General features: G+C 60.1%; 57 protein-coding genes, 1 pseudogene and 1 riboswitch (1 of these 59 only partly in view). Of the genes and pseudogenes, 31 read left to right on the forward strand and 27 right to left on the reverse strand.

The window, feature by feature from the left end; all coding sequences use genetic code 11:
- Positions 1–110: 110 nt before the first annotated feature.
- Genes PMI09_RS08550 through PMI09_RS08555 form a run of 3 tightly spaced genes read right to left on the reverse strand, consistent with a single transcriptional unit; the run spans position 111 to position 1,966 of the window.
- Positions 111–1,031 carry a dihydrodipicolinate synthase family protein gene (locus PMI09_RS08550; RefSeq protein WP_007791238.1) on the reverse strand — a complete coding sequence of 307 codons (921 nt, stop codon included), beginning with the start codon at positions 1,029–1,031 and terminating at the stop codon, positions 111–113.
- 20 nt (positions 1,032–1,051) lie between these two features.
- The gene (locus PMI09_RS31240; protein WP_157213350.1) at positions 1,052–1,198 is read right to left on the reverse strand and encodes a hypothetical protein; all 147 of its coding nucleotides are present in this window, start codon (positions 1,196–1,198) and stop codon (positions 1,052–1,054) included.
- 36 nt (positions 1,199–1,234) lie between these two features.
- Positions 1,235–1,966: a FadR/GntR family transcriptional regulator gene (locus PMI09_RS08555; protein ID WP_037082380.1), complete on the reverse strand. Its 732-nt coding sequence runs from the start codon at positions 1,964–1,966 to the stop codon at positions 1,235–1,237.
- Positions 1,967–2,459: 493 nt separating this feature from the next.
- On the opposite strand from PMI09_RS08555, the gene katG reads away from it, so the two are divergent.
- The 7 genes and pseudogenes from katG (at position 2,460) to PMI09_RS08595 (ending at position 9,354) form a co-directional block, all read left to right on the forward strand.
- Complete coding sequence (gene katG / locus PMI09_RS08560; protein WP_007791244.1) at positions 2,460–4,640, forward strand: catalase/peroxidase HPI; 2,181 nt, start codon at positions 2,460–2,462, stop codon at positions 4,638–4,640.
- A 363-nt stretch (positions 4,641–5,003) separates the two neighbouring features.
- Entirely contained in the window at positions 5,004–5,888 is an 885-nt protein-coding gene (locus PMI09_RS08565) for a helix-turn-helix domain-containing protein (protein ID WP_007791249.1), read from the forward strand.
- 329 nt (positions 5,889–6,217) lie between these two features.
- Positions 6,218–6,631 carry a GlcG/HbpS family heme-binding protein gene (locus tag PMI09_RS08570; RefSeq protein WP_037082382.1) on the forward strand — a complete coding sequence of 138 codons (414 nt, stop codon included), beginning with the start codon at positions 6,218–6,220 and terminating at the stop codon, positions 6,629–6,631.
- Positions 6,632–6,679: 48 nt separating this feature from the next.
- Positions 6,680–6,898, forward strand: coding sequence for an SDR family NAD(P)-dependent oxidoreductase (locus tag PMI09_RS08575; protein WP_007791254.1), 219 nt, complete (start codon positions 6,680–6,682; stop codon positions 6,896–6,898).
- Between the two features lie 83 nt (positions 6,899–6,981).
- Positions 6,982–8,120 (forward strand): IS3 family transposase gene (locus tag PMI09_RS08585; protein WP_193385385.1). Its coding sequence is split into 2 segments (ribosomal slippage): positions 6,982–7,240 and positions 7,240–8,120, totalling 1,140 coding nucleotides; the frame shifts between segments, so codons are not numbered across the junction.
- Between the two features lie 62 nt (positions 8,121–8,182).
- A pseudogene (locus PMI09_RS08590) lies at positions 8,183–8,770 on the forward strand (SDR family oxidoreductase); the annotation flags it as partial.
- An 83-nt stretch (positions 8,771–8,853) separates the two neighbouring features.
- A complete protein-coding gene (locus PMI09_RS08595) occupies positions 8,854–9,354 on the forward strand; it encodes a nuclear transport factor 2 family protein (protein ID WP_007791263.1) in 501 nt (166 codons plus the stop codon).
- Positions 9,355–9,643: 289 nt separating this feature from the next.
- Here the strand turns inward: PMI09_RS08595 and PMI09_RS08600 are convergent, their stop codons facing one another.
- Together PMI09_RS08600 and PMI09_RS08605 are read right to left on the reverse strand one after the other, a co-directional pair.
- Positions 9,644–10,003: an RT0821/Lpp0805 family surface protein gene (locus PMI09_RS08600; protein WP_007791265.1), complete on the reverse strand. Its 360-nt coding sequence runs from the start codon at positions 10,001–10,003 to the stop codon at positions 9,644–9,646.
- A 239-nt stretch (positions 10,004–10,242) separates the two neighbouring features.
- Positions 10,243–11,145 (reverse strand): LysR substrate-binding domain-containing protein, encoded by a 903-nt coding sequence (locus PMI09_RS08605; protein WP_007791268.1) that lies wholly within the window; start codon positions 11,143–11,145, stop codon positions 10,243–10,245.
- Between the two features lie 129 nt (positions 11,146–11,274).
- Between PMI09_RS08605 and PMI09_RS08610 the strand changes: the two genes are divergently transcribed.
- Positions 11,275–11,979 carry an SDR family oxidoreductase gene (locus PMI09_RS08610; RefSeq protein ID WP_007791272.1) on the forward strand — a complete coding sequence of 235 codons (705 nt, stop codon included), beginning with the start codon at positions 11,275–11,277 and terminating at the stop codon, positions 11,977–11,979.
- A gap of 61 nt (positions 11,980–12,040) precedes the next feature.
- On the opposite strand, the gene PMI09_RS08615 is transcribed toward PMI09_RS08610, so the two are convergent.
- The 5 genes from PMI09_RS08615 to PMI09_RS08635 form a co-directional block, all read right to left on the reverse strand.
- Positions 12,041–12,829 carry a DUF481 domain-containing protein gene (locus PMI09_RS08615; RefSeq protein ID WP_007791274.1) on the reverse strand — a complete coding sequence of 263 codons (789 nt, stop codon included), beginning with the start codon at positions 12,827–12,829 and terminating at the stop codon, positions 12,041–12,043.
- A 222-nt stretch (positions 12,830–13,051) separates the two neighbouring features.
- Positions 13,052–14,509, reverse strand: a complete 1,458-nt coding sequence (locus tag PMI09_RS08620; RefSeq protein ID WP_007791277.1) for a CYTH and CHAD domain-containing protein — start codon at positions 14,507–14,509, stop codon at positions 13,052–13,054.
- A gap of 199 nt (positions 14,510–14,708) precedes the next feature.
- Positions 14,709–15,587 (reverse strand): aldo/keto reductase, encoded by an 879-nt coding sequence (locus PMI09_RS08625; protein WP_007791279.1) that lies wholly within the window; start codon positions 15,585–15,587, stop codon positions 14,709–14,711.
- Positions 15,588–15,769: 182 nt separating this feature from the next.
- The gene (locus tag PMI09_RS08630; RefSeq protein WP_007791282.1) at positions 15,770–16,051 is read right to left on the reverse strand and encodes a hypothetical protein; all 282 of its coding nucleotides are present in this window, start codon (positions 16,049–16,051) and stop codon (positions 15,770–15,772) included.
- A 5-nt stretch (positions 16,052–16,056) separates the two neighbouring features.
- Entirely contained in the window at positions 16,057–16,854 is a 798-nt protein-coding gene (locus tag PMI09_RS08635) for a DUF899 domain-containing protein (RefSeq protein ID WP_007791285.1), read from the reverse strand.
- Between the two features lie 121 nt (positions 16,855–16,975).
- Between PMI09_RS08635 and PMI09_RS08640 the strand changes: the two genes are divergently transcribed.
- Entirely contained in the window at positions 16,976–18,196 is a 1,221-nt protein-coding gene (locus PMI09_RS08640) for a DNA-binding protein (protein WP_037082360.1), read from the forward strand.
- A 9-nt stretch (positions 18,197–18,205) separates the two neighbouring features.
- The gene (locus PMI09_RS08645) at positions 18,206–18,850 is read left to right on the forward strand and encodes a Vgb family protein (protein ID WP_007791293.1); all 645 of its coding nucleotides are present in this window, start codon (positions 18,206–18,208) and stop codon (positions 18,848–18,850) included.
- Positions 18,851–18,863: 13 nt separating this feature from the next.
- On the opposite strand, the gene PMI09_RS08650 is transcribed toward PMI09_RS08645, so the two are convergent.
- Genes PMI09_RS08650 through PMI09_RS08665 form a run of 4 tightly spaced genes read right to left on the reverse strand, consistent with a single transcriptional unit; the run spans position 18,864 to position 22,538 of the window.
- The gene (locus PMI09_RS08650) at positions 18,864–20,012 is read right to left on the reverse strand and encodes an ABC transporter permease (RefSeq protein WP_007791296.1); all 1,149 of its coding nucleotides are present in this window, start codon (positions 20,010–20,012) and stop codon (positions 18,864–18,866) included.
- Positions 20,009–20,959 (reverse strand): ABC transporter ATP-binding protein, encoded by a 951-nt coding sequence (locus PMI09_RS08655; RefSeq protein WP_007791299.1) that lies wholly within the window; start codon positions 20,957–20,959, stop codon positions 20,009–20,011. Before PMI09_RS08655 ends, PMI09_RS08650 begins: the two co-directional genes overlap by 4 nt.
- Positions 20,956–21,921: an HlyD family secretion protein gene (locus PMI09_RS08660; protein ID WP_007791303.1), complete on the reverse strand. Its 966-nt coding sequence runs from the start codon at positions 21,919–21,921 to the stop codon at positions 20,956–20,958. Before PMI09_RS08660 ends, PMI09_RS08655 begins: the two co-directional genes overlap by 4 nt.
- A complete protein-coding gene (locus PMI09_RS08665; RefSeq protein WP_007791306.1) occupies positions 21,918–22,538 on the reverse strand; it encodes a TetR/AcrR family transcriptional regulator in 621 nt (206 codons plus the stop codon). The genes PMI09_RS08660 and PMI09_RS08665 overlap by 4 nt, the downstream gene beginning before the upstream one ends.
- Positions 22,539–22,955: 417 nt before the next feature.
- Here PMI09_RS08665 and PMI09_RS08670 point away from each other — a divergent pair, with 417 nt between their 5' ends.
- Positions 22,956–23,711, forward strand: coding sequence for an adenylate/guanylate cyclase domain-containing protein (locus PMI09_RS08670; RefSeq protein WP_007791313.1), 756 nt, complete (start codon positions 22,956–22,958; stop codon positions 23,709–23,711).
- A 257-nt stretch (positions 23,712–23,968) separates the two neighbouring features.
- On the opposite strand, the gene PMI09_RS08675 is transcribed toward PMI09_RS08670, so the two are convergent.
- Positions 23,969–24,229, reverse strand: a complete 261-nt coding sequence (locus tag PMI09_RS08675; protein ID WP_007791316.1) for a YMGG-like glycine zipper-containing protein — start codon at positions 24,227–24,229, stop codon at positions 23,969–23,971.
- Positions 24,230–24,414: 185 nt separating this feature from the next.
- On the opposite strand from PMI09_RS08675, the gene PMI09_RS08680 reads away from it, so the two are divergent.
- A complete protein-coding gene (locus PMI09_RS08680) occupies positions 24,415–24,714 on the forward strand; it encodes a DUF2934 domain-containing protein (protein ID WP_007791319.1) in 300 nt (99 codons plus the stop codon).
- A 130-nt stretch (positions 24,715–24,844) separates the two neighbouring features.
- Here the strand turns inward: PMI09_RS08680 and PMI09_RS08685 are convergent, their stop codons facing one another.
- The 3 genes from PMI09_RS08685 to rpsU all read right to left on the reverse strand — a co-directional run bounded on the left by PMI09_RS08685 (position 24,845) and on the right by rpsU (position 25,720).
- Positions 24,845–25,102 carry a DUF982 domain-containing protein gene (locus PMI09_RS08685; protein ID WP_007791322.1) on the reverse strand — a complete coding sequence of 86 codons (258 nt, stop codon included), beginning with the start codon at positions 25,100–25,102 and terminating at the stop codon, positions 24,845–24,847.
- A gap of 123 nt (positions 25,103–25,225) precedes the next feature.
- Positions 25,226–25,420, reverse strand: a complete 195-nt coding sequence (locus PMI09_RS08690) for a hypothetical protein (RefSeq protein ID WP_007791326.1) — start codon at positions 25,418–25,420, stop codon at positions 25,226–25,228.
- A gap of 63 nt (positions 25,421–25,483) precedes the next feature.
- Positions 25,484–25,720: a 30S ribosomal protein S21 gene (rpsU, locus tag PMI09_RS08695; RefSeq protein WP_007791329.1), complete on the reverse strand. Its 237-nt coding sequence runs from the start codon at positions 25,718–25,720 to the stop codon at positions 25,484–25,486.
- A gap of 878 nt (positions 25,721–26,598) precedes the next feature.
- Between rpsU and PMI09_RS08700 the strand changes: the two genes are divergently transcribed.
- Positions 26,599–27,687: a DUF3095 family protein gene (locus tag PMI09_RS08700; RefSeq protein WP_081499041.1), complete on the forward strand. Its 1,089-nt coding sequence runs from the start codon at positions 26,599–26,601 to the stop codon at positions 27,685–27,687.
- A gap of 284 nt (positions 27,688–27,971) precedes the next feature.
- Here the strand turns inward: PMI09_RS08700 and PMI09_RS08705 are convergent, their stop codons facing one another.
- Entirely contained in the window at positions 27,972–29,105 is a 1,134-nt protein-coding gene (locus tag PMI09_RS08705) for an FAD-dependent oxidoreductase (RefSeq protein WP_007791335.1), read from the reverse strand.
- 543 nt (positions 29,106–29,648) lie between these two features.
- Complete coding sequence (locus PMI09_RS08710; RefSeq protein WP_007791338.1) at positions 29,649–30,155, reverse strand: MarR family winged helix-turn-helix transcriptional regulator; 507 nt, start codon at positions 30,153–30,155, stop codon at positions 29,649–29,651.
- A 149-nt stretch (positions 30,156–30,304) separates the two neighbouring features.
- On the opposite strand from PMI09_RS08710, the gene PMI09_RS08715 reads away from it, so the two are divergent.
- From PMI09_RS08715 to fabI, 11 genes are all read left to right on the forward strand, one after another.
- Positions 30,305–30,700 (forward strand): organic hydroperoxide resistance protein, encoded by a 396-nt coding sequence (locus PMI09_RS08715; protein WP_007791340.1) that lies wholly within the window; start codon positions 30,305–30,307, stop codon positions 30,698–30,700.
- 128 nt (positions 30,701–30,828) lie between these two features.
- Positions 30,829–32,118, forward strand: coding sequence for an epoxide hydrolase family protein (locus PMI09_RS08720; RefSeq protein ID WP_007791343.1), 1,290 nt, complete (start codon positions 30,829–30,831; stop codon positions 32,116–32,118).
- Positions 32,119–32,218: 100 nt separating this feature from the next.
- On the forward strand, positions 32,219–32,701 hold the full coding sequence (gene msrB / locus PMI09_RS08725; protein WP_007791347.1) for a peptide-methionine (R)-S-oxide reductase MsrB: 483 nt from the start codon (positions 32,219–32,221) through the stop codon (positions 32,699–32,701).
- Between the two features lie 143 nt (positions 32,702–32,844).
- Positions 32,845–33,267 (forward strand): hypothetical protein, encoded by a 423-nt coding sequence (locus tag PMI09_RS08730; protein WP_443216174.1) that lies wholly within the window; start codon positions 32,845–32,847, stop codon positions 33,265–33,267.
- Positions 33,268–33,288: 21 nt separating this feature from the next.
- A riboswitch (cobalamin riboswitch) is annotated at positions 33,289–33,516 on the forward strand.
- A gap of 179 nt (positions 33,517–33,695) precedes the next feature.
- Entirely contained in the window at positions 33,696–34,712 is a 1,017-nt protein-coding gene (locus PMI09_RS08735) for an ABC transporter substrate-binding protein (protein ID WP_007791353.1), read from the forward strand.
- Positions 34,709–35,749 carry a FecCD family ABC transporter permease gene (locus tag PMI09_RS08740; protein ID WP_007791356.1) on the forward strand — a complete coding sequence of 347 codons (1,041 nt, stop codon included), beginning with the start codon at positions 34,709–34,711 and terminating at the stop codon, positions 35,747–35,749. The genes PMI09_RS08735 and PMI09_RS08740 overlap by 4 nt, the downstream gene beginning before the upstream one ends.
- On the forward strand, positions 35,746–36,510 hold the full coding sequence (locus PMI09_RS08745; RefSeq protein WP_007791359.1) for an ABC transporter ATP-binding protein: 765 nt from the start codon (positions 35,746–35,748) through the stop codon (positions 36,508–36,510). Before PMI09_RS08740 ends, PMI09_RS08745 begins: the two co-directional genes overlap by 4 nt.
- Positions 36,511–36,822: 312 nt before the next feature.
- Positions 36,823–39,072, forward strand: coding sequence for a DUF3141 domain-containing protein (locus PMI09_RS08750; protein ID WP_007791363.1), 2,250 nt, complete (start codon positions 36,823–36,825; stop codon positions 39,070–39,072).
- Positions 39,073–39,130: 58 nt separating this feature from the next.
- On the forward strand, positions 39,131–40,099 hold the full coding sequence (locus tag PMI09_RS08755; protein ID WP_007791365.1) for a phosphate acetyltransferase: 969 nt from the start codon (positions 39,131–39,133) through the stop codon (positions 40,097–40,099).
- Positions 40,100–40,103: 4 nt separating this feature from the next.
- Entirely contained in the window at positions 40,104–41,276 is a 1,173-nt protein-coding gene (locus PMI09_RS08760; protein WP_007791367.1) for an acetate/propionate family kinase, read from the forward strand.
- 47 nt (positions 41,277–41,323) lie between these two features.
- Positions 41,324–42,106, forward strand: coding sequence for an enoyl-ACP reductase FabI (gene fabI, locus PMI09_RS08765; protein WP_007791369.1), 783 nt, complete (start codon positions 41,324–41,326; stop codon positions 42,104–42,106).
- Positions 42,107–42,210: 104 nt separating this feature from the next.
- Here fabI and PMI09_RS08770 read toward each other — a convergent pair whose 3' ends face one another.
- The 3 genes from PMI09_RS08770 to PMI09_RS08780 all read right to left on the reverse strand — a co-directional run bounded on the left by PMI09_RS08770 (position 42,211) and on the right by PMI09_RS08780 (position 44,369).
- A complete protein-coding gene (locus PMI09_RS08770) occupies positions 42,211–42,450 on the reverse strand; it encodes a tautomerase family protein (RefSeq protein ID WP_007791371.1) in 240 nt (79 codons plus the stop codon).
- Between the two features lie 133 nt (positions 42,451–42,583).
- A complete protein-coding gene (locus PMI09_RS08775) occupies positions 42,584–43,297 on the reverse strand; it encodes an SDR family NAD(P)-dependent oxidoreductase (protein ID WP_007791372.1) in 714 nt (237 codons plus the stop codon).
- Between the two features lie 139 nt (positions 43,298–43,436).
- Positions 43,437–44,369 (reverse strand): LysR family transcriptional regulator, encoded by a 933-nt coding sequence (locus PMI09_RS08780; protein WP_007791375.1) that lies wholly within the window; start codon positions 44,367–44,369, stop codon positions 43,437–43,439.
- 231 nt (positions 44,370–44,600) lie between these two features.
- On the opposite strand from PMI09_RS08780, the gene PMI09_RS08785 reads away from it, so the two are divergent.
- The 6 genes from PMI09_RS08785 to PMI09_RS08810 all read left to right on the forward strand — a co-directional run bounded on the left by PMI09_RS08785 (position 44,601) and on the right by PMI09_RS08810 (position 50,218).
- Positions 44,601–45,278 (forward strand): type 1 glutamine amidotransferase domain-containing protein, encoded by a 678-nt coding sequence (locus tag PMI09_RS08785; RefSeq protein WP_007791377.1) that lies wholly within the window; start codon positions 44,601–44,603, stop codon positions 45,276–45,278.
- Positions 45,279–45,412: 134 nt separating this feature from the next.
- Entirely contained in the window at positions 45,413–47,179 is a 1,767-nt protein-coding gene (locus PMI09_RS08790; RefSeq protein ID WP_007791382.1) for a cytochrome c biogenesis protein DipZ, read from the forward strand.
- A 13-nt stretch (positions 47,180–47,192) separates the two neighbouring features.
- Entirely contained in the window at positions 47,193–47,933 is a 741-nt protein-coding gene (msrA, locus tag PMI09_RS08795; protein ID WP_007791385.1) for a peptide-methionine (S)-S-oxide reductase MsrA, read from the forward strand.
- A gap of 232 nt (positions 47,934–48,165) precedes the next feature.
- Positions 48,166–48,348, forward strand: a complete 183-nt coding sequence (locus tag PMI09_RS08800) for a hypothetical protein (protein ID WP_007791387.1) — start codon at positions 48,166–48,168, stop codon at positions 48,346–48,348.
- Between the two features lie 11 nt (positions 48,349–48,359).
- Entirely contained in the window at positions 48,360–48,992 is a 633-nt protein-coding gene (gene maiA / locus PMI09_RS08805; protein ID WP_007791390.1) for a maleylacetoacetate isomerase, read from the forward strand.
- A gap of 173 nt (positions 48,993–49,165) precedes the next feature.
- Positions 49,166–50,218 carry an alpha/beta fold hydrolase gene (locus PMI09_RS08810; RefSeq protein ID WP_007791393.1) on the forward strand — a complete coding sequence of 351 codons (1,053 nt, stop codon included), beginning with the start codon at positions 49,166–49,168 and terminating at the stop codon, positions 50,216–50,218.
- A 419-nt stretch (positions 50,219–50,637) separates the two neighbouring features.
- Here PMI09_RS08810 and PMI09_RS08820 read toward each other — a convergent pair whose 3' ends face one another.
- The 3 genes from PMI09_RS08820 to PMI09_RS08830 form a co-directional block, all read right to left on the reverse strand.
- Positions 50,638–51,972, reverse strand: coding sequence for a sensor histidine kinase (locus PMI09_RS08820; RefSeq protein WP_007791396.1), 1,335 nt, complete (start codon positions 51,970–51,972; stop codon positions 50,638–50,640).
- Positions 51,972–52,709 (reverse strand): response regulator, encoded by a 738-nt coding sequence (locus PMI09_RS08825; RefSeq protein ID WP_007791399.1) that lies wholly within the window; start codon positions 52,707–52,709, stop codon positions 51,972–51,974. Before PMI09_RS08825 ends, PMI09_RS08820 begins: the two co-directional genes overlap by 1 nt.
- Before the next feature lie 353 nt (positions 52,710–53,062).
- Positions 53,063–53,968, reverse strand: a complete 906-nt coding sequence (locus PMI09_RS08830) for a universal stress protein (RefSeq protein WP_007791402.1) — start codon at positions 53,966–53,968, stop codon at positions 53,063–53,065.
- Between the two features lie 266 nt (positions 53,969–54,234).
- Here PMI09_RS08830 and PMI09_RS08835 point away from each other — a divergent pair, with 266 nt between their 5' ends.
- Positions 54,235–55,263, forward strand: a complete 1,029-nt coding sequence (locus PMI09_RS08835; protein WP_007791404.1) for a CorA family divalent cation transporter — start codon at positions 54,235–54,237, stop codon at positions 55,261–55,263.
- A gap of 32 nt (positions 55,264–55,295) precedes the next feature.
- Here PMI09_RS08835 and PMI09_RS08840 read toward each other — a convergent pair whose 3' ends face one another.
- A protein-coding gene (locus tag PMI09_RS08840) for a hypothetical protein (protein WP_007791406.1) crosses the window boundary here: on the reverse strand, positions 55,296–55,884 show its 3' portion. 38 nt of this gene lie beyond the right edge of the window; 589 of the gene's 627 nt are visible here — the last part of the coding sequence; its start codon lies off the right edge, out of view; its stop codon occupies positions 55,296–55,298.

Consider the following 55,884-nt stretch of genomic DNA (forward strand, 5'->3'; position numbering starts at 1 on the left):
CCGGCTACTGCCGGCCGCTGCCGATCCGATGTTGCGGGTGAGGAGGCGAATGCGGAAGATCGTTTCGAGGCTCTGAATGGCGAGAATCAGTTCGGCAGACTGCATGGTGGTCATCCACCGAGGAGACCGGTTGCACGCAGGATCTCGTTGATCCTTGCTGTTTCCACTTGATTGAGCGCGGCGCGCGGGCGCGGCATGACGGCGGTATCGATGATGCCAAGGCTCTTCATTGCGGTCTTGAAGCCACCTATGCCGGAGGCGCCGCCGCTGACGCGGTCCTGGGCAACCCAGACGATTTCGAAGAGACGGCAAAGCCGCTCCTGCTCCTTGCGCGCGGCGACCCAGTCGCCACGCTGGGCTGCATCCCACAGGCGTACGTAACCATGCGGATCGACGTTTGCGATGCCCGGAACAACGCCGTGGGCGCCCATCAGCAAGGCACTGTCGACGGCAATCTCCGACCCGGTCATCAGGAACACGTCCGGCTGGTCGGCAAGATCGAGCAGCACATAACGGAAATTGCCGTCGTCGCCGCTGGAATCCTTGAGGCCGATAATCGTGCCTTCTCTTGCCAATGTCACCGTCGTCTGGCGTTGCAGCTTGACGTGCACACAGACAGGAATGTCGTAGGCGACGAGCGGGACATCGACGGCGTCACGGATAAAGCGGAAGTGGTCCAGGATCTCCGATTGGCTGGTGACGGTATAGAACGGCGCGGTGGCGACCACGGCATCGGCGCCCGCCCGCTTGGCGAAGTCTGCATGATGAATGACGCGATCCGTGGTCGGATCGATGACGCCGACGATCAGCGGCACGCGCCCGTTCACCACCTTTGCTGAGTGCTCGATGATCTCGCGGCGCATCTTGTCGTCGTGAAAGATCACCTCGCTGGTCGAACCAAGCACGAAAACGCCGTGGCATCCGCCCTCGATAAGATGCTCCAGAACCCGCGTATAGGACGGATAATCGACCGTGAAATCCGCATTGAGAGGCGTCACGACTGGGGGAATTACACCCTTGAATTCTGTCATTGTCTCTTTCTTTCGCGGGATCAGTTTAGGTCAGCGCGGGGGTCAAAAACGGCCCCAAGACCGTCGCCGATAAGGTTGATGGCAGGCACCGCGACGATGAGTGTGCCGTCTGGGAACAGCCGCTGCCAGGCCGGGCGGGTGACGCCCGCCACGGCTGTTGCCATCATCGGCGATCGCGATCGCCGAAAGTCGCGGCAAATGTTTCACTGCGTTCCTCCCACATTTGAACTTGTCTTGCTGGTTGCGATAACCTGGGTGATACCCTCGTAATGGTGGTCGAGGCGCCGGCGGGCCTCGTCCAGCTCCCGGGCTTCAACAGCATCGACAATGGCGACGTGATCCCGCCAGGTGGCCATCGGATCGACATTGACGAGATTGACGAAATCCGAGGCCTTATGGAAAGCGAGCCAGAACACGTCGATCAGCCGGCTCAGCGTCTCGTTCTCCTGGCAGCGGAAGAGCAGGCGATGAAAAAGCTGGTCGTCCTCGGCAAACGATTCCCCGCGTTCGGCATGCGCCTTCATCCGATTGACGGTAGCGCGCAGCTCAGCAATGTCGTCCGTGCCGATTGTCTCAATCGTCTTTCCGATCAGGCCGACCTCGAGGGTTCGGCGGATCTCAATGACTTCCTCGATCTGGCGAAGAGCGCCTCCAAGACCATAGGCAAGATTGTCCAGCAACGGCTCAAACGAGAACGCTTTGACGAATATCCCGACGCCGCGCCGCGATTCCAGCACGCCGAGAGATTCAAGTGCCTTGATACCCTCACGCAAGGAGTTGCGGCTGACGCCAAGCTGGGTCGCAAGCTCGCTCTCGGCCGGCAGAAGGGTTCCCGGTTTCAGGTCATTGTCACTGATGAAGGCGCGCAGGCTCTCCTGCACGGAAACATGCAGCAAGGGGGCTCTCGTCAAAGGCTTCATGATCTTGAGGGGCATGTCGATCTCACTGCGGAAACGTCTGATGGCGAGATACATATCTACTTGTAGGATATCCGTCAAATGAGCGTGCGTCAGGAGTGCCAAGGAAGATTCGTGCTCGGGATTTCATTGGGAAAATTAGGAGTGGGGGGCGGTGCTTCGTCTTCTGACAGTCGCGGTCGCCCTACATCGACCACTCGACCGGTTTGCCGATAGCTTGCAGCCAGAATCTAAGCGGTATCGACGTTTGCGTAAACGCTGTCGGGCCTTCGGCAAGTTTTTGCAGGGAACGTAGCCCAAGTGTCATAGCTTTTTGTTATCGTAATGATCAGTAAATCCAACTTAGCATTATAGCCTGGTTCCGATATGAAGGGGTAAAGGGAGGATACGCGTCGACCGGTACCCTCGGCTTGAGTGCCGAAAACCGTTTCCAGACGGCGCAGCTGAACCTGATGGTTTGGCAGATCTCCCTTTGGACGGCAGAAAATTCAAAGCAATCAAGGAGAACGTTATGGACCAGAAACCCGACAGCGCAGGCAAATGTCCTGTCGCGCACGGCAGCACGCCCCGTGGTCGATCCAACCGCGACTGGTGGCCGGACCGGCTGGACGTTCAGATTCTTCACCAGCATTCCCGTCTTTCCGATCCGATGGGCAAGGCGTTCGACTATGCCGAGGAATTCAAGACGCTCGACCTCGATGCGCTGAAGAAGGACCTTCATGCGCTGATGACCGATTCGCAGGACTGGTGGCCGGCCGACTTCGGTCACTACGGCGGCCTCTTCATCCGCATGGCCTGGCACAGCGCCGGCACCTATCGCATTACGGACGGCCGCGGCGGTGCCGGTGCCGGTCAGCAGCGGTTTGCGCCGCTCAACAGCTGGCCCGATAATGCCAACCTCGACAAAGCCCGCCGTCTTCTGTGGCCGATCAAGCAGAAATACGGCAACAAGATTTCCTGGGCCGACCTGTTGATCCTGACGGGCAACGTCGCGCTCGAGTCCATGGGCTTTAAGACCTTTGGTTTTGCCGGCGGCCGCGCCGACGTATGGGAGCCGGAGGAACTCTTCTGGGGTCCTGAGGCCACCTGGTTGGCCGATGAACGCTATAGCGGTGAACGCGAATTGGCAGAGCCGCTAGGCGCCGTGCAGATGGGCCTGATCTACGTCAATCCCGAAGGTCCGAACGGCAATCCCGATCCGGTCGCGGCTGCCCGCGACATCCGCGAGACCTTTGCCCGCATGGCTATGAACGACGAAGAGACGGTGGCGCTGATCGCCGGCGGTCATACCTTCGGCAAGACGCATGGTGCTGGCGATCCGTCGCTGATCGGTGCCGATCCCGAAGGCGGCGCGATCGAGGACCAGGGCCTTGGCTGGAAGAGTTCCTTCGGGACAGGCGTGGGCAAGGACGCCATCACCGCCGGCTTGGAAGTGACCTGGACGCAAACGCCGACAAAGTGGAGCAACTTCTTCTTCGAGAACCTGTTCGGTTACGAATGGGAACTGACCCAAAGCCCGGCCGGTGCGAAGCAGTGGAAGGCCAAGAATGCCGAAGCCTCCATCCCGGATGCCTTCGACACGTCGAAAAAGCATCTCCCGACGATGCTGACCACCGACCTGTCGCTCCGTTTCGATCCGGCATACGAGAAGATCTCTCGCCGCTTCCTCGAAAATCCGGATCAGTTTGCGGATGCTTTCGCTCGCGCCTGGTTCAAGTTGACCCACCGCGACATGGGCCCGAAGGTGCGCTACCTCGGCCCGGAAGTCCCGGCGGAAGACTTGATCTGGCAAGATGTGATCCCGGCCGTTGATCACAAGCTGGTTGACGACGCGGACATCGCCGAACTGAAGGAGAAGGTTCTCTCGACCGGCCTGTCCGTGCAGGAACTGGTCTCGACCGCCTGGGCATCGGCCTCGACCTTCCGCGGCTCCGACAAGCGCGGCGGCGCCAATGGCGCACGCATCCGGCTTGCGCCTCAGAAGGACTGGGAAGCGAACCAGCCGGCCCAACTTGCCAAGGTGCTTAGCGTTCTCGAAGGTATCCAGAAAGACTTCAATGCTGCTCAGACGGGTGGCAAGAAGATCTCGCTCGCCGACCTGATCATTCTCGCCGGTGCCGCCGGTGTTGAGAAGGCGGCAAAGGCAGGTGGCCATGACGTCACGGTTCCGTTTACGCCTGGCCGCACGGATGCCTCGCAGGAACAGACGGATGCGGCCTCCTTCGCTGCGCTTAAGCCGCGCGCCGACGGTTTCCGCAACTATGTCGGCGGTCGCCAGTTCATGAAGCCGGAAGAAGCTCTCGTCGATCGCGCCCAGCTGTTGACACTGACCGCTCCGGAAATGACGGTTCTCGTCGGCGGACTGCGCGTGCTGAAGGCCGGCCAGCCCGAGCACGGCGTCTTCACGTCTCGTCCCGAAGCGCTGACGAACGACTTCTTTGTCAACCTGCTCGACATGGGCACCCAGTGGTCTCCGGTTGCCGGCAAGGAAGGCGTTTACGAAGGACGCGACCGCAAGACAAACGAACTCAAGTGGACCGGCACCCGCGTCGACCTGATCTTCGGTTCGCACTCGCAGCTTCGTGCCCTTGCGGAAGTCTATGGCCAGTCCGATGCCAAGAAGAAGTTCGTCAAGGACTTCGTAGCAGCCTGGACCAAGGTGATGAACGCTGATCGTTTCGATCTCCTTTGATCGTTAAATCTTGCTTGGACGCGGCCCGGGCCGCGTCCAAGCTCTTTCGCACACAGGACCACGTTGATGGGGACTGATGGGCGAAAATGGAGGGCGATCCGATTGCCCTTCAACAGTGGCTCCGCCGGGACAGGCCGTCCGCGCGACGCCGCAAGGATCGGCATGTCCGGCGAAACGTGCGGTTCCGGATGATTGTGGGTGGCCGGAGCTGAGTATGGCGTAGAGCCGACAAGCTTCCTGCGCCGCCACATATTTGCGTAGAGTTTCGGTCGACGCCAAATTCAATCTAAAATGGACATTTTCGAAGGATGCGGGAAATGTTATGTGTTTCCGTATAGGGCCAGCTAGACAGAAAAGTCCTCCATGGGCGGGAATGCGGATACGACGGAGCATATTCGCCGGCTGCAACACGGCCTGTCGCCGCCCGTGGTCGCGGAGGCTTTTTCTGGTGACACGCGGCTGGTAAGCCGTTGGCACAATGTTCCTTTTGAGTATGATCTGCCGCCGCTCGAACACCATGTCATTTCCGCGATCTATGCCGGCTCCGGCACTGCTTCGGTAAAAATGGGTGGCCAGGTGATCTCGGGCGTTCCCGGGATGGGTACCGTCACGTTGGCTCCGCGGGGGCACGGCGGCTTCTGGCGAGCCGACTGCTCCATCGAAGCCTCGAATGTCTTCCTCGGCCATGACCGTTTTCGCGCATGCGTCGACGAGATCGGAAATAGCCGCGAGCCCGAACTCGTCCACCGCGTACATCACTACGACCCGAAACTTTTCGCGCTCATGTCGCTGATCAACGACGAGATTGGCTCGTCTGACGCGATCTCGCATCTCTACATCGAGCAGCTACTTGATCTCCTGTGCCTGCAGCTGCTTCGTGCCCATTCCGGAGCTGCGACGCCGATCGCGCCGGGTCCACGGGGCGGGCTTTCGGGATGGCAGGTGAAGCGGGTGACCAGCTACATGCGCGACAGACTGGCGGACGATATCAGGATCCAGGAGCTGGCGGATCTCGTCCATCTCAGTCGCTTTCATTTCTGCACGGCCTTCCGTATCGCCACGGGCCACACGCCTTACGAATGGTTGACCCGCCAACGAATTGCCTATGCCAAGACACTCCTCAAAGACAGAAGGTTGCGGATCGGAGATATCGCGCTTGTCGTCGGATATGAGACGCAATCTGCTTTCTCCGTAAGCTTCCGCAAGGTCGTGGGCATCACGCCGCGTGAGTTCCGCCAGAGGCTTTGACGACTCCTAGTATTTCTGTTGGTGGGGCGTCCTTGGGGCGGCGGCATCTGCTTTTGCTCTGTCGATTGTCGCAACATCCAAACAATGTCGCAACATCGCGAAAGTCACTGAGCAACTTAAAGCCTATTCTTCGTGCCGTTATCAGGGGTGGGGCGTCATCCAACTCGATCCAAATGAATTCGATGACCGTCTGCCTTCTCTGAGAGGCCGGATCGGTGCGCCGCACCGTCATGCGGCGGCATGATATTTTTATGCTGATTTGTAGTGCTGAATTTGCGCCGCCCGACGATCCGCTGATGTCGGAAACGGCGCGTGAGGGGAACGAAGTCATGCAACTTACCTCCCGTCAGGCGCAAGCCATTCTGGACGGCGGCGAAGCCAAGGCCAATGAACTCGGTCTTCCGGTGGTCGTCGCCGTGCTGGATGCCGGTGCTCACCTGAAGGCTTTCCGCCGTATGGACGGAGCCGTCCTCGCCTCGATCGATATCGCTATCCGAAAGGCAACCACCGCCGCATTGTTTCAGGCAAACAGCGAGGCGGTCTGGGAATACTGCAAGCCAGGCGCGCCGGCGCAGGGGCTGCAGCTGACAAACGGCGGCCTCGCCACCTTTGGGGGAGGTATTCCGCTCCGATCACTAGACGGCACGGTGATCGGCGCTCTTGGCGTATCCGGCGGCGCCGTCTCGCAGGATATCGAGGTCGCCCAGGCAGCGCTTGGTGCGTTTGAGAATCTGATCCGCTGAGCACTGCGATCCTCATCACGGCTAGCAACAGGCAAGGAAGGAAACACTATGTCCAAGACCGTCCTCATCACCGGCGCGGGGTCCGGCTTCGGTGAAGCTGCCGCCATCTGCATGGCTAAGAATGGCCACCGGATCATCGCCACGGTGCAGGTTTCGCCGCAGGTCATGCCTTTGCGTGAGAAAGCCAAAAAGCTCGGCCTCGACAATCTTCGCGTCGAACGCCTCGATTTGACCGATCCGTACGATATAGCGCAGGCGCAGTCCTGAGAGCTGGCTCGGGAAATTTGGACAGCACGGATAAGTGGAATTTCTGCCTGACTTCGGCTTAGATGCCGGGAACAGGAGATACCATGACGAGACGACCGCGCCGGAACCATAGCCCGGCTTTCAAGGCGAAGGTGGCGCTGGCCGCCATCAGGGGCGAACAGACGCTTGTGGAATTATCCCAGCAGTTCGACGTGCACGCCAATCAGATCAAGCAGTGGAAAGACCAGCTCCTTGAGGGGGCGACAGGCGTTTTCGGCGATGACGCCAAAGCGGAACCGGCGGCTCCGACCGTCGATGTCAAAACCCTGCACGCCAAGATTGGGGAGCTGACGTTAGAGAATGATTTTTTATCCGGTGCGCTCGGCAAAGCCGGACTGCTGAGCGGAAAGAAATGATCAACCGCGAGCACAAGCTGTCCGTTGTCCGCCAAGCGAAGCTTCTCGGCTTCAGTCGTGGCAGCCTCTATTATTCGCCGCGTCCTGTGTCAGACGGCGATCTGACCCTGATGCGGCGGATTGACGAACTGCATCTCGATTACCCGTTTGCCGGAAGCCGGATGTTGCAAGGCCTTTTGAAGGCGGAAGGGCTTCAGACAGGGCGGCTTCACGTCGCGACGCTGATGAGGAAGATGGGCATTGAGGCAATCTACCGTCGTCCGAATACGTCGAAACCGGCACCTGGTCACAAGGTCTATCCATATCTGCTCAGGAAGCTGGCGGTCACCAGACCCAACCAGGTCTGGGCAATGGATATAAGCTACGTCCCCATGGCGCGGGGCTTCGTCTATCTCTGCGCTGTCGTCGATTGGTTCAGTCGACGAGTGCTTTCATGGCGGCTGTCGATCACGATGGAGACGGCCTTTTGTATTGAAGCGGTCGAGGAAGCTCTTTGCCGATATGGCAGGCCAGAGATATTCAATACCGACCAGGGATCGCAGTTCACCTCCATCGACTTCACCTCGGTACTCAAGAAGGCCGGGATTGAAATCTCGATGGATGGCAAGGGCGCATGGCGCGATAACGTCTTCGTCGAGCGGCTCTGGCGGTCGATCAAATACGAGGAGGTCTATCTCCATGCCTACAAGACCGTGTCCGAGGCCCGCGCTGGCATCGGCCGCTATCTGACCTTTTACAATACCCGACGTCCACATTCATCCCTTGACCGGCAGACGCCGGATCAGGCTTACTTTAACGCGCTGACCCCAATGATGGTGGCGGCATAATCGAGGCGGAAATCCACTTAGCGAAACGCCGCAATCTGTTCAGACAAACCGAGCCAGCTCTCTGGGACTTCGACGTGCTTTGGAACAATGCTGGCCAAGGCGAGGCGGGTCCAGTTTGGGAGATTCCGATTGATCTCGTGCGCCGCAACTACGAGGTCAACGTCTTCCTGCCGCTTGTGCTGACGCAGGGCGTCGTGAGAAAATGGGTGGCCGAAAAGAAGAAGGGTAAGGTCGTCTTCACCTCTTCCATGGGCGGCCTGTTCACGCCAGCAAACTGGGGCACTTATGTCTCGACCAAGCACGCGCTAGAGTCGATTGCTGAAGCATTGCAGCAGGAGTTGGCGCCCTATGACATCAAGATCCAGACGATCAATCCGGGCGCCTATTACACCGGCTACAACGAGACCATGGCCGATAACCCGTTCCGCTGGCTGGACGACAGCAAGAACTTCACCAAGCGCGAGGTTCTACGCAAGGGCTTCGACGATTTCTTTGCTACGCCGGAAGGCAAGATGGATCCTCAGGAGATGATCGAGCGGATGATCGAGATCGTTCCGGCGGACACCGGAAAGTTCCGCAACGTCGTTCCGAAGACGATCGAGGACATGCTCAAGGCCCACCAGCTCGCCGCCTGGGAAAACCAGATCTGAAGTTGCCAACGGTGAGCATTCGCGCGGGCTGGCGCGAGACGACCTTATGGCGCCGGCCTTTCTGAGACCATGGGAGAGATCAAATGACAGGTTTCGGATTTGCGCAGGTCACAGCTACGGCGGCAGGACTGTTGCTGACCTCCTTGCCTCCTGCCGCGCAGGCCCAGACGGCGAGCGACGAGACGGGAAACAAGGCGATCGTCCAGCGCGCGTTCGATGCCTGGGCGTCCGGCACTGGCAGCCCATACGACCTGCTTGCCGAGGATGCCAGCTGGACCATCACCGGCAACTCACTGGCTTCAAAGAACTATCCGAGCCGTGAAGCCTTTATCACGGAGATCATCAGGCCGTTCAATGCTCGCATGAGCGTCGGCCTGAAGCCGGCGATCCGCAATATCTATGCGGACGGCAACACGGTCGTGGTCTTCTTTGACGCCAGCGGCACGGCACGTGACGGCAAGCCCTACGCAAACACCTATGCATGGTTCCTTGCGTTGAATGACGGCAAGATAACCGAGGCATCGGCCTTCTTCGACAGCATCGCGTTCAATGATCTTTGGAACCGGGTGCCGGTAAATCCCTAAGCCTTGAGACATCTCCTAGCACGTCATGAAAGGAGTGATAATGAAGACGTGGTCATTGCCGATGTCCGCGCCGCGGCGCTCAACGCCTGGAATCTCAGATCGCCGAAGGGCTCTATGCTGGCAAGGAGTATTTTCAGGGCAATCAGCCGACGCCCGCCCCTCTCACAGTACCACGCCGATCCCCTACAGCCGGTAATGAGGAACTAGCAGCTCTGCTTCGAGGACCTGCGTCGGAGAACGGTTAAAGCAGCTCCAATCGGCTGCTCGGCCGGAGAGGCGGGTATCGTGCTTATTGCGCGGGTCCGAGCTTCCAGTCAGAGTCGCCGGACGGGCAGGCAAGGCCCTTGAAGCGGGTTTCTCCCTCGAGCGTGCGCTGGGTCGTTACAAAGGCGCGGCATGAACTTTCAGGATCAACGCCGATTTCTTCAATCACGCCGGCACTTCCGGTCGATGGGTTGGCCCAGGCAAGGGGCTTCACTCCGACGGGGCCGCGGCTGACTGTATCAGCAATAACCGCCTGATCCGTCTTCGCGGGTGTCGGGATCGCCTGTGTGACGGCGGCGGTTTCCAAGGGCTCGACCTTGGTACATCCCGCCAGCAGCACGGCCAGAAGAGCCAATTGCAATGCGCCTTTACTTTTCCGCGTCATCTGGACTTTCCGATGGTTGTTCTCCCGCATCGTAGCGTGCAATTCTGACAGCAAGCTGAGGAGCTACTATAGAAATGGGAGCAGTGCCAGTCCGTTCCGTCGATTCCGATGTTTTGCTGGTATGTTCCACCACAATCTGGCCTTTCCCGGCTCAGGCCGGAACTCGATGCTGATGCCGCTCCCTGTGCCGTCGGGGTCTTTGGGAAGGCCTTCGATGAGCTTCGATTGCGGGCCTAAACCTAACCTGGACGGTTGCCAGATGTCTGATGAGCAAGCCAGCTCCTTACCGCAGCCACGGATGCGGGATGACGAGGCCTGCGTGGCGAGACCACGTAAAAATCGGTGCCAACAGTAAGTTCCGTTGGTAGCACGCGGACAAGGCGACCGGCTGCTAAATCATCCTCCACGAAGAACGTGCTCGTCAGAGCAAGGCCCTGACCGGCAATCGCGGCCTCAATCGCCAGCGACGTTTGATTGAACCGAATGTTCTTGGCGCCCGTCAGCGGAGTGGCGGGAAACGCCAACTCGAGAAATTGTGGCCAAAAATCGTGGCCGTCGTGAAGAAGCGGGTAGCGTGCGAAATTGCCATCTTGAGAGGGGCGGCCGAGCTTCTCCACCAGCAGGGGGCTGCCGACGGCAATAATGACGTGGTCGAATAAAAGTTCTGCGTTCAGGTTCGGTCCAAAGGGAGGGCGGCCATGGCGGACGGCGAGATCCACTGCGTCGGTTTGGAAATTGGCAATGCGGTCACTCGCCAGAATGCGCAGATCGATGTTCGGATGGGTTGCCGTAAAATCGGGCAGGCGCGGGATCAGCCACTTCGAGGCGAAGGTCGGCGTAACGCTGATCGTCAGACGGAGCGGTTCCGGCTTCAGCGTTTCGGTTGCTTCAAAGATCAGTTCGAATGCGCGGCGGATATTCGTCACGTAGCTCTGGCCCGCCTCCGTCAACGCCAGCGTTCGCGGAAGCCTGTCAAACAGCTTCAAGCCCAGCTCTGCTTCCAACCCCCGTATCTGTTGGGCTACAGCCCCCTGAGTCACCCCGATTTCCTCCGCTGCCAGGCGGAAGTTCAAGTGCCGCGTGACGACCTCGAACACGCGAAGGCCATTAAGAGAGGGAAGACGCCTGATACCTTCTGCCATTCGATAGATTTTCTACTGCTTGCTGAGAACGGAACTCGTTCGCATTGCTGATGTCGTAGTGATATCACGCTTCACATGCGACTGCAGACGGCAATAGTGCGGATCCCTTTGAAAATAGGAGAAAGTATAATGTCAGTAGAAAAGGTAGCGGTGATTACGGCCGGCGGCAGCGGAATGGGCGCCGCCGCAGCGAAGCGTCTTGCAGCGGATGGGTTCAAGGTGGCAATCCTGTCATCGTCGGGCAAGGGGGAGGAGCTTGCCAAGACATTCGGGGGTGTCGGTGTGACCGGCTCGAACCAATCGCCCGACGATCTCGGCAAGCTCGTTGAGCTTGCAGTCTCGGCGTGGGGACGCATTGATGTGCTCGTAAATAGCGCCGGCCACGGCCCTCGCGCGCCCATCCTCGACATATCGGACGAGGACTGGCACCGCGGCATGGAGGTCTACCTCCTGAACGTCATCCGCCCGACGCGCCTGGTGACGCCGCACATGCAGAAGCAGAGGGCCGGATCCATCGTCAACATTTCCACGGCATGGGCTTTCGAGCCGAGTCCAATGTTCCCGACGTCGGCGGTGTTCCGCGCCGGGCTGGCGTCGTTCACAAAGATATTCGCGGAGACATATGCGGCTGAAAACATCCGCATGAACAACATTCTTCCCGGCTGGATCGATAGCCTACCCGCCACCGAAGAGCGCCGCGATAGCGTTCCGATGAAGCGCTACGGCACGAGCGAAGAGATTGCCGCGACTGTTTCGTTCCTTGCGTCGGCAGGCGCAGCCTACATGACAGGACAGAACATTCGCGTTGACGGCGGACTGACCCGTTCGGTGTGATGCTGGCGGGCACTGCTGCGGAGCCAAGTTGCCTCCGGGGTGGCGTACCACAGAACGTCGATCAGAAGCGGATGACCGCTCCGAAAATCGGGCCGTGCTCGATCACGTCGTAGGTGAAGCCGTCGTTGCTGTAGTCGACACCGAGGGCGCGGTAACCCGCAACTGCGGAGATCGTGTCATTGAACTTATAGCCAACGCCTGCCAGCACGTCCCAATCCAGGTCGGCACCACCGGCACCGATCATGCCCCAGCCGGTGAGATAGACTTTGTCGGTCAGCGAGTAGTTGCCCTTGACGCCCGCAACCCCGTCCACCCAGTTCGCAGAGTCGGTCCGCGACACGTTGCCGATAAGGCCGCCGCTCAGCCCGATCGTCGTTTCGGCATGCCAGTATCTGGCGCCGGCAATCACATCCAAGCGAGCCTTCGGATCTTCGTAGACGGTGTATCCGACGCCCAGCAGTGAGCTGAACGTGACCGACTTGACATCGACCTCGTCGGCAATGACGCCGCGCGGCGTTGCAGCGTCCGTCGTTATGCGAGCATAGATTATGTCAGTGAAGATGCTGAACCGGTCATAGCGGGCTTCACCGGCTGCCATGAAGGCAAAGTCCAGATCCTTCAGGATGTCGCTGAAATCCTGATTTATGTCGACGGTCGGCAGGCCGAACACCTGGGTCTTGCCATCGAGGCCCGCAACCCAAAAGTAGGGCGCGAAAGAAAACGTCCAGCCATTCGGTTGCGCAGTCTGAGGCTGCGGTGCCGTGGCGGGCAACAGATCCGCGGCGTGCAGAGGCGCCACGAACGCCAAAGCGGAAACGGTGCATGCGATCAGCGAAATCCTGCTACTCATGGTCAACCTGTCCCCTCTCGTGTTCAGGTTACAATCGCCCCGATTCGCTGACCTGAACTGATAACGCAGGTTGCACCAAGTCCTGTCTTTCGCAAAGTGATTATATTCTGGTTCTCATATATGAAACCCGAAATCCCGTTTGTCATTGGCATCGTCCGGCATTCGGCTTCAGCGATCGCGTCCGTGTCAGAAGTCCTCCGCATGGCGTCGGGCTTGTCCGCTTCATCCCCGCCAGAACCTTTTTCGCTCCATCAATTCATCCAGGGATGATTGGGCGGCGCTGACCAGTTTCTCGCTGTTGCCATGGACGATCAGGGAGTCGGCGTCGGGATGTGACTCCAGCTCCAGGGTGCGAACGACTGTCGGCGCGGTTGCCATGTCGTTCAGAAGGCCGAGTTCGTCCTGCAGTTGTTCCATCGTCTTGATGAACTTGCCGTATCGTCGCTCTGCCTGCCTGCTGGTGAACAACGAGCCCAGGAATTCGCTTGCATATCTAAGCTTCTTCGCCGCCTTGCGCGCTTCGTGCCGATGCGCGTCGTCGGCTTCCGCCAGAGATTTACCCCGCTTTTTCAGCTTCTTGCGTTGACGATCGAGAACCTCGATTGCGAAATCGACCACCGGTCCGTTACGGATCTCCGCCGTTTCCGGCAGCGTCAGATACTCCCCGCAGTGGAGCCATTCGTTCAGGTCAAGCATAAGGGCCTTGGCGCGGGAGCCGTAGAGCGCGTTAAGCACCTCTTTATAGGCGCTGTCGCGCGCTTCGAGCAGGCGGTCTTTGATGTCGCCGCTTCCGACCCTGGCAATCATCACATCAATATTGCGCGCCGCTCCGAGAACGCCAGTCAGCCACTTCAACTCGTCCTTGAGCCGCTCGGATTCCGCATCGACCAGGATCTGCTTGTAGGGCGAGAAGGCAGAGCGCAGTCGCCGCAGCGCCACGCGAGCCTGATAGAGTGCCAGCGGATTTGCATTATCCAGGAGGATGGATTCGTTCAACCGGAAATGCCGAAAACATGCTTGAGCAATGACCTGGAACGAAGCCCCGACCCGCAGGTCGCGATCGAGATGCACGGGTTCAGCCTTGAAAACCGATGCCTGCTCGCCGAGCAGGCGGTATCCTCTCTCCGCCTTTGAAGCGACACCAAAGCGGACCGGGACAAGCGCTTCGATCTTGCGAGCAAGGATGAACAACGCGCTTGGCTTACCGTCCTTCAGCTCCAGCTCCAACTCCCGTACCTGCATCTGGCGATCGCCGGCGACGATCAAGCCCATGTCCAGGGCAACTTCAATCTTGCTCCCGTCCTCGTCGACGTTCCACCGGTGCCGTTCCACCGGGGTGGAAAACTGTTGGATGAGAGCGCTGTCTTCGATATCGAGCTCCGCCCGCAGCGGCGTCGTGTAGTCAATCACAGGCGTGTCGCCTGTTACCGCCGCTTCCCATTCGGAGCGCGCAAAGATGGCACTGTTCGGGCCCATCGCCTTTACGGTTTGGACGTGCGCTGCGCCAACCGTACGGATCCGCAGAGAATAGCCGCCCTCCCATACCTCGTGGTCGGGCGTGTCAAAATAGATGGACGTCAGAGGATCCGCCGAGACGGGGTTGCCCAGCAAGCCGGATCCCAGCAGTGTGTCAACCGCGTCAGCGCTCAGCTCAAGTTTCAATTCTGTTTCGATTGCCAAGTGCGGTCTCCGCTCGGTCACATGATGATCGGTGGATACAATTCTCTGACGAGAGATAGAGCGGTGCCATGCGGACAAAACGTCTTGATGACAAAAACGTCTGTGGCAGTACGACCGTAGCGACATCCCACAGGAAAATCTGGCCGTCAGAGCTCAGACGATCGACCGGAGCAAGAATTTGGCTTGGGCTACGTTCGATCTAGGATCCCGATTGGCGAGCCGCGGTATCCAAAGCAGCGAAATCCTCGTCATCCAGAGCGATGCTCGCCGCAGCGACATTCTCCTCAAGATGCTTCACCTTGGAGGTTCCGGGGATCGGCAACATCACGGGGCTGCGCTTAAGCACCCAGGCCAGCGCAATCTGGCTCGGCGTCGCCTCATATTTCTTGGCCAGCCTGTCGAGGATGGAGCCTGGCCGGGCAAGCGCACCCGCTGCCAGCGGGTACCACGGAATAAAGCCGATGCCCTCGCGCTCGCAGTAATCGAGCACGTCCTCGCTGCCACGGTCGACGAGGTTATAGCGGTTCTGAACTGTCGCGACAGGAAATACCTTTCGAGCCGCCTTAATGTCTTCAACTGAAACTTCGCTTAGGCCCGCATGAGCAATGAGGCCCTGATCCAGAAGCGTCTTTACCGCGTCGAACTGCTCGTCGCGAGGAACTTTCGTGTCTATGCGGTGCAACTGCCACAGATCGATCCGGTCGATGCGAAGTTTCTTGAGGCTGCCTTTCGCTCGCTCGAGAAGATAGTCCGGCCGCCCATTCGGCGTCCAGATGTCCGGTCCTTCGCGGATCAGACCGGCCTTGGTCGCAATCAACAGCCCCTTGTAAGGATGCAGCGCTTCGCTGATGAGCTCCTCGGACACGTCGGGGCCGTAGGAATCGGCTGTGTCTATGAAATTGACGGCGATCTCCGGTAACCGGCGCAAGGTTGCAAGTGCTTCGGCCTTGTTCGCAGGCGGTCCCCATATGCCGGGCCCCGTGACACGCATGGCGCCGAAGCCGAGACGATTGATGGTGATGTTGCCGATCGAAAATTGACCCGATGCGGCGGCTGAGATCGTGGAACCGTCTGGCACTGACCTTCTCCCGATTGCCTGTCTTGGTGGGCTCAATCGGGCCTAAGGTGGAGCGAGCTGGGCACAATGCAAGTCCACCTAGGCGCAATCCGCCATTGCCTTCCGCGGGCTGGTCCCCAAGGGCGGCAAAGTGCGGTCCGGCGCGGAATCTCAGTGGATAGCGACAGCGCCGGGTCTAGGGGTCAGGGCCGCCCTGAATCTACCGGTCGTCCTGAGATCATGCGCAGCCATGGCGGCAGGTGGAAGACGCACATCAGCAGATACATCGCCGTCATGCCGTCCATTGGAAAAACGTCCGGCATTGCGGAGCAGATCATATCTGCTCCGCCGCCTGCCAAGGTGACAATCGCCATGATGGCGAAGATTGGCGCCGCTGCAAGGCACAGCCAGTTGCCGATGCTTGCTGCATTGTCTGTCGGCGTCTTGACCGAGGCGCCATGCCGTGTTTGGCCGAAGGAAAGCATGACCGTCATCCGCGGCCGTATTCGTCGTGAAGCCGCCACCAGATGCCTTGCTCGTTGCGGCCCAGGGGTGCGCGGTCGAGCCACTGATACACGCCCCAAATACCGTCCACGCCGCGTGCATAGCTGGAGTAGGTGTGGTAGACCACGCCGCCATCGAGCACGAAGGCGCTGAGGCCCGGCCGGTCGCGCGTGTAGGTGGCGACGTCGGTTCCGGTCATTGCGGCGATCTGAGCGACTGGGCTCTCGCTGCCGCGCAGTTTCCATTCCTGCACGGTCTGGCCTTCCAGCGGTACGCGAGCTGGCGGTTCACGGCGGTAGTTGTATTCTATCCCGCCTTCGCGCTGCTGCTGCTCGCTGAACAAGACGCTGAAGTCGAGGTTGAAATCGCTACCGAAGGAGGATGCCCAGTCGAAGGTCCATCCCATCCGTTCCTTGAAAGCCTGCAGCTTTGGAAGCGGCGCGCGCGAAACGGCGGTGAAGGCGACGTCATGGTTCTCAAGGTGAACGACGACGCCGTTGAAGCCATCGGCGATCGACGAGCAGGACGGGCACCCGGCGGTATAGTCGGGGCCGAACATGAAGTGGTAGATCAGCAGTTGCGAACGGCCCTTGAAGAGATCGATGAGCGAAGCGCTGCCGTTGGCGGTCTCGAACCGGTAGTCCTTGTCGATCCTGACCCACGGCAGCTCCTGGCGGCGTAGCGCCAGCATATCGCTGCGCCGCGTCAGTTCCTTCTCTTCCGCTAGCAGCTCGAGCCGTGCCGCAAGCCATTCTTCGCGTGTGCCTGTAATGTGCATCGTCATCATGCTTCTCCTCATGGTGTCCGTTGGCGTAGCATGCCGCCACTTGCGGCTGCTTGGTGGTCGTGAGCAGACTATGGCCAGAGCGGGAGAAGGTGGGAGTTACAAGTTTGACGGGATTCCGATGGACTCGATGATCATCGCTGCGGCGAGGCTGCTTGCGACCGGCGATCTTCTCGGTGCCTTGAAGAGGGTTGCGTTGCGCAATGATGCGCCGGCGCTCGCCCTTCGTGGCATCGCGATGGCGCAGCTTGGTGATCTCGCCCGGGCAAAGGTTTTGCTGAAGACGGCTGCGCGCGCGTTCGGCTCAAAGGAGCCGGTCGCGCGCGCACGCTGCCTCGTGGCCGAGGCGGAAATCGCGCTTGTCTCGCGTGATCTGACCTGGCCCGCCAAGACACTCGCCGCCGCGCGGGAAGTGCTCGAAGCTCACGATGATCGCTTGAACGCAGCGCATGCGCGACATCTGGAGGCAAGGCGGTTGCTACTCATCGGCCATCTCGATGAGGCCGAACGCCTACTCGCCAGCGTCGATCCGGCACCGCTTCCCCCGCCGTTGCGGACCGCCCACGAGCTGGTCGTTGGAGGGATTGCCATTCGGCGTCTTCGCACGAGTGCTGCAAGTACAGCTCTCCGCCGAGCGGAAAATGCTGCGCGCGAGGCGGGTATTCCTGCCCTCGATGCCGAAGTCGAGGCCGTGTCCCAGGTTCTGAAAACGCCGGCAGCGCGGCTGATCGGGCAGGGAGGGGAGCGCTTCCTGCTGCTGGAGGAGGTAGAGGCGGTTCTGACGTCGGGGGCGCTGGTCGTCGATGCATGCCGTTACGTCGTGCGCAATGGTGACGAGGTTGTTTCGTTGACGACGCGTCCGGTGTTGTTCGCGCTCGTTCGGGCACTTGCGGAGACCTGGCCGAAAGACGTGTCGCGGACCATGCTTCTTGCTCGCGCGTTTGGGGCCAAACATGTCGATGAATCGCACCGTGCCAGGCTGCGTGTCGAAGTCGGGCGGTTGCGCGGCGAGCTTCATCGCATAGCGGATATCAATGCGACCAAGGACGGTTTCGTGCTCGCGCCGCGTCGGGCAACCGACGTGGTCATGCTCGCCCCGCCCGTCGAGGAACAGCATGGCGAGATCCTTGCATTTCTGGCCGATGGGGAGGCCTGGTCGAGTTCGGCGCTCGCAATCGCGATTGGTACCAGCCCACGCACGGTGCAGCGGGCACTTGATGCACTCGCGGAAACAGGCAAGGTGCAATCCTTCGGACGCGGGCCGGCGCGCCGGTGGACGATCCCATCGCTGCCGGGGTTCCCGTCAACTTTGTTACTCCCAGGTCCACTACCCAACGACTAGGATAGGCCCATGAAACACTCCAAAGCTGAAATCCTTCGTGAATATGGCCCCTTTCCGGATGTGAAGCAGGTGGGCGGCGTCACCTATGATGGTCGACATGTCTGGTTTGCCTCCGGCGACAAGCTCAATGCCTTCGATCCCGATGCCGGCGAGGTTGTCCGCTCGATCGACGTTGCGGCACATGCCGGAACCGCTTTCGATGGACGGTATCTTTTTCAGATTGCGGAGGATCGAATCCAGAAGATCGATCCGAAGACCGGTACTGTGCTCTCGACGATCCCGGCACCCGCGAACGGTGGTGATTCCGGGCTCGCCTGGGCTGAAGGAACGCTCTGGGTAGGAGACTACCGTGGCCGAAAGATCCATCAGATCGATCCGGAGACCGGCGCACTTCTTCGCAGCATCGAGTCCAACCGTTTTGTTACCGGCGTGACCTGGGTCGATGGCGAGCTTTGGCATGCCACCTGGGAAAGCGATGAGAGCGATATCCGACGCATTGAACCCGAAACCGGACGGGTGCTGGAACGCATCGACATGCCGGCGGGCATAGGCGTATCGGGACTTGAGTCCGATGGCACGGATCGGCTGTTTTGTGGCGGTGGCAACAGTGGCAAGATCCGGGCCATCCGCCGGCCCGGAGTTAGCCAATCCTGATGTCTCCTGCCGTCTAGTCCAATGTCCTGCGGAAGCGGCGGACAGCAATCAGCATGGCGACTGTCATCAGGCAGGCGAGGGCGATCGTGTCATAAGCAAGGATCTGGATACTGGCGCCCTTCAGCATGATCGCCCTGACAATGCGGATATAGTGGGTCAGCGGCAGCGCCTCACCGATCCATTGCGCCCACTTCGGCATGCCGGCGAACGGAAACATGAAGCCCGACAGCAGGATATTCGGCAGGAAGAACATCATCGCCATCTGCATGGCCTGCAGCTGATTGGCAGCGATCGTCGAGAAGGTGTAGCCGATCGACAGGTTGGTGATGACGAAGAGCGTGGTCGCAGCCGCGAGCGAAGCCGGGCTGCCAAGGATTGGAACGCCGAAGACAAGCAGGCCGGCCGCGATGATAAGAAGCGACTGAACGAGGCCGATCAGCACATAGGGCGCAATCTTGCCCAGCATGATTTCCAGCGGCTTGATCGGCATGGAGAGCAGGTTCTCCATCGTGCCGCGTTCCACCTCGCGAGTGACCGCGAGAGCCGTGAAGATCAGCAGCGTCATCGTCAGGATTGTGCCGAGCAGGCCGGGCACGATATTCAGGGTCGATGAGCCGGCCGGATTATAACGACGGTGCTGGACGATGGAGAAGGCGGGCTTGGTCGGCTCGGCGAATTCGACCTGCCGGTCGTTGGCAAGTGCCGACGTCACGATGCCGGAGAGCGCACCGAGCGCCGAGCTCGATGCGACCGGATCGGTGGCATCGGCTGCGACCAGCAGGGAGGGTGTATCGCCGCGCCGAAGCGAGCGTTCGAACCCTTCAGGAATTTCTACGACGAACAGAGCCTTGCCGGATTCCAGAAGCGAATCCATGTCTTCGGCACGGGTAACGACAGAACGAATCTCGAAGAAGTCGGTATTCTCCAGCGCCGCCAAAATCGACCGGCCGATATCGGTGTTCTCGCGCATCAGCACCGCGGTTGGCAGGTTGTGCGGCGTCGTGTTGATCGCAAAGCCGAACAGGAACAGCTGCATGATCGGCAAGGCGACCATCGTCGCCAGCGTTATGCGGTCGCGGGTCATCTGGATGAATTCCTTGATCGTCATCGCCCAGAAACGCCCGAAGGAGATACCGTTGCCGTTCGCCGTTGTCGTTGTCATTGGAAATTGTCCTCCGAGCGGCGCATCAGATCGATGAACGCATCTTCCAGCGTCGCTTCGCCCTCTTGCCACTTGAGATCGGACCGTTCTCGGTATGGCGCGATTGCTTTTTCAAGCGCCTCGGGATCGCGACCGGCAACATGCAGGCTGGTCCCGAAGGGCGCGATCATGTCGACCCCTGGCTCGTTCTCCAGTTCGGCTTGGAGGCGATGCACGCCCGCTCCGGAGACGGTCCAAGTGACCAGACCGGTGCTGGCGATCACCTCGTCCACCGTTCCCTGCGCCAGCAGTTTGCCGTAGGCAATATAGGCGATCTCATGGCAGCGCTCTGCCTCGTCCATATAATGGGTGGACACCAGCACCGAGAGGCCGTCGGCGGCAAGCGCGTGAATCTCGTTCCAGAAGTCACGGCGGGCTTTTGGGTCGACGCCTGCCGTCGGTTCGTCGAGGAGGAGCAGGGCCGGTTCCGGTAGGATGCAGGCGCCAAGTGCGAGGCGCTGCTTCCAGCCTCCCGAAAGTTCCCCAGCCAGCTGCTGTTCCCGACCTTTCAAGCCGAGACGTTCTATTGCGGCGCTTGCTCTGCCGCGGGCATCTGCCAGGCCGTAGACGCGGGCGACGAACTCCAGGTTCTCCCGGATCGACAAATCCTGATAGAGCGAGAACTTCTGCGTCATGTAGCCGACGCGACGGCGGATGCGATCGCTTTCGGTCAGGATGTCGAAGCCAAGGCATGTGCCATCGCCGCTGTCTGGCGTCAGCAGGCCGCAGAGCATGCGGATCGTCGTGGTCTTGCCGGAGCCGTTCGGACCGAGAAAGCCGTGAATGCGGCCCTTCTTCACTGACATCGACACATCGTCGACCACCTTCCGGCTGCCGAAACGCTTGGTGAGGTGATGGACGTCGATCACTGTCTCGGGAGCGTCGATGGGCATTGCCGTGTCGCTCATGGGCGGGCTCCCGCGGTGACATCCACCGGCTGGCCAGGGCGCAGCGCCTTTGGGTCGGCGGGGATTGCCTCGACGCGGTAGACGAGTTTGGCACGCTCTTCGAGGCTGTAGATTACCGGCGGTGTATACTCGGCATTCTTTGCGATGAAGCTGATCTTCGCATCGGTGGGTTGGCAGGCGTTACAGGCGACGCGGATCGATTGATCAAGCGAAAACAGCGCAATCTCGCCTTCGGGCACGAAGAAGCGGATGCGAATGTTCTCTGGCGGTAGGAGGGCCACGATCGGCCGTCCGGCGGGGACGACCTCACCGGCGCGGTAATAGACGGTCTCGATGCTGCCTGTTGCCGGAGCAGACACGAAGCGGCGGGCAAGCGCGGCTTCCGCAGAGGCTAGATCGGACTTTGCCGCAGCGACCGCCTCCCTTGATTGGCGCAGCATTTCAATACGGGCCGGCAGGTTCGCAAGCGTAATCTGGCTGCGGACATTATCGAGGACGGCACGGTTGGCGGCTTCGGTGGCCGTCGCCGTGTCGAGGTTTGCCTTTGTCGCCGTGCCGCGCTCGACCAGCACGCGGGTGCGATCGAGATCCTGTGCGGCAAGCTCAAGTCGGGCGACCGCCTCGCGTTCGCTGGCGCGCAGCATGTCGATTTCTTCCGGCCGCTTTTGCTTCGCCTCGGCGAGTTCTAGTTCGGCCTGCAGACGAGCCAGCGAAGCGCGTGCGGCGCCGACAGCGGCCTCTTCGGTTTGAGAATCCAGACTGAAAAGCGGCGAGCCGGGCGCAATTGCCTGCCCTTCGGCGACATCGAGCTTAACCACACGGCCGCTGGTGTCGGCACCGATGAACAGCGTGTCGGCCTCGACCCAGCCCTGGTAGGCGCGCTGGGATTTGTCGGAGAACAGGAAAGGCAGGGCGGCAAGGGCCGCGCCGGCCACGATGACGACGATAAGGATTCGTTTCATGTCGTGCCTCCTTCCGGCACGAAGAGCGTGTCGAGGAACGTGTCGAAGAGTTTCTGCGCGTCGAGGTGCTCGTAGCCTTCGAAAAGCGTCGTCCAGACGATCGACATCAAGGCCGGTGCCATGACCAATTGCGGGACGTCAGCGACGGCGGGATTGCGAAGCTCGCCGCGCGCGGCGGCACGGGCAAGCAGGACACGCACGATCGCGAGGCCTTTGGTGATAATCTCGCGGTAATAGAATTCGGTCACAACGGGGAACATCGGACCCTCGGCGAGGATTAGCCGCAACAGGTGCCGGCGCTCCGTCTCCAGGACCTCGCGCTTGAAGAGCGCATAGAACATCGAAACGGCAGCACGCGGCGGGATCGCCTCCTTCTGGACCATGCCGCCGACTTCACCGAGGAGCGGCGAGGCGATGCCGGACACGAGCTCGATGAAAAGTCGCTCCTTGTCGGGGAAATGCAGATAGACCGTACCTTTGGCGATGCCGGCGCGAGCCGCGACATCCTCCATGCGGGTCGCGGCAAAGCCCCGTTCCGCAAAGCAGGCGAAGGCCGCCGCCAGGATCTCGGCCCGGCGCTGCTCCGGATCTCGTCTTTCTCGCTTTTTCTCAGGCATTGGCTTCATTTTCTATTATGACTGACTGGACAGTCATTAACATCATGTGTGGTTTTTTGCAAGAAAATATTGAGCACGCAAGTGTTCCTGGGCCCACGAAATCGGCGCTTCAAAGAGGTGGAGAGCCGCCGATGCGACTGCAGCGCGCCAATGTCGCGCCGACCTATCCCGATGCAGGATTCGACGCCATGATCTGGCCGTTTGTCCGGTTGGCGAAGGAATGACGCTTATTCCACGCGCGGCGGCGGCCTCGAGGATGGAAAAGTTTTCGCCAAGCGGGCTGTGGCAGCGAACAACGCAGAACTTGTCGCTGCTGCGGTTGCGATCTTTCGCGGTTAGAACTTCACCTGAGTTGCAAAATGCCGGCAAATATTAGAAGTTTGTGTTCAACTAGGCTTTTGCTGGAGGTCGCGGACCATGCCAACCTCCCATCCGATGGATCCGGTCAGTCACAGGGATGCCCAAATCTGCCGGGGTTGTTGGGATCAAATGCATGTCCCCATTCCGATTCGTGGCGCGCTTGCGCTGCCGTTCCGCATGTTTGGTGTCACCCGCAGCAAGATGAACCCCAACATCTGCACGATTTGCGAGCGGTCGTTTCGTTACGTCAAGAAGCAGCGCCATGTTACCGCGACCGCAACCATCTTGTTTGCTGATATCAGAGGGTTCACTGCCCTCTCGGAGCAGATCGAGCCGATCAGGTTGAGTGAGATTGTCAGCCTGTTTCATGACCGATGCGCGCAGGCGATCTGGGCTCACGACGGTATCGTCAACAAGCAGATGGGCGATGGCTTGATGGCGATCTTCAATTTTCCGATCCTGAGAAAGGATCATGCCGCCGCCGCGGTTATGGCGGCGCTCGACATACAGCAACACTGCACCGCGGTATTCGAAAGCCTTGATCGTGGTCACAGCTTCGGTGTCGGTGTCGGTATTCACACCGGCGAGGTCGAGATCGGTGAGTTTTCGAGCTTCCGTAGCGATTTTACGGCAATTGGTGGTGCTGTTAATCTTGCGTCGAGGCTGGAATCGCAGGCAGGCGCAGGCGAGATCGTCATGTCGCCAGAATCTGCATCTCAGGCTGCGCATCTCACAGCCGCAGCGCATGCCCGTACGCTGTCGCTGAAAGGCATAGAATTGCCGGTACAGGCGAGCGTGCTGGTTCGGAGATGATTTTCCGACCACACAGCGGCAGAATAGATCGAGGCCGTCGCCGACTCTATAGCGATAACATCTCGCTTTCGATCAATAGGGACCGCTAATCCACGCACATTGGCCTCGAAAGGGTAAGCTTTTTCCAAACGGAGCGAACGCGGCGAACAAGAGAGCTCGTTACCGCCGCGATAGCGATCTTTCGCACTTGAGGTTGAGCGCGACGCCTCCGGAGATCGGTCTCGCGTTGCCGCGCCCTGAAAGGCTCTAGCGCGCAATCAGCGTGGGCAGTTGGCGACGTATCGCCGGCCGTATCGATCGCGGTAGTAGCACTGGCCGGGCTGCCCGGCGACATTGCCGATGACGGCGCCAGCGGCGCCACCTATGGCCGCACCCACGGCGGCGCCGCGCACATTGCCGGTCGCTATACCGCCAATGACCGCGCCCGAGGCCGCACCAATTCCCGCTCCTTGCTGGGTCGGCGTGCATCCGGCCATCGTGGCTCCTGCTAGAAGCAGCAAAATCGACATGCGTTTCATCTTGTTTCCTTCCTGCTGAATTCGTTCGCGCGACGGTAGATAGAGGCATTTCGGAAAAGACAATCGCTGCTTTGCGTTCGCTTCTGTTGCCGGCTTCTTTCGATCAATCGAGGCCGGTGTCTCCATTGCCTATTGGACCGCTTGCGCCAATTAAGATTGGTTTCAACAAGGAGCAGGGTCCCGTCATGAACGAGCATGAAGAGAACATTCGCCGCCGTGCCTATGAGATCTGGGAGCAGGAGGGCCGCCCACACGGGCAGGATATGAAACATTGGCTACAGGCGTTCAAGGAATTTGGCGAGCGCGTCGATGCTGCGACAAAGCCGACGGTGAAGGTGAAATCCGCCAAGCCGCGAGCCGCAGCGAAATCCGCGGCTGAAAAGCCGGCGACGAAGAAGACAAAAGCGGCTGGGGTCGCAATAGCCGCGTCTTCCCAAGACAAGCCCCGTCGCTCACGCTCTCCGAAGTCCGTCACGACGCATTAGATTTTCATTACGGCTTTGGGCCGAGTGATACGACGCGGCGCGTCCGTATGTTTGGGCGTAACGATTTCAGTCGCGCGCAATTGGGCGGGCGACGAAGACGGCCATGACCGCAAGCAGCCGTCGGAGTTGATTAGGCCAACACCTTGGCCTCCACAGCGGCTGCGACGAAGGCATCTCTGGCGGCTTCCAGGTGCGCGAGGTGGTTCATGGCCTCCACGCACCGGCGCTTGGCCGCCTCAACGTGCATGCTGCTTTGGAGCGGCCATCTGTGCTCCAGATACTCAACCGCTTCGGCCGGACCATGGATATATTCAGAGGGTCGTGTCCCAATCTGAATTGCCACGGGCGCCGCCCATGTTGGTTCAGTTGCGTGGCCGATCGTGTTCATGACGAACCTCCTCTTTGCCAACGAGCGATAAGCGGGATGTAGGTGTTTGTGTGAGCCGATCAACCCGTCGTGAGACCGTGACTTGATTGGCATTTTCATCCGTCGATCAGCCACGCGGGCCAATCAGTGAACGCTCGGGAACTTGGCCAATACGGCGTAGTCCTCTGCGACGAGTTCACTGATTGCAATCAGAACCTCTTCGGCTGAGAAGCCGGAGGCGATTGTCGTTCGAATGAGCTCCTGGAGATCCGGTTCGATCACCTCCCGGCAGTCCTCGAGCCGTTCATCGGAAACAGTCAGGCTGTGCAGTTCTTCCATAGTTGGTCCTTTCTCGGGATGGGGCTGCCGTTGAGAACATCGGACGGCAATATTTTTGACAGCCTATCGGCTGGAGGAGCGTCGCCTCGGCGAGGCCAGGAGACCTTCGCGCTGCAACTTCTTCCGGGCAGCCTTGCGCTGCCTGGCGATTGCCTGCGCCCGTTCACGGACTCTCCGCTCGGATGGCTTCTCGTAGGATCGGCGTTCCTTCATTTCGCGGAACAGTCCCTCGCGCTGCATCTTCTTCTTCAGCGCGCGCATGGCCTGCTCGACGTTGTTGTCTCTGACGATGACCTGCATGTTTTTCTCCTGGCTTTGAGGATGGGGTGCGTCTCAGCCAAGCTGCTGAGCAATCAGTTCCTGCAGTTCTCGCAGCGTGAGAAGGCAGGGGTAAGGTTTCCAGTTCTTGTCCGGGCTGCGAGCGGCGTCATCGCGCTCGCGCGGACCCGCCGCTGATGCGACGGCGATATTGGGTTTGTTCAGTTGAAATCCTTCGCCGCACTTGCGGCATGCTCAACACGGCGCCGGTTTTTCGATCACGCAGACCGAAGGAAAGCGAAGATACGGCGCGCGAGGCATCGGCCGTGCCAGGTTCGTATTTTTTGGGTGTCCGCCATAAGATGGGAATGCGAGCGACCCGTTGCAAGGCTTCGATCGCCGCACACCCCGTTCCGGAGCGTCGCGCTTCGTCAACCGTCACATGCTTGATGTCGTGGAGGTCGAGAGACAGGATCCGCCGCTCGCGGATTTTTGGCGAGGTCACCGCAAAACAAACGATGTGAGTTTTGCAGTGACCTCTTGATGACTAGGAAATGTAATCATCCAAGCACATGCTACCTGAAGTGCAGCGATATGGAATTTATCACATGCGGTAATCCACATGTACTTTGGGAGCGGGTGCCTATTGCGTGGATGACGGCTATGAGCCTTTCGGGGGAATATCGGGTCTGAACGGTGATACTGCGGTTTGTAGCCGCCCCTATTTCGTATGATGCGTCAACCGGGCGAAAGGTGATTCGGCCGTTTCTGTACCACCATCTTTGATAAATAAATCGCATCCGATTAAATCGGATATTGACGTTTGCGCGCGGCCCGCGTATTTAAAGCGTATCCGAGTTATTCGCGCGCGAAATAAATCGAGCGGAAAGGACTTCGCTATGTGGCACGGGAACAGATTCATGCAGTCGGTACAATCGGTCGTCAGTGTGACGAAGGCCAAGGAACGCTGGATCGTCAGCGATCATCCAAACACGCCCCAGGCCTATGGCGAATTTTCGCGGGTGCTCGACCCATCCGTCTATGAGGCGCTCCCCGATGATTGGTTGATCGGGATAACCGACGTCGTCGACTCGACGTCGGCGATCAAGTCAGGGCGTTACGAAGACGTCAACTACGCCGGCGCATCGGTGATCGCCGCCGTGGGAAACGCCTGGGGCAACTTCGATTTTCCCTTCGTGTTTCGCGGAGATGGGGCTGCGTTCGCACTGCCGCCCCATGGGATCATGACCGCGACGTCCGCGTTGCGGCAGGTGGTCGCCTTTGCCAGTGCCAATCTCAACCTGGCTCTTCGGGCCGGTTTGGTGCGCGTGGGCGCGATCCGTGCCAATGGACGTGACGTGCGCATCGCGCACTATGCCGCCTCTGAAAACGCGACCTATGCGATGTTTGCCGGCGGCGGCCTAAAATGGGCGGAGCGTCAGATCAAGAATGGTCGATACCTAGTAAAGCCGGGCAGCTACACGACGAAACCCGATCTGACCGGCCTGACCTGCGATTGGGAGCCGTTTCCCAGCCAGAGGGGCGAGATCCTGTCGCTGCTCGTCGAGCCAGCCGAAGATAGGAGCCCGGAGGTCTTTGCGTCCTTGGCGAAGTGCGTGCTTTCGGTTCTCGACGCCGGCACGCGGCAAGCCCAGCCGGCATCGCGGGAGACCGCCATCCCCAGGGACGGTGCCAGGTCGGTCGACCGCGAAAGCTGGTTGGCCGTCGCCTCCAGCTCCGACTTCCGCAAATATGATGACGGCCTGCGTCTCACACTGGATTGCACGAGCGAACAGATCGAAGCGGTCGAGGCCATCCTCGTTGCGGCAAAGGCGCGAGGTGAGGTCAACTTCGGACTCCACCGCCAGTCTCATGCGCTCATGACCTGCTTCGTGCCTTCGGGAAAGCCGGATTCTCACCTGCACTTTCTCGACGGTATGGGGGGCGGGTATGCCAAGGCAGCCGAGATGATGGAGGCAAACGAGCTTCCGATGGTGTCATCACGGTAGGTGTGGCTCTGTTGGAATCGGGCGACATTCGGAATAATATCCGGTGCTGCCCGATCGGCTTTGCGATTTCCAGGGGGCTTCGGGTGATTCCGGTGCTCGGCTGTTCGATCAGCCGATCTCTCTTCAAGCGTTGCGCGGCGGCTCGTAGCCAGCGGTGCTTTTCTAATCGGCGTGTCGAGGTCAAGCGCTGTTCGCGTTTTTTCTCTTGGGGCGCTCTCGGCGGGACGAGATCACACCATCGTCTGCAGTCGGCCCGAAGCCGACTTACCCGGACCGGCTAACGCCTACTTTCCGCGATGTTTGCTAAAGAGAGCGACTACGCTGTGAGGGGCATTATCACCAAGAAATCGGCTGAGGTTCTGTGCGGTTTCTTCGGCGACCTTCATGCTTCTGGGAAAGAGATTCATTTCATAGAGCGCAAGCGCGGCTTCCACATCATCGGGCGTCGAGATGAGCACACTTGCAAGCTCGTAGCCATCATACAGGGCAAGGTTGGCACCTTCTCCCGCGAACGGCGACATCAAATGTGCCGCATCGCCAAGCAACGTCACGCCGGGTACTCGTCGCCATTGGTGTTCGACTGGCAGCGCATAAATTGGGCGAAGCACGGGATCGGCCTCACCCTTTGTGATAAGGGCGGTTAGGTGGGAAGCCCATCCTTCGAATTGCTCGGCGATACGAGCCAAGCCAGCCTTCGGGTCGGCGAAGTCGATTGAATTCGCCCAGTCTTCCGGCTTGTTCAAGGCCGCATAGGTATGCAGCATTCCGTTTGCATAGCGGTGCGCCAAGATGGCCTTGCCCGGAGCGACTGCCATAAGCGTGCCACTTCCTATTGCTTCCGCGCTTGCCTTATGGCGTGTGTGGCCATCGAAAAGGATGGTTTCGATGAACAATGTGCCTGAGTAGAGGGGCTTAGCAGGGGACAAAAGCGGACGAACTTTCGACCACGCGCCATCGGCACCCACAAGCAGATCAGAAAGGACGGTTGAACCGTCGGCAAAAGTGACCTCGTGCTGATCTGCGCCATGCGGGGCTATCGATGTGACCCTGTGGCCCCACTTGATCGTTTCCGGGGGAAGCGAGCCGATAAGCATGTTCCGAAGGTGGCCTCGATCAATTTCAGGACGATTGGCGACGTTGTCGCCAGGACTGTCGAATAGGATATGACCGTCCTTATCAACGACCCGTTTTGCATCTTCGCCGTGGCGGACGAGGCCAAGGAAGGTTTCAAAAAGTCCTGCGGCCTTAAGGGCAATCTGGCCGTTGTATTCATGGATATCCAGTAGCCCGCCCTGCGTTCTCGCGCTCGCCGAGGCTTCGGATTCGTAGATGACCGAGGGGATGCCGTGAAGATGGAGAACACGGGCTAGCGTAAGGCCACCGAGACCAGCACCGATGATCGTAACTGGGTTTCGCATTGCAGCGCTCCTATCAAATGCAAGCATGCAGCGTCCGCAGCGCTGATGATTGCTGTAGCCTGATCGTATCAGGCGATTGCTTCGGGAGACGCTGGCCGAGCCGGAGCTATGTGCTCGTCCGACTTGTATTCGGCGGCTGAAATCGGCCTGCCGTTTTTCGCGACGGCATTAGCCTGTATTAAAAGCCTGAGTGATGCAACCCTGTCTTCTGCCATTGGCAATCGGACGCCATTCTCGGATGATGACCGCAAATGGCGCATTCCAGCCGAAATCGCTGCTCTAAGGAGCAAAAGTCTTCTGACAGCCACTGCCGTTTCCAACTTGTGCAGCGTTCAACGTCTTTTCGCGGCGCGCGCTTCTCTCCGGGGTCGGCTTGGTGAAGATCGGGAACGAAGCCGATTAGCCCATCTATGCTCTACCGCCACGCCCAATCCTGCCCGCCGGTTGGTCGCGGATTGTTGCCAGCGCGCCAAATGCGCGACGCTCTCGTCCCGCATGCCAAGCGAGCGCCGCATACATCGACGCTTACAGCAGTGAGAATGATCAATCCTTCGCCGGCCCGTCTTGCGTTGCCTTTAGGAGGTTGTCGCGCAGCCGTACCACGGATTTCTGCACGACCGGAAAGTCCTCGCCGAGGCCGGTGGCTTCCACCAGTGGCGCGCCGGGAACCGCCTCAACCAGATTGCGTCCGGCCGGCGTCAGGCTCAGTCGCACCTGCCGCTCGTCAGCGGGATCGCGTTTGCGTTGGATATAGCCCAGGGACTCAAGTTTCTTAAGCATCGGCGTCAGCGTGTTTGATTCCAGGAAGAGCTTTTCGCCGAGCGTTCCCACGGTCTGGTCGTCCTTCTCGGAGAGGGCGACCATTGCGATATACTGGGTGTAGGTCAGATTCAGCTTGTCCAGGATCGGCTTGTATGCGCGGCCGAAGGCCAGATTTGCCGAGTAGACCGCGAAGCATAAAAAGTTGGAGAGCTTGTTGCTCTTGCTGTCGCTCTCGCCGGAAGAGGGCGCTCCTGTCTCCAGGTTCTTGGCGGTTTTGGATGCGGACATGGGAGATCCTATTCGGTTGTTCGTCCTGCTTTTTATATAAATCGCATCCGATTAAATCGCAATGGTATTGACAATGCATTTTCATCGGCCTATTTAGATCGCATCCGATTAAAGCGGATACGATTAACAAACCCAGAAAGGATTTTACCATGACCGAGAAACTCCTCTTTACCGGCAAGACCCGCAACAAGGGCGGTCGCAATGGTTTCACACGCAGCAGTGATGGCGAGCTTGACCTTCAGTTGTCGCAGCCGCACCCGGCGGCCGAACGCCTCTTCGGCGCTGCATGGTCGGCTTGCTTCATTGGTGCCATTGAGGTCGCTGCGGCGCAAAGAAAGATCAAGCTGCCCGTTGAGCCCGAGATCGACACGGAAATCGATCTGAACGCCGACGGTGGTTCCTACTTCCTGCGCGCACGCCTGAACGTCAGCGTGCCGGGCATTGAGCGTGATGTCGCCGAGGAACTCATCCACGCAGCGCATGAGATCTGCCCGTATTCCAAGGCAACGCGCGGCAACATCGACGTGGCGCTCAACCTCGTTTGAAGGGATGAGAACGCTCTCGGCGAGAACCAATCCAAAGGTATCGCCAACACCATCACGCAACGGGATGCGCGCCGCCTTCAGTGAAATCGTGCCCGCATCCCGAGCAACCTCAAGCACAGGAGGATATCATGACAGCTCCAGTATCATCGATCACACGGCGTAGCCTGCTTGGATGCGCGGCGGTTGCCGGCGTCGTCAGTCTCCTGCCGGTATCATTCGCTATAGCGGCTGACAACGGCAATGCAATCCACCCCTTCCGATGCAAAGCCTCCGATCAGCAGCTCGCCGATCTGCGCCAGCGGATCAACGCAACCCGATGGCCGGAGCCGGAAACGGTGACCGACAGTTCGCAAGGTGTACAGTATGCGACGACCCGGAAACTCGCTCGCTACTGGGCAAACGAATATGATTGGCGCAAGGTCGAAGCCCGGCTGAATGCTCTGCCGCAGTTTACGACGACGATCGACGGGGTGGACATCCACTTCATTCACGTTCGCTCGAAGCACAAGGATGCGCTGCCTCTCATCGTCACACACGGATGGCCGGGCTCTGTCATCGAGCAGTTGAAGATCATCGAGCCGCTGACGAACCCGACGGCGCACGGCGGCACGGCGTCGGATGCCTTCGATCTGGTTATCCCGTCGATGCCCGGTTACGGCTTTTCCGGTAAACCAACCACGACCGGCTGGGACCCGATCCGCATTGCGCACGCCTGGATCGAATTGATGAAGCGGCTTGGCTACACCAGATACGTGGCGCAGGGCGGCGATTGGGGCGATGCGGTAACCGAGCAGATGGCTCTGATCGCTCCTCCGGAATTGATCGGCATTCATGTCAACATGCCGGCGACTGTTCCAGCCGATATCGCCGTGGCGCTTCAACCCGGCGGCACGCCACCGAAAGGCCTCTCGCCCGAAGAACAGCATGCCTATGATCAACTGGACGATTTCTACAAGCACGGGCTTGGCTATGCGATCGAAATGGCGAACCGTCCGCAGACGCTCTATGGGATCGCGGACTCGCCGGTCGGTCTGGCAGCATGGATGATCGACCACGATATCCGCAGCTACGAGATGATCGCACGCGTCTTCGATGGAAAGGCCGAAGGCCTGACGCGGGACGATATCCTGGACAACATTACACTCTACTGGCTGACGAACACAGCCGTCTCGTCGGCGCGGCTCTACTGGGAAAACAAGCTGGCGTTCTTTGCCGTCAAGAATGTCACCATTCCGGTCGCTGTTAGCGTTTTTCCGGATGAGATCTATGCGGCTCCGCGCAGCTGGACGGAACGCGCCTATCCGAAGCTCATCCACTACAACAAGCTCGACAAGGGCGGGCACTTTGCTGCCTGGGAGCAGCCGAAGGGCTTCGCTTCGGAGCTCAGAGCGGCCTTCCGCTCGCTGCGGTCGGCGTAGGGGCGGTTAGGACGGCGCTTCAGCGGCGCCGTCTCTTTGGTGACGGTAATCTGCGCGAAGAAGGTCTCGGGAAACCGCCGGGATCGAAGGAGAACCAGGAATGCGTGACGTCGTCGAATTGCAGTTCGATCTTACCCCTCCCACTCGGGAACAGATGGAGCAGCTGGTGGCGGACCTCAGCGAAGAGGATCGCCATCTGCTTTTGGAGCATGGTGAGGAGGCGCCATTCTGTGGCGTGTTCCTCCACGAGCGACGCGAGGGGTTCTTTACCTGCCGGCTCTGCGGCCTTCCGCTGTTCAAGGCCGTTGCGAAATTCGAAAGCGGTACAGGCTGGCCGAGCTTCACGGCCCCGGCAGCCGACAATCACCTGCGGCGCGTTCGTGATACCCGCTACCGCATGCTCAGGACGGAAATTGTTTGCGCGCGTTGCGACGCGCATCAGGGGCACGTCTTTCCCGACGGCCCGCCTCCGACAGGCGAGCGCTTCTGCATAAACTCAGGGTCGCTCGAATTCACCCCGAAAGGGCAGCCGCTTCCTGACAAGCTTGGTCGCGGTGGCCCGGAAGGAGCGCCAGCACGATAGATGCTCGCCGCCGGAGCAATCGTCGCCGTCGACGGCGATTGCTCCGGCCCACAGGCAGTTTTAACCGATCATCAACGCTGATGGGCGACTTCCCCGTGATTTGTCGCAAATGGGGTGCGGCCCAGTCTGTAGATGATTGCGCAATGCACAGGTCCGTCTATTTTGGCCGCATCATCTCGGCGCTTGTGGCAACACTTTGCGCACAACCGGGGCAGGGGATCATGAAAGCGGCCTTCCATACGACCTTGGGGATCGTAGTCCTTCTACCAGCAGCGGCCTTGGGTCAGTCAGGCGGTTGGCAACCCAATGGCAGTGGTATGAGCACCTGGCATGTGTCGCCATCGGAAGGCACCTGCAACGTCAGTCAGGCGCAGAACCGGGCCCGCCGCGCTGGCATCTACCGCACCGACCTTGTCTATCGCGACGAGAACGTTCTGACGCTGAGAGGACTGACCGAATGGGGCGATCGCCGGGAGATCACCTTTGCCAACATCCGAGGATGTCCTGAGGTCGGGTTTCAAGATATGCAGCAGAGCCAACCCGGACGAGCGCCCACCAATCGATGACTTGACGTCGCACGGCTCGCCGGCGTAACTGAGCGCGATGGTTCCCCAAGGACGACTCTAAGGGGATTAATAGGGAACACGGTGAGGACGACCCAAGAGGGACCAAAACCGTGGCTGCCCCCGCAACTGTAGGCGGATTGTCGCTCATCCGAGGTCGTTTAGGACCATGTCACTGCGAACCAATCGCGGGAAGGCAGATGAAGGCATATATCCGTGAGCCAGGAGACCTGCCGTCAATCACGATCCAATCACCCGGGCGGGGATGCCCGGAAAGGAACAGCCATGATTGACCTGAGCCTTCGCCGATATAGAGCACACATCCGTCTCGATTGGGTTTTCCGTCGCTAGCGTTAGCCCGGCGTGCCGTCATTCCTAGCGGTTGCGCCGGCAATAAACGCTGGCCCCTTTCCTCCTAATCGAGATTGCCTATGTGTAAATTTCTTGCAGCCATTGCGCTTGCCTTCGGCTTTGCTGGCTTGGCAGCGCCAAGTCTTGCCGCCACCCAGTATCCATTGACCATCAACAATTGCGGCCGCGAGGTCGTCTTCAATAAGGCGCCGGCCAACATCGTATCGATCGGTCAGGGCATGACCGAAGTTCTTTTCTCGCTCGGGCTGGCGGACAGGATTGCCGGAACGGCAGTCTGGGTCGGCCCGGTTTTGCCGCAATATGCCGAAGTCAACGCGAGGATCAAACGGCTTGCCGACAACGATCCGAGCTTTGAAACCGTCGTCGGTCAGGAACCGGATCTGGTCGCCGCCGAGTTTGAGTGGCACGTCGGTCAGCAAGGGTCCGTCGGCAAGCGGGAGCAATTCGCCGAACTCGGCATCAATACCTACATCGCGCCGGCGGATTGCGTCGCCAAGGTCAATGCCGACAGCGGCGACGGCGTTCGCAAGGAACTGTTCACGATGGGCCTGATCTATCGGGAGATCGCTGAGTTGGCCGAAATCTTCGACATCACGGACCGCGGCGATGCGCTCGTCGCCGAGCTGCAGCAACGCGAAGCGCGGGCCGTCGCATCGGTTGCCGGTGCCGCTGCAAAGAACCTCCCGGTCGTCTTCTGGTTCTCCAGCAAGGAAATCAACGGCGATGCATTCATCGCCGGAAAGAACAGCGCCCCGGCCTATATCCTGAAGATGCTCGGTGCGAAGAATGTGGTCGCGACAGACGAGGAGTGGCCGCTCGTCGGCTGGGAGACGATTGCAGAGGCCAATCCGGCTGTGATCGTCGTAGCGACGATGGACCGGCGCCGCTATGCGGCGGATGACCCCACGGTAAAGCTCAACTTTCTGGCAAAGGACCCGGTCACGAGCCAACTCGATGCCGTCAGGAATAAGCGCTTCGTCATGATGGATGCCCAATCGATGAACCCGACGATTCGGACGATCGACGGGATCGAGATACTGGCGAAGGGCATCAATTCCTTCGGTCTGGCGCAGTGAGCGGCGCCATTTTCAGGCAGTCGGTATGGTGGGCGCATGGTGCGCTCGCCATTGCTGCATTCTCCCTGCTCGCTCTGATGATCGGTCTCGCCGTTTCGATCGGGGAGATATCGATCCCGCTGGCGACGACCGCGAAAGCGGTGTCGAACCGCCTCCTCGGTACGACTTTCGAGCTTAGCCGCATCCATCAAGGCATCATCTGGGACTATAGATTGAGCCGAGCGTTGGTGGCCGCAAGTGCCGGGGCGTCGCTCGCGCTCAGCGGCGCGGTTCTGCAGGCGTTGCTGCGAAACCCGTTGGCCGAACCCTACGTGCTCGGCGTTTCCGCAGGAGCCTCGACCGGCGCGGTTGGCGTGATGCTGCTCGGCTTCGGCTATGGTGTTCTCAGTCTGTCCAGCGGCGCCTTTATCGGCGCCGTGATCGCATTCCTGCTCGTTGCCTTTCTTGCGGCAGGCGCCGGAGGCACTAGCGAGCGCATTATTCTTTGCGGCGTCGCCGGATCGCAGCTCTTCAATGCGGCCACCTCCTATATCGTCACGACCTCGGCAAATGCCGAGCAGGCGAGGGGCGTCATGTTCTGGTTGCTTGGCTCGCTGAGCGGTATCCGCTGGCCTGACGTCTATCTGGCCGTGCCGGTGACGGTGCTCGGCTTCGTCGTTTCGCTGTTCCATGTGCGGGCGCTGGATGCCTTCGTCTTCGGAACGGACGCGGCGGCATCGTTGGGTATTGCGGTCAGGCGTGTGCAGGTGGTGCTTCTTGGAACAACGGCGCTGATGACGGCAACCGTGGTCAGCATGGTTGGCGCAATCGGTTTTGTCGGACTGGTCATCCCGCACGCCGCGAGGTTCCTTGTCGGGCCCACGCATGATCGCCTGCTTCCGGCGACTGTGCTCGGCGGCGCGATCTTCATGGTCGGCGCCGATATCATCTCGCGGATCATCATCCCGCAACAAGTCTTGCCAATCGGGGTCGTCACGGCCTTGTTCGGCGCGCCTGCCTTTGCGGTCATCCTGTATCGCGCTCGGAGGACGGCATGAGCATCAGCCTCGACAATGTGAGCTTTACAGCAGGCAACTCCCTGATCGTCAACGGCGTCAGCCTGACGGTGCAGACAGGAACGGTTCTCGGGCTGCTCGGGCCAAACGGATCCGGCAAGTCGAGTCTGTTGCGGCTGATCTGCCGGTTGCGGAAGGTGCGCAGCGGCATTGTTCGTTTGGGCGAGAGCGACGTTTCGACTATGGCGCGGAGCGATCTCGCGCGCCGTGTTGCTTTCGTCGAGCAGCAGGCGACAACCGAGACGCAGTTGACCGCAAAGGATGTTGTGCGCCTCGGGCGTACGCCTCATCGCAGTCTCCTGTCTCCCTTGGGTGCAAAGGATGATGCTGCCGTGGATGAGGCGCTCTCGCGCGTCGGCATGGAAGGCCGAGCGAGGCAACTTTGGCAGACGCTCTCCGGCGGCGAGCGCCAGCGTGTCCATATCGCGCGTGCCCTTGCGCAGAGCCCGACCGAACTACTCCTTGATGAGCCTACGAACCACCTGGACATCCAGCATCAGCTCGAGATCCTGGGCCTGATTTCCAGGCTCGGCGTCACCTGCATCATCGCCCTGCACGATCTCAATCTGGCCGCCATGTTCTGCGATCAGCTGGCTGTGCTCCAGCGGGGTAAAATCGTTGCGACGGGGACGCCGCAGCACGTGCTGACGCGGGATCTGATCGGCGACGTGTTCGGCGTGCAGGCGCATGTCGAGACGTCCTCGATCCATGGGCGGTGCAACATTCAATACATTATCGCCTGACGATGCTGCTGTTGGGCCCAAGCATAGCGGGCCGGACGAACTACCGAGGTACGGTGCCCTTCGGGCCTGTTGCTCATCGACAAATACCTCACCAAGAACTGGCACGACCATCCGTGGCGCTGTCAAGAAACGGCGTATGCTACCGTAAAATACGTTGGGTGCTCCGCCCAATGCGCTTATGCTGCATCTGCTAACAAAACATGTGTCTGACGGCGCGAGCTGTCCATTCACAGAGCGGACGCAGACCGAGAATACTATCCAGGGCATAGGATTTTGATCCCTCGCAGAGAGGGTGGATGAGGGAGCTTTGGCATGCGGTACTCTTCCTATCTTCCGACGACCAGTTTTGCCGCTCAGTTTGGCCCAGCCGGTCTTGCTTTCGACTATGCCTTGGATGCCGCCCAGCGCAGCGTGTTGTTCTGGGATGTCATGCGCAAACGCGGCAACCAGTATAGGGCTCATGCCGAAGCGACGGCGCCGCATGTCCTAAGCTTCACACCCGAAATCGTGCTCGACGGGCGTACGTTCGAGCGGCCCGTCAACTACGCGCTGGTCCGGATCGTCCCGCCTGATGGAATAGAGGTTGACCAGACACGCCGACCTTTCGTTGTCGTCGATCCGAGAGCCGGGCACGGACCGGGCATCGGCGGGTTCAAGGCGGACAGTGAAATCGGCGTCGCGCTGAGAGCCGGGCACCCATGCTATTTCATCGGTTTCCTTCCGCAGCCGGTGCCGGGACAGACGATCGAAGACATTGCTCTGGCGGAAGCGGTCTTTCTGGAGAAAGTCATTTCGTTGCAGCCGCAGGCGGACGCCAAGCCCTGTGTGATCGGAAATTGCCAGGCGGGCTGGGCCGTCATGATGCTCGCCGCCATGCGCCCGGAACTCATCGGATCGATTATCATTGCCGGTGCGCCGCTTTCCTATTGGGCTGGTGAGCGCGGCAAGTATCCGATGCGCTATACGGGCGGGTTGCTGGGCGGCACCTGGCTCACCGCGTTGACGAGCGACCTTGGCCACGGACAGTTCGACGGCGCCTGGCTGGTTCAGAATTTCGAGAACCAGAACCCCGCCAACACGCTCTGGACCAAGCAGTATAATCTCTACTCGAAGATCGATACTGAGGCGCCGCGCTATCTCGGCTTCGAGGAGTGGTGGGGCGGGCACGTCAGCCTGAACGCCGAAGAGATCCAGTTCATCGTCGACGAGCTCTTCGTTGGCAACAATCTCGCTGCGGGCCGCATCGAGGCATCCAATGGCGAGGCAATCGATCTTCGCAATATTCGTGCGCCGATCGTGGTCTTCTGCTCCAAGGGAGACAACATCACACCCCCCGCACAGGCGCTCGGGTGGATCCTGGACCTCTATGATGACGTGAACGAGATACAGTCGCACGGGCAGACGATCGTCTACACCGTTCACGAAACCGTCGGCCATCTCGGGATCTTCGTGTCCGCCAGCGTTGCCCGCAAGGAGCATGGAGAACTCTCCAGCAACATCGACCTGATCGATGCGTTGCCGCCAGGCCTCTATCAGGCAATCTTCGAGGCAAGGACCGATGAGACCATCGGCGGGGATCTCGTCGAGGGCGATTGGATTATGCGCTGCGAGGCAAGGACGCTCGATGACATCAAAGTATTCGGCTGCAATAGTGCCGAGGACGACCGCCGCTTTGCAACTGTCGCCAAGGTGTCGGATATCAACCTCTCGCTTTATCGCAGGTTCCTCCAGCCTGTTGTCCGCGCGATGGTGCCCGAATGGGCGGCCAGTCAGTTGCGCGAAGCGCATCCGCTCCGGCTGCAGTACGAGCTGTTTTCTGACATTAATCCCCTGATGGCACCGATTGCGGACCTTGCCGTCGATGTTGAGGACGAGCGGCGCCCCGTTGCTGCGGACAATCCCTTCCTGGCGTTGGAACAGGCATTCTCCCGGCAGATTGTTGCGGGGCTGGATGCATGGCGCGAAGGAATGGAGGCCCTAGGCGAGGCGACGTTCCTCTCTGTCTATGGCTCTCCGCTTTTGCAGGCGGCCGTTGGTATCGATCCGTCCGACGCAAAGCCGCACCGGCGCGCGAGCAAAACCGGACTTCATCGTCAGGTCCTTAAGACGAAGGTCGAGGAACTCAAGGCGCAAATCGGCAATGGTGGGCTTCGCGAAGGCCTGGCGCGTAGCCTGCTTTACGTCGCCATGGCGAGCGGCGCAGCCGACGAGCGTGGATTTGCCGCGATCCGTCGGATGCGCGACGCCGAGGACGCAATGCCGGCAATGACGCTGGCGGAGTTCAAGGCGTTGATCCGCGATCAGTTTTTCATGCTGGTGATCGATGAGGAGGCTGCCGTCAATGCGATACCTCGCCTGTTGCCGGCGGAAGAAGACGTTCGCCGCGAAGCCTTGTCGTCTCTCCAGCAGGTCTTGAATGCGCGTGGGCCGCTTTCGGAAGAAGCCGAGCGGCGCTGGCAGAGGGTTATCGGGCTTTTCGATCTCTCCGCAGAGCCGCTTGCCGGACCCGTATCGCCACCGAGGAAGCCCACGCCGCTCAAGGCGGTCAGGCGCGCAAACTGAACGAGAGTTGCCTACGGTCGAAAACTTGTACTCGTCCTTCAACACGGAGCACGTGCAGATGCCGGATTTGGACAACATCGGGGAAGAAGCCGGGCGTCATGAAAAGTATGAACGGCTGATCGCAAAGGCAAAACAGGTGCCGCAGATGCGGACGGTTGTCACCCATCCTTGTGATGAGACATCGCTGCGTGGAGCGGTCGAGGCGGCCGAGGTTGGGTTGATGCGTCCGATCCTTGTCGGGCCGGGAGAGAAGGTGCGCGCGGTCGCCAAATCTCACGACCTTGATATCTCGCCATTCGAACTGATCGACACGCCGCATAGCGATGCAGCAGCGGCGAAGTCGGTGGAGATCATCCGGGAAGGCGGTGCCAACCTGCTGATGAAGGGGAGCCTGCACACGGATGAGCTCATGCGGGCCGTCACCTCATCGGCTACCGGGCTGCGGACGGCGCGCCGGATCAGCCATGTCTTTGTGATGGATGTGCCGAACTATTCGGAAACGCTTTTTATCACCGATGCCGCAATCAACATTGCGCCGGATCTCGATGCCAAGCGGGATATCATCCAGAACGCGATCGACTTGTTCACACAGGTCGGCCTTGGCGTGCCCCGGGTGGCAATCCTTTCGGCTGTCGAGACCGTCACGTCGAAGATACCCTCGACCATTGACGCAGCCGCCCTCTGCAAGATGGCCGAGCGCGGGCAGATAACGGGTGGCATTCTCGACGGGCCGCTTGCATTCGACAACGCGATCGATCCGGAAGCGGCCCGGATAAAGGACATCAAGTCGCCGGTTGCGGGACACGCCCAGATCCTCGTCGTTCCCAATCTCGAGGCCGGCAACATGCTGGCGAAGAACCTGACCTTTCTGGCAAGAGCGGACGCAGCAGGCATCGTGCTGGGTGCGCGCGTGCCGATCATTCTGACATCGCGGGCGGATTCAGTGCGGGCGCGCCTTGCCTCCTGCGCTGTCGCAGTCTTGCTCGCCGATGCGCGCCGTCGCACGGCACCGATACAAGGCGGCTGATGCCATGGACACCATCCTCGTCGTGAATGCCGGTTCGTCCAGCCTGAAGTTCGAGGTGTTTTCGGTCGCGAACTCACTGGCGCGGCTGGTCAAAGGACAGATGGAGGGGATCGGAACGACGCCGCACCTTTCCATCAAGAGCAGTGACGGAGAGCGGCTGGCGAACGAAAACTATCCACCCGAAGCCGTTCCCGACCTGCCGGCGGCGATACGCCTGGTGGGGGAATGGTTGCGGCAGCGGCAGCAGGGCCGGCTGATTGCCGTCGGCCATCGCGTCGTTCATGGCGGACCGAACCATTCGCGTCCGGCACGCGTCGATGACGATTTGCTCCGTGAACTGGAACGGTACACGCCGCTGGCGCCGTTGCATCAGCCCAACAATCTCGCGCCGATCCGTGTACTGCTGGAACGCCAGCCGCAACTTGCGCAGGTCGCGTGCTTCGACACGGCCTTTCATCGCGGCCATGACCCCATGACGGACCACTATGCCATTCCGGCGCGCTATTTTGATGAGGGTGTCCGGCGCTACGGCTTTCACGGGCTGTCCTACGAATATGTGGCTGGAAGACTGGCCGAGATCGCACCCGCTGTCGGCAGGGGACGGGTTATCGTGGCGCATCTCGGGAGCGGAGCATCGATGTGCGCGCTGTATCAAGGGTTAAGCATCGAGAGCACCCTCGGATTTACCGCTCTTGATGGACTCCCGATGGGCACACGATGCGGACAGATCGATCCTGGCGTGCTTCTCTACCTCCTCCAGCAGCATGGCATGACGGCACCGCAACTGCAGGACTTTCTCTACAAGGAGTCCGGCCTGAAGGGGCTTTCCGGCATTAGCAACGACGTGCGCGACCTGCTTGCCAGCGGCGAGGCGGGCGCAACGCTTGCGCTTGATCATTTCGTCCACCGCATCGGCCTGAATGCGGGTGCGCTTGCTGCCGCCCTCGGTGGACTGGACGCCTTCGTGTTCACGGCGGGCGTAGGCGAAAATTCGGTCGTCATGCGGGCACGGATTGCCAAAAAGCTGGGCTGGCTCGGAGCGTCGCTTGACCCCGAGAGAAACGACACCGGCGACCTGCTCGTCTCGAGCGACGACAGCAAGGTCGCCATCTATGTCGTGCCGACCGACGAGGAACTGATGATCGCACGACATACGTTCGCGCTTATCACTGCGTAGAGAGATCGCGCGATACAGAGCGTTTTGATGCTGAAGAGAGGGCTAATATGATTCCCGAGGTAAAGGCCAAGCTTCTCGAAGGAAAGCGCGGGCTGGTGGTCGGCATCGCCAATGACCAGTCGATCGCCTGGGGCTGTGCCAGGGCATTCCGGGCCTTGGGCGCGGAGCTGGCTGTCACCTATCTCAACGACAAGGCTAAGCCCTATGTTGAGCCGCTAGCTGAGGCACTGGAAGCACTGATCGTCATGCCGCTCGACGTCGCGGTGCCTGGACAGTTGGAGGCCGTGTTCGACCACATCACCGAGCAATGGGGCGAGCTCGATTTCGTCGTGCATTCGATCGCCTTCTCGCCGAAGGATACGCTGCAAGGACGTGTGGTCGACGTACCGCGCGACGGGTTCCTGAAGACGATGGACATCTCCTGCTGGTCGTTTATCCGCATGGCGCATCTTGCAGAACCCCTGATGAAGCGCGGCGGCACCCTGTTCACCATGACATACTACGGCAGCCAGATGGTGGTGAAGAATTACAATGTCATGGGGGTGGCCAAGGCGGCGCTGGAAAGCGCGGTTCGCTACATCGCCGCCGAACTTGGACCAAAGGGCATTCGCGTTCATGCCATCTCGCCTGGCCCGCTGGCAACACGGGCGGCGTCCGGCATCCCGGAATTCGATGAGCTCCTGAACAAGGCGCAGGAAACGGCACCGACTCGCAGCCTCGTCTCGATCGACGATGTCGGCATGGCAACCGCCTTCCTTGCCCATGATGCGGCGCGATTGATCACTGGTGATACGATCTACATCGATGGCGGTTATCACATCATAGATTAAAGCGACGCGGGCTGGCGCTCTGCGAAGTGCTGTCGAGGCACATAACGCCCGGACCCGTCGCTCGCAATGTGAGCAACGGGTCCGGGCGCAGGCCTTTGACAGCTTCAGGACTTTGCTGCCGCGGCGCGCTGTTTGCGGTATTGCACGGTGGGCAGGCCGCCCCAGCCCCAATTGTCGAGATCGACCTCCTCGATGACGACATAGGTTGATTCAAGCGGTTTGTTGAGCACATCGAGCAGCACCTGGCTGACGCCCTTGATGATAGCGGCCTTCTCAACGACCGTGACCGAATTGCGGTCAGGCGTGGTTCCTTCGCGGGTAACCTGTACGGTGACGATGGGCATTGCAGTCTCCTTTCTCGGGTTCGATTTAAATGTCGCTATGCGGCGAGCAGGTGCCGATCTCGGGTTCCAATGTTTCGACATGGGCATATCCGTTGCCGACCCGGCGCTGGGAGCCGAACCGGAATCGCGCGCCCTACCAGCGGCCAGCGTTCTGACCGCCATCGACATGGAGGATTTCGCCTGTGACGAAGCTTGCCGCCTCGAGATAAAGGACGGCATCGACGACATCGCGAATTTCACCCATTCGGCCGACCGGATGCAGGGTCGAAAGCGCTGCATGCGTTTCCTGCGGATGCATCGGCGTCTTAATCACGCCTGGCGAGACTGCGTTGACGCGAACGCCGGTCTTTGCGTACTCGATGGCCAGCTCCTTGGTGACCGCGTTCAAGCCGCCCTTGGTCAAGGAGGCGAGGGCGGCGGGTACACCGGCGATCGGCTGATTGACCAGGCTGGTGGTAATCGTGACGATGTGGCCCGAGCCCTGTTTCAGCATTTCGGCGATTGCGCGCTGCGTGATGTGAAAGAAGCCGGCGACATTGACGCTCATGTTGTGGTCGTAGTCCTGTTGAGTGAATTCGGTGAATGGCTTAGCGAGGAAAACGCCGGCATTGTTCACCAGTGTGTCGATACGGCCGAAGCGCTCAAGCGCCTCGCGGACGACCCGCTCGGCAGTCTCGGGCTTGCTGATATCGCCGGGGACGGCCAGGATGCCGGTGTCCGAGCTGGGCTCGATCGACCGGGAGGTGGCGACGACGTGGTAGTTCCGGTCGCGATAGGCCCGCACCAATTCTGCGCCGATGCCTTGCGATGCGCCGGTGATGATGGCGACCTTCTGTTGCGTGCTCATGATGTGATCCTTTCAATTGTCGCGGCCGCTACGTTGGGGCCGCCCTACGCCCTCGGCGTTGGTGCAATTGATTTAGATCCATTCGACATTTGGGAGAATTGCCGCTGATTGAGCGACAATAAACCATATTTCGGCATAATCAGGCGAGAGTGCCTGCCGCTGCTGCCATGCGCGCGAATTCGGAGCGCAGGCGTGGAGTGGCGAAATCCACGAAGGCGCGGACCTTCGGCACCGACATACGGCCCTGCGGCGCGAGTAGGTGCACCGGCAGCGGCGGGTGCTCGGCGTCGGCGAGCACGATCTTCAACCGTTCGTCGCGCACATAAGATGCGACATGGTAGGAGTAGAGCCTTGTCAGGCCGCCGCCTGCAGCAGCGGATGCGGCGGCGGCGCGAACGCTGTTGACGATGCACCGCGGCGTGAAGTGAACCGTGCGCGGGATGGAGGAGCCCTTCGCCGGCGTGAAGCTCCAGGAATCCAGGCCGAAATTACTGAACGCGATGATCTGCTGCTTTGACAGGTCTCCGGGCTCGTCGATGCGCGGATGGCTAGCAAGATAACGAGGAGAGGCGACCACGACGCGTCGCACGTCGCCACCGAGACGGGTGGAGACATGCGAGGAGTCCGACAGGTGGCCGATACGCACGGCAAGGTCGACGCCTTCATCGACCAGGTTGACGAACCGATCCAGCATGAGAAACCGCACGGAGACCGTCGGGTGAAGGTCAAGGAAGTCGTCCAGTATGGGGCGCAGCACCTCTTCGCCAAGGATCGGCGGCGCCGAAATTGTCAGCGTTCCGCGCGGGGCCGCCCGCTCGCCGCCCGCCAGCATGTCGGCTTCCTCAAGATCCACCAGCACGCGCCGACAGGCAGCCGCATAGCGTTGACCCGCCTCGCTCAGCTTCAGCGTCCGGGTCGTCCGGTGCAGCAGTTCGACACCGACATGTGCCTCCAGGAAGCTCAGGGCGCGACTGACCGCCGTCGGCGATCGTTTGAGATTGCGGGCTGCTCCGGCGAGACTGCCCTCATCAATCGCCGTCACAAACACCTTCATTGCGTCGATGCGATCCATTCTGCCGCCTCGCGGAATAGTGATTGTCCGGCGGCAAGTATTCACCCGAAATCGGCAGGAAGTAAATACGGAGAGGTGAAGCAAGACAGGTTGCGCTACCGCTCTATCTGTTGGGTAAGCCAGCAGCTGTTCAAGGTTCGATGACGAGAGCCTGGGGTGCGAAGTGCTCGCGGGTGCGAGGATAACCGGCCAAGCCGCGTCTTGCGTTCGTTCAACAAAGGGAGACTGACGATGAAGATCCTGATGGTTTTGACATCGCATGATCAGCTCGGGAATACCGGCAAGCCGACGGGCTTCTGGCTCGAGGAGTTCGCTGCACCTTACTATGTGTTCAGGGATGCGGGTGCCGAGATCACCTTGGCGTCGCCGAAAGGAGGGCAGCCGCCGATCGATCCGAAGAGCGACGAGCCAGCCAACCAGACGGAGGCGATGGCACGCTTCAAGGGCGATCCGGCAGCTCAAAAGGAGCTTGCAAACACCGTACGGCTAAGCGAGGTTAAAGCGGATGGTTTCGCCACGGTCTTCTATCCCGGTGGCCACGGCCCGATGTGGGATCTCGTCAACGACCAGGACTCGATTGCCCTGATCGAAAATTTCTACAATGCGAGTAAGCCGATTGCCTTGGTGTGTCACGCCCCCGGCGTCCTAAGAAGGGTAACCTACCAGGGGCAGCCCCTCGTCAAGGGCAAGCGCGTCACCGGCTTTGCGAACAGCGAGGAAGAGGCTGTCCATCTCACCGAGGTCGTGCCCTTTCTCGTCGAGGATGAGTTGAAGCGTTTAGGCGGGCACTACGAGAAAGCCGGCGATTGGATCGATTTTACGATTGTCGACGGGCGGCTGATCACGGGGCAGAACCCGGCTTCATCAGGCTCGGCTGCCAAGAAACTGCTGAAGCTCTTGGACGCTTGAACCCGTGGTTGGCGTCGGTTGCATTCTGATACAAATCCGGCGGAACGCGACACATCCGGGATACTTCGGACTGATCCCCTGCAGTCACCATCAACGACCAGTGCGCGAGCATTGGTTAACTGCAGGGGATGACAATGATCCTATTTCTGATCGCCTATCTAGCAGGGGTGCTGACCATCGTCAGCCCCTGCATCCTTCCGGTCCTGCCATTCGTGCTGTCACGAGCAGGTCAGCCGTTTACAAGAAGCATCCTGCCGATGCTGATCGGCATGATCGTGACCTTCGCGGGCGTGGCAACGCTTGCCGCGGTCGGCGGAAGCTGGGCAGTGCATGCGAACGAAATCGGCCGATACGTTGCCATTGCATTGATTGCCGGCTTCGGCGTGACGCTGCTTTCGCCGCGTATCGCGGCGGTGGTAACGCGGCCAGCCGTGGCGCTGGGCAGCCGCTTGTCGCAGCAAGCGAGCGGGAAGAAGGGGAGTGTCGGCACCTCCTTCCTTCTCGGCGTCGCGACCGGTCTTCTTTGGGCGCCCTGCGCCGGCCCGATCCTCGGACTGGTCCTCACCGGTGCCGCCCTGCAAGGGGCAAACGTGCAGACCACGCTCCTGCTGACGGCTTACGCCGCAGGTGCCGCTACCTCGCTCGCAATGGCTGTTCTTGCCGGGGAGAAGGTGTTTGCCGCGATGAAGCGATCGCTCGGCGTCGGCGAGCGTGTGCGGCAGGGCCTTGGCGTTGCCGTACTGGCCGGCGTCACGGCCATCGCGCTCGGGCTCGATACCGGACTGCTGGCGCGTCTCTCCTATGCCAGCAGCACCAGCATCGAGCAGTCGCTGCTGGACAGGCTGCGCGGCGCTGGCGGTACTGCTGGGAAGCCGGCAGCCAATGCGATGGCACTCGCTGCGAGTGATGCGCGCAAGGGATACCAGAGCGAGTTGCCGGTGCTGGGCCGCTTCCAGTCGCTTGACGGTGCTGTGGAATGGTTGAATTCGAAGCCACTCACGGCTAAAGAATTGCGCGGCAAGGTTGTTCTGGTCGATTTCTGGACCTACTCCTGCATCAACTGCATTCGAACGATCCCTTACCTTCGGGCATGGGCGGAGAAGTACCGGGACCAGGGCCTTGTCGTGATCGGCGTCCATTCCCCCGAATTTGCCTTCGAGAAGCGGATCGACAATGTCCGTCAGGCGATCGACAAGTCCCAGATCGGCTATCCCGTCGCGATCGACAACAACTTCAAGATCTGGCGGGCATTCGGCAACAACTACTGGCCGGCTCACTATTTCATCGATGCGAAAGGCCAGATTCGGCACACGCAGTTCGGCGAGGGAGACTACGAACAATCCGAACGGCTGATCCAGGATCTGCTGGCGGACGCCGCAGGCAGCAAAAAGGTTGACACCGCTACTGTCGTGCTGAACGCCACAGGTGCCGAAGCGGCGCCCGACCTCGCGCAGCTGCAGTCCGGCGAATCCTATATCGGTTATCTCCGAGCTGCGAACTTCATCTCGCCGGAAGGGGTCGGAGCAGACGTTGCACGTGATTACACGGTGGGAAAACCAAGCCTCAATGAATGGGGTCTATCGGGCAAGTGGACCGTAGGGGGCGAGCAGGCCTCGCTTGAGCAGGTCGGTGGAGGCATCACCTACCGGTTTAGTGCACGGGATCTCCATCTCGTCCTTGGGCCTGGAACGGGCGGCAAGAAAGTCCGCTTCCAGGTGACGGTGGATGGCGCAGCGCCGGGGGTAGACCACGGCTCTGATATTGACGCCGAAGGCAAGGGTACCGTTTCAGAAACGCGCCTCTACCAACTGGTGCGCCAGTCGAAAGACGTGCGGGAACGGACATTCGAGATCCGATTCCTCGATCCCGGTGTCGAAGCATTCGTCTTTACCTTCGGATGAAAGGGACAGGATCATGAAAAATCGAGAAAAAACCCGTTTGTCGCCGCTGGGTCGCATCGCGCGCCTCGGTCTTGTGGCCCTGGCGGTGATCGGTGGCGGCGGCCTTGCACTGAAATTGACTGGCGGATCGGCGCCTGAAGAGGCCAGGCCCGTTCCCCCGGCCCTGCATGACGTAGCTGCGACATCCGGAATGCAATCGCTGGTGCTTGCCGGCGGCTGCTTCTGGGGCGTGCAAGGGGCGTTTCAGCACGTTGCCGGCGTTGTGAGCGCCACGGCAGGGTATGCCGGCGGGAGTGCCGCGACTGCGACCTACGAGATAACCGAGACCGGGCAGACCGATCATGCGGAGGCGGTGGAGATCGTCTTCAATCCGAAGCAGATCACCTACGGTCAGTTGCTGCAGATCTTCTTCTCCGTGGTTCACGACCCGACGCAGGTGGATCAGCAAGGGCCCGACGTCGGGAAACAGTACCGCTCGGCGATCTTTCCGCTGAGCGACGAACAGGCAAAGGTCGCTTCCGACTACGTTGCGCAACTAGGCAAGGAAGGCGCGTTTGGTCGCCCGATTGCGACTTCAATCGAAATCGGGAAGACGTTCTATCGCGCCGAGGCCTATCACCAGGACTACGTCTACAACAATCCCAGCCAGCCCTATGTCTACATCTACGAGCAGCCGAAGATCGAAGCACTGAAGCGGCTTTTCCCGGTGCAGTACCGGGAGCGTCCAGTTCTGGTTGCAGAGCAGGCAGGCTGACTTTGGCCACAGCGATGCCGTGGGGGTGTCGCCTGCGGCATATGGAGGGTCAATACAATTCGGGATCGGGGGTCGGTCGAACCAGCCCGCGCCTACACAGCGATACAGTTCTCACCGCGCCCGAACACATTCGGGATACGCGCAGCCATCAGGCTGAATTCAATCCGCTCCCCGGAAAAATCAGAGCTTGCCGGGATTGGCTTAAACGGACCAAGCAATTGAGGAGAAAGCAATGCGCATTCTAGTCACCACTTTTGCCATGCTTGCGTTGGCCGCCGTGCCTTGCGCCTGGGATACCGCTCCGGGTGAACCACCCCCGATCGCGGCACTCTTCTCCCGATTGTCGCCTCCAGCCGATGCTGCCTTCGTGACGACGTCGGCCGATAAAGCACTGCCCCAACGCGCGAATTACTGAGGGGATCCACGATGAAACTCTTCGAAGACAAGATTTCGTCGGCAGCATCCCGTGTCAGGATCGCGCTGGCTCTGAAAGGGCGCGACGTCGAGCGTGAGACAATCGGTATCCTCGGTGCCGATGCCATCAATCGCAAGCCCGAATATCTGCAGGTCAACCCACAGGGGCTCGTCCCAGCTTTGCTGACGGATGAAGGCGTGCTCCTGACGCAGTCTCTCGCCATTATCGAATATCTCGATGAGCGCTACCGCGAACCTCCACTCCTGCCCGGAAAGCTTGAAGATCGCGCCTTTGCGCGGACAGTCGCCTTGGCGGTCGCCGCGGATATCCATCCGCTTCTTCCGCCCCGGGTGACTGCCTACTTAGGGAGCATAGACCTCAGCACCGAGGACATCGCTGACTGGAGTCGCCACTGGATCCGCGTCGGACTGACGGCAGTCGATGAATTGCTCGCGCGGCGTCAGACAGGTCGATATGCCGCCGGCGATGCGCCGTCGCTGGCCGACATTTGTCTTTTCCCGCAGGCGGTGAATGCCGAACGGATTGGCCTTTCGCTCGACCAGTGGCCTCGCATCGCAGCGCTTATGGCCAGACTTCGGGAGATTCCCGCCTTTGCCGACAATGGCCCGGCCCCCCGAACCTGAGCGTCCGTGAGCTGAACATTCACCTCAGGTCGCTCAGTTATGGCCGAATGTATACCAATGTATCTCTCGACCTGATCCCTACACCGGCATTCAATTCCCGCCATCGGGCACACATTGGATATACACGCGTACCGGCTTTTACGAATGTCTTTAACGCAATCTGGAGAACATCGATGGCTGAGGAAATCAATCAACAGCGACGGCGGTTCATGGGCGTGGCGGCCCTGACTGTCGCTGCCGTGCAACTGGGCGCCATCGGGACGAGCGTTGCACAAGCGGCGACGCCGGCTGCCGTCCGCATTCCCACCATCGCGCCAGGCACCAACACGTCCTTCGGCACAATCAAGCAGATCGATGCAGGTCTGCTCAACGTCGGTTATGCCGAACTTGGAGCGAGCGACGCGCCTCCGGTCATTCTCCTGCATGGCTGGCCCTACGACATCCACACCTATGTTGACGTCGCACCGCTGCTTGCAGCGGCCGGATATCGCGTCATTGTGCCCTATCTGCGTGGCTACGGCACGACGCGATTCCTCTCCGAGAAGACGATGCGCAACGGTCAGCAGTCTGCAATTGCTTCCGATATCGTCGCGCTCATGGATGCGCTGAAGATCGAGAAGGCGCTGATCGCTGGTTGTGATTGGGGAGCCCGGACGGCCGACATCATTGCGGCTCTTTGGCCGGAGCGTTGCAAGGCGCTGGTTTCCGTTAGCGGTTATCTCATAGGCAGCCAGGAAGCCAACAAGGCGCCGTTGCCGCCGAAGGCCGAGCTTGCCTGGTGGTATCAGTTTTACTTTGCTACCGAACGCGGTCGGGAAGGCTATCAGCAATACCGGAGCGAGTTCGCCAAGCTCATCTGGCAGCTTGCGTCACCGAAATGGAATTTCGACGACGCGACGTTCAACCGCAGCGCCGCCGCCCTCCAAAATCCCGATCACGTCGACATCACCATCCACAACTACCGTTGGCGCATCAGCGCGGCCGAGGGCGAGCGAAAGTATGACGAGTTCGAAGCGCGGCTGGCCAAGTTCCCGGTCATTGGCGTGCCTGTAATCACGCTGGAAGGCGATGCCAATGGTGCGCCTCATCCGCAGCCGGAGGCGTATGCCAAGAAGTTCTCGGGAGAGTACGAACACCGGCTGATCACCGGCGGTATCGGTCACAACCTGCCACAAGAGGCGCCGCAAGCCTTTGCCCAAGCCGTGGTTGACGTCGATCGCTTCTAGTCGTTTTCCCGGCGACAGCGCGGCGGTTGACCGCGACGTCCTCCGATTTCACTTTGGTTTGAATTCTGCGGTGTTCGTGGCAAATCCTACCAACCGCAGCTGTCGGCCCATAACCGCTGTTGGAGTAGTCTCGACGGGCCTATGTATCCCCGAAATCGCCAACAGGGAGGACGTTCCGCCGGGATTTCTTGATGGCGTACCGCGAGGTCGCCTGGAGCCGGAGACCGTCATCCGTCTCCTCAGGGACGTTGCGATGAGGACGGATATCGTCGGCTTGGCCATCACCTGGTACATCTCATGGGACGCCATCCAGAAACGGCAGTTCTTGGCGGGACTCCCTTTGATACTCGGATGACCTTTTTGAGCGGCGGCGGCCGTCAAGGGCTGCCGCTTTTTCCACAGTGCCGACGGTGCGTAATTCAAGCCGCCGTTTGATTGATGGCGATTTCGGCCACAAGGCCGCCGCCGTCCCGATTGCGCAGCGTCAGCGATGCACCGATCGCGGTCGCCAGCTGTACAGCAATGGCGAGGCCAAGCCCGGTTCCGCCGGTGTCGCGATTACGCGACTGCTCAAGGCGGAAGAATGGCTTGAGGACGGCTTCCAGCTGGTGATCGGGAATGCCGGGCCCATGATCCATCACCCTGATGACGATGGCCTCGTCGGCCCGACGTTCCACTTCGATCTCAGCGCTGCCGCCGAACTTCAGCGCGTTGTCGATGAGATTGGCCAGAACGCGCCTCAAGGCGTGCGGCCGTGTCATGATCGCGCCGCCGCGCATCTCCGTTATCGCAACGTCCTTGCCGGTGTCCTGATAATCGTAGACAAGGCTCTCGATGAAGGAAGACAGGTCGATGCGCGAGGCTTTCTCGACATTGCCATGGGCGCTGCGAGCATAGGCGACACCTTCCTTGACGAGGCGTTCGATCTCGGCGAGATCCTGCATCAACTTGTCTCTATCACCGAAATCCTCGGCCATCTCAGCCCTGAGCTTCATACGCGTGATTGGCGTTTGCAGATCGTGCGATATGGCCGCGAGTATCTGTACGCGCTCCTCGAGATATTGGGCGATGCGCTCGCGCATTGCGTTGAAGGCGGTTGCGGCATAGGCGACTTCGCTTGGCCCTGTCTCGCTGAGGCGAGGGGCCTTCACATTCGGATCGAGCGTGTCCGCGGCTCTTGCGAGATTGACGAGAGGGCGAATGGCCTGGTGCACGGCAAACCAGCTGCAGAGCACCAGCAACGCGAGTTGTGTGACGAGCACATAGGGCAGCCAGTCGGCGAGAGGCATGATGCCAGCGGGATTGACGTCGATCGTCAAGGGCGTGCCATCGCTGAGGGCCAAATGCGCCTGGAGGCGAAAGTTCGGACCGGGGATGGTCTCGACCGTGATCGGATATTTCGGCCCGATCGCCGCCCGAATTTTGGCGGCAATTTCGGTGCTGCGCACGTCGAACGCGGGCTGTCCCGGCAAGCCCGGCCCAAGAACAAATCTGTAGCTTCCCCGATCAAGGCGATCGAGCCAGTCCGCGCGCTCATCCGGTCGGAGGCGATCAAGGATGGCGATCGAGGTCGAGATATCGTTTTCGAGGGTGTTGAACATCACCGACTTTGCCGCCGTATAGCGCTCGAAGAACAGCACCGTGAACGACATGGCATGCGCGATCGCGAGACCCGCAAGCAGGATAAGAAATAGCCGCGCTCCGAGAGTGCGCGGCCACAGACGAAATCCATTCAGAAGGGCGTGCGTCGCCATCAGCGGGCCTCGGTGATCTCGATCGGCATGGAAAAGACATAGCCCTCGCTGCGGACCGTCTTGATGTAGGTCGGCTCTCGGGCATCGTCGCCGAGGCGCTGGCGGACACGGCTGACGAGAAGGTCGATCGAACGGTCGAAAAGCTCAGCGTCGCGGCCCTGCGTCAGGTTGAGAAGCTGGTCGCGGTTGAGCACGCGCTGGGGATGGTCGATGAAGACGCGCAGCAGGCGATATTCGGCGCCGCTGAGTGCGATCACCGTTCCATCAGAATCGACGAGATGGCGTGCCGTCGTGTCGAGCTTCCACTTGCCGAAGCTCAGCAGCTGGCCGGCTTCTGACACCTGCAGATTGGGGGGCAACATCCGGGTGCGCCGAAGGACAGCCTTGATGCGGGCCAGCAATTCGCGCGCCGAAAATGGCTTGGCGAGGTAGTCGTCCGCACCCATCTCGAGACCGATGATGCGATCCATTTCGTCGGTGCGGGCCGTCAGCATGACGATGGGAATGGCCTTGTGTCGGCCGGCACGCAACTCACGGCTCAGAACGAGGCCGTCGTCGCCGGGCATCATAACATCCAGGATGATGAGATCGACTGAATTTGCTTCGAGGAAGGAACGCATATGCCGCCCGTCGGCAACGGCGGTGACGCGCAGGCCATTCTTCTGCAGGTAGCTCGATACGAGCTCCCTTATTTCGCGATCGTCATCGACGATCAGGATGTGGTCGATGTGCTCCATCGCGCGATCTTCCTTATTGCACTGTTAGTGACGCCCTTGATGTATCCGCTCTATGTTTGCGGCATCCAGGCTTGCATGTTGCCGTATCCTGCGGTTCGTTGGATACATTCGGATACAATGTCTGCATTTTGAAAGGCTGTCCGATCGAACCCATAGCGGGCCGGCAGCCGAAGCCGCGATCACGAGTTCGGGCGGTGATCGCCCTCTTTGATTGCGACGTCTATCAAAGCACAATTTCCAAATGGCGAGGTAGATCAATACAAACTTCAATGTCGACAATGGGCCCGAAAGCTGCCGTCGACGGCATTCTCTGCAATATCGGAGTTCCGTCGATAGTGCGCTTCGCCGCTCTATCAATGGCTCATCAGCAGGGGAACAGTGGCATGCGACAGTAGGCGATAGGTGACGCGGCCGAGAAGCAATTCGAGCAGATAGCCGTGCTTGAACGCGCCGATCAGAATGCAGGTCGCGTTCACCGATGCTCCAAAGTCGAGAATCGTGTTGCCGACCGAGCGGCCTGTTGACGAGGTCACGACGATCTCGGCATCGAGTCCCAGCTGGCGGCAGATTTGCCTCGCGGTGGTCTCGTAGTGCCTGTTCGGCTTGTCGTCGACGCAGAGGACGGTGATGCGGTTGGCGGCAAGGAGCCAGCGCCTTGCTGCAACCATTGTGCGCCGCGCGTGGTCATGCGGCTTCCAGCCGATCAGGACATGGTCCAACAGACGTCCGCGGTAGCCACCGGCCGGTGGGACGAGCACAAGCTTGCCTTCATGAAAAAGGACATTGTGGAAGACATCACGTGCATCGAGATTGCCCCTGTAGGGCGTGATGACAAGCGACGCATTCTGACAGACGTCGCCCACGCAGCGGCGCAGGTCACCCTGGCAATCGCCGAGCACTAGGCTTTGCCGGTGAGGAGCGCCGAGTTTCCATTCGCCGAAGAGCCGCTTGACGCGCTCGAACCGCTCGTGCGTCGATCCTTCCTCGAGGTCCCGCAGCATCTGCAATTCGATTTCCTCAGCCGACACAAGCATCGCCAGTGGGTCGGCACCGATATGTACGGCGGCGATGCTATCCTGCACGGCATCGGCCGCGTCGTCGGCCAGATCGAGGCAGGACTGTGCCGAGGCTGGATCGGGCAGCAGCACGATAATATCGGCATCCTGGGTGAGGTCACGAACGTTACGCGGCGCTGCGCCTGGGCTAGGTGCGTTGAAGCCTTGTGACCAATTTTGGTGATCGCTGGTTGTCGTGGTCAAGCTGGCCCTCCTTCTTGGATCGGCCTCGCAAAGTTACCCGGGAATAATACGCCAATATGGTCGTTGTTGAAATCGTCTCGGCAGACGAAGGCCGACCTATTTGAGAATTCGTCGGCTGGATGAGCGTCGCATCATAGGCTGCGTGACATCGATGGTGATGTTTCTGGCGGTCTTGCGCCCTGATCGCGACCTGTTAGAATTTTGGGTTGCCAAGCTTTTGTGTTGGCTGCATTTTTGGGTTCCCTCTGGCTTGTATGCGGTGCGCGATGGAGAGGACAGTTATCTCTAGGCTGAGTTACGGCGCGGAGCCCGGATTGCGCTTCGCCCTGCTCTTGGATGGGCAGGGCGGCTGCAGGCAGCTGGACATTGCCCAAGCACGACGATGGAAGCCGGACGATGGGATCATCTGGCTGCATTTGGAGCGAGACCATGCAGCGGCGGCCGATTGGGTCAAGGGGGAAAGTGGCCTCGATAGCTTCGTGACGGAAGCGCTTCTGGAAGAGGAGACGCGGCCGCGCGTCGAGCCAGTCGACGATGGCCTGTTGATCATCCTTCGTGGCGTGTGTGCGACTGCGCCGGACGAAGAGCCGGAGAAACAGACCGACATCGATCTCGTGCCGCTTCACATGTGGGTCGACGCCAACAAAGTCATCTCGCTACGGGACAGCGGCCATTACATCACCGCACTTCGCGACATTCGCCTGGCGCTAGAAAAAGGCAAGGGCCCGCATCGCACCGGGGATCTTTTGGCGCTGATCGGCGACAAGCTCGTCCGTGACCTGGAGCCCGTACTAGACTCCATGGATGAGGAGGTGGACGAACTTGACGAAATGATCTTTCACGGTGAGGCAAGCGAGGTCCGCGAGCGCCTCAAGCTCTTGCGCCGGCGCTCCGTGCAGCTTCGCCGCTACCTTGCGCCGCAACGGGATGCTTTGAACCGCATCGAGCATGATGACGCACCATGGCTCTTTGAACGCGACAAGCTGCGGATGCGCGAGGTGATCGACAAGCTGATGCGCTTCATTGAATACCTCGACGCTATCCGCGACCGCACGGGCATTCTGCACGACGACCTCTCGACGGTGATCAGCGAGCGCATTGCGCGCAACTCCAACCGGCTGGCGGCGCTGGCGGCGCTGCTGCTGCCGCCGAGCGTGGTGGCCGGCTTGTTCGGGATGAACGTCGGAGGCATTCCGGGGGTCAACGATACCTGGGCGTTCGTCATCATCGTCGTGTTTGTGACGGTCACATCGGTAGCGACGCTCTGGCTGCTTCGGCGGATCGGCTGGCTTTAGCCAGCGATCCACCGTCCCGTAATCCCTTGCCGTCAATTGGCTGCGAAGCAGTAGAACAGGCCGTCACCTCCGGTCCCGTTGAAGGCCTTGACCGTGCAGCCGCCGCGTGTCGCGTGCGAGGAATTCCATGATTTGGCTTCCGCGGAGTCGTTCAGGCCCGTTCGGTCGCTGTGACCTACGATCGCGGCACCCTCTTCGCCGCCCATCGTCCAGTTGCCGCATGTTTCCGGCGCGGCAGTACCATCGGCTTTCGAGCCGGTCAGGATGTCGTGTCGGTTCGGCGTATCGCCGCGGCCACTAATGACTTCACCCTTCTCGTTCAGGGCGGTCTGCTTGGTCAGGTTGTTTTTGTCGCTGTGCAGCGAGGCCACGTCGTCGGCGACTTTTTCGCCCTTGGCGTTGTGCCACGGCCCGGAACCGATGCGATCCTTTGCGTTTTCAGCGTCGGTAGACAGATAGGCTTTCCAGGTCTTGCCGGTCACGCCGGCGGCCGTGGCAAGCGTGTTGCAGTATGCGTCGGCACCGGCGAGGCCGCCAAGATCGCCGCCCTTGCCCGGATTTACGCTGGTCACGAAGAAGCTCATGGCGGTGTCCTGAGCATGGACCCCAACTGCTGAAAAG

Source organism: Rhizobium sp. CF122 (assembly GCF_000282035.1).
In the GTDB taxonomy this organism is placed as follows: domain Bacteria; phylum Pseudomonadota; class Alphaproteobacteria; order Rhizobiales; family Rhizobiaceae; genus Rhizobium.

Coding starts and splice junctions, on each gene's coding strand:
- PMI09_RS08550 (WP_007791238.1), bottom strand. CDS start 1,031: ATGACAGAATTCAAGGGTGTAATTCCCCCAGTCGTGACGCCTCTCAAT.
- PMI09_RS31240 (WP_157213350.1), bottom strand. CDS start 1,198: ATGATGGCAACAGCCGTGGCGGGCGTCACCCGCCCGGCCTGGCAGCGG.
- PMI09_RS08555 (WP_037082380.1), bottom strand. CDS start 1,966: ATGCCCCTCAAGATCATGAAGCCTTTGACGAGAGCCCCCTTGCTGCAT.
- katG (WP_007791244.1), top strand. CDS start 2,460: ATGGACCAGAAACCCGACAGCGCAGGCAAATGTCCTGTCGCGCACGGC.
- PMI09_RS08565 (WP_007791249.1), top strand. CDS start 5,004: ATGGGCGGGAATGCGGATACGACGGAGCATATTCGCCGGCTGCAACAC.
- PMI09_RS08570 (WP_037082382.1), top strand. CDS start 6,218: ATGCAACTTACCTCCCGTCAGGCGCAAGCCATTCTGGACGGCGGCGAA.
- PMI09_RS08575 (WP_007791254.1), top strand. CDS start 6,680: ATGTCCAAGACCGTCCTCATCACCGGCGCGGGGTCCGGCTTCGGTGAA.
- PMI09_RS08595 (WP_007791263.1), top strand. CDS start 8,854: ATGACAGGTTTCGGATTTGCGCAGGTCACAGCTACGGCGGCAGGACTG.
- PMI09_RS08600 (WP_007791265.1), bottom strand. CDS start 10,003: ATGACGCGGAAAAGTAAAGGCGCATTGCAATTGGCTCTTCTGGCCGTG.
- PMI09_RS08605 (WP_007791268.1), bottom strand. CDS start 11,145: ATGGCAGAAGGTATCAGGCGTCTTCCCTCTCTTAATGGCCTTCGCGTG.
- PMI09_RS08610 (WP_007791272.1), top strand. CDS start 11,275: ATGTCAGTAGAAAAGGTAGCGGTGATTACGGCCGGCGGCAGCGGAATG.
- PMI09_RS08615 (WP_007791274.1), bottom strand. CDS start 12,829: ATGAGTAGCAGGATTTCGCTGATCGCATGCACCGTTTCCGCTTTGGCG.
- PMI09_RS08630 (WP_007791282.1), bottom strand. CDS start 16,051: ATGCTTTCCTTCGGCCAAACACGGCATGGCGCCTCGGTCAAGACGCCG.
- PMI09_RS08635 (WP_007791285.1), bottom strand. CDS start 16,854: ATGACGATGCACATTACAGGCACACGCGAAGAATGGCTTGCGGCACGG.
- PMI09_RS08640 (WP_037082360.1), top strand. CDS start 16,976: ATGGACTCGATGATCATCGCTGCGGCGAGGCTGCTTGCGACCGGCGAT.
- PMI09_RS08645 (WP_007791293.1), top strand. CDS start 18,206: ATGAAACACTCCAAAGCTGAAATCCTTCGTGAATATGGCCCCTTTCCG.
- PMI09_RS08650 (WP_007791296.1), bottom strand. CDS start 20,012: ATGACAACGACAACGGCGAACGGCAACGGTATCTCCTTCGGGCGTTTC.
- PMI09_RS08655 (WP_007791299.1), bottom strand. CDS start 20,959: ATGAGCGACACGGCAATGCCCATCGACGCTCCCGAGACAGTGATCGAC.
- PMI09_RS08660 (WP_007791303.1), bottom strand. CDS start 21,921: ATGAAACGAATCCTTATCGTCGTCATCGTGGCCGGCGCGGCCCTTGCC.
- PMI09_RS08665 (WP_007791306.1), bottom strand. CDS start 22,538: ATGCCTGAGAAAAAGCGAGAAAGACGAGATCCGGAGCAGCGCCGGGCC.
- PMI09_RS08670 (WP_007791313.1), top strand. CDS start 22,956: ATGCCAACCTCCCATCCGATGGATCCGGTCAGTCACAGGGATGCCCAA.
- PMI09_RS08675 (WP_007791316.1), bottom strand. CDS start 24,229: ATGAAACGCATGTCGATTTTGCTGCTTCTAGCAGGAGCCACGATGGCC.
- PMI09_RS08680 (WP_007791319.1), top strand. CDS start 24,415: ATGAACGAGCATGAAGAGAACATTCGCCGCCGTGCCTATGAGATCTGG.
- PMI09_RS08685 (WP_007791322.1), bottom strand. CDS start 25,102: ATGAACACGATCGGCCACGCAACTGAACCAACATGGGCGGCGCCCGTG.
- PMI09_RS08690 (WP_007791326.1), bottom strand. CDS start 25,420: ATGGAAGAACTGCACAGCCTGACTGTTTCCGATGAACGGCTCGAGGAC.
- rpsU (WP_007791329.1), bottom strand. CDS start 25,720: ATGCAGGTCATCGTCAGAGACAACAACGTCGAGCAGGCCATGCGCGCG.
- PMI09_RS08700 (WP_081499041.1), top strand. CDS start 26,599: ATGCAGTCGGTACAATCGGTCGTCAGTGTGACGAAGGCCAAGGAACGC.
- PMI09_RS08705 (WP_007791335.1), bottom strand. CDS start 29,105: ATGCGAAACCCAGTTACGATCATCGGTGCTGGTCTCGGTGGCCTTACG.
- PMI09_RS08710 (WP_007791338.1), bottom strand. CDS start 30,155: ATGTCCGCATCCAAAACCGCCAAGAACCTGGAGACAGGAGCGCCCTCT.
- PMI09_RS08715 (WP_007791340.1), top strand. CDS start 30,305: ATGACCGAGAAACTCCTCTTTACCGGCAAGACCCGCAACAAGGGCGGT.
- PMI09_RS08720 (WP_007791343.1), top strand. CDS start 30,829: ATGACAGCTCCAGTATCATCGATCACACGGCGTAGCCTGCTTGGATGC.
- msrB (WP_007791347.1), top strand. CDS start 32,219: ATGCGTGACGTCGTCGAATTGCAGTTCGATCTTACCCCTCCCACTCGG.
- PMI09_RS08730 (WP_443216174.1), top strand. CDS start 32,845: ATGCACAGGTCCGTCTATTTTGGCCGCATCATCTCGGCGCTTGTGGCA.
- PMI09_RS08735 (WP_007791353.1), top strand. CDS start 33,696: ATGTGTAAATTTCTTGCAGCCATTGCGCTTGCCTTCGGCTTTGCTGGC.
- PMI09_RS08745 (WP_007791359.1), top strand. CDS start 35,746: ATGAGCATCAGCCTCGACAATGTGAGCTTTACAGCAGGCAACTCCCTG.
- PMI09_RS08750 (WP_007791363.1), top strand. CDS start 36,823: ATGCGGTACTCTTCCTATCTTCCGACGACCAGTTTTGCCGCTCAGTTT.
- PMI09_RS08755 (WP_007791365.1), top strand. CDS start 39,131: ATGCCGGATTTGGACAACATCGGGGAAGAAGCCGGGCGTCATGAAAAG.
- PMI09_RS08760 (WP_007791367.1), top strand. CDS start 40,104: ATGGACACCATCCTCGTCGTGAATGCCGGTTCGTCCAGCCTGAAGTTC.
- fabI (WP_007791369.1), top strand. CDS start 41,324: ATGATTCCCGAGGTAAAGGCCAAGCTTCTCGAAGGAAAGCGCGGGCTG.
- PMI09_RS08770 (WP_007791371.1), bottom strand. CDS start 42,450: ATGCCCATCGTCACCGTACAGGTTACCCGCGAAGGAACCACGCCTGAC.
- PMI09_RS08775 (WP_007791372.1), bottom strand. CDS start 43,297: ATGAGCACGCAACAGAAGGTCGCCATCATCACCGGCGCATCGCAAGGC.
- PMI09_RS08780 (WP_007791375.1), bottom strand. CDS start 44,369: ATGGATCGCATCGACGCAATGAAGGTGTTTGTGACGGCGATTGATGAG.
- PMI09_RS08785 (WP_007791377.1), top strand. CDS start 44,601: ATGAAGATCCTGATGGTTTTGACATCGCATGATCAGCTCGGGAATACC.
- PMI09_RS08790 (WP_007791382.1), top strand. CDS start 45,413: ATGATCCTATTTCTGATCGCCTATCTAGCAGGGGTGCTGACCATCGTC.
- msrA (WP_007791385.1), top strand. CDS start 47,193: ATGAAAAATCGAGAAAAAACCCGTTTGTCGCCGCTGGGTCGCATCGCG.
- PMI09_RS08800 (WP_007791387.1), top strand. CDS start 48,166: ATGCGCATTCTAGTCACCACTTTTGCCATGCTTGCGTTGGCCGCCGTG.
- maiA (WP_007791390.1), top strand. CDS start 48,360: ATGAAACTCTTCGAAGACAAGATTTCGTCGGCAGCATCCCGTGTCAGG.
- PMI09_RS08810 (WP_007791393.1), top strand. CDS start 49,166: ATGGCTGAGGAAATCAATCAACAGCGACGGCGGTTCATGGGCGTGGCG.
- PMI09_RS08820 (WP_007791396.1), bottom strand. CDS start 51,972: ATGGCGACGCACGCCCTTCTGAATGGATTTCGTCTGTGGCCGCGCACT.
- PMI09_RS08825 (WP_007791399.1), bottom strand. CDS start 52,709: ATGGAGCACATCGACCACATCCTGATCGTCGATGACGATCGCGAAATA.
- PMI09_RS08835 (WP_007791404.1), top strand. CDS start 54,235: ATGGAGAGGACAGTTATCTCTAGGCTGAGTTACGGCGCGGAGCCCGGA.